A 54,949-nucleotide genomic window follows, 5' to 3' on the forward strand; every position below is an offset into this window, starting at 1 on the left:
GCCGAGGGCGTCGAATCCGCCGGCCAGGCCGAGGTGCTGCGTCTGGCCGGCTGCGACTTCCTGCAGGGCTTCCACTTCAGCCGTCCCACACCGGCTGCCCAGCTCGTTTTGTAAGCATTTGTGCAACATTTCTCGCTGCCGGCAGCAAAAATTTGTGCCGGTGCACCACACTGCCGCCCCGAATTTGGCTAAAGTCTGGGCTCGCGCTGCCGTTGTCACGATGAACGGGCAGTGTGCGTGTAGGAAGTTTTCTTACAAATGCTTTCTTGGATTCGTTACTGTAAATTTCTACGGGCCCCGATGGGCAGTTTACGGGTGTTTCTTCAGAATCAACTTTAACTTCGACTAGCTTGCCCTTGAAAGGAAGCTAATAAATGGAACGCCCTGATTTTCAGGAAGAAATACGCGAACTGAACCTCGCCTACCTGATGCTGGCCCAGCAGATGCTGCGCAGCGATCGCGAGACGGCCATGTACCGCCTCGGCATGGGCAGCGAGATGGCGGACCTGATCGAAGGGCTGAGTGCCGCGAAGCTGGTGCGCATGGCCAGCAGCCAGGCGCTGCTGCCGCGCTTCCGCTTCGACGACGGCCTGCTGGCCGGACTGATGGCCGGCAACGGGCGCGATGCGGCAACCTCGGGTCTGCATGCGGCGATCATCGCCGCCTCCAGGTCGGTGGAAGAGCCGTGTGAGGAAACCGAACAATGAAGAACAAGAGCATCATCCGGGAAGCCGAGGACATCCAGCGCGCCGTGGAAATGGTGCGCCTGGGCGCGCGCATGCAGATGCTGGAGGCGGAAACCCGGCTCAGCCGCGAACGCCTGCTGAAGATCTACAAGGAAGTGCGCGGCGTCTCGCCCCCGAAGGGCATGCTGCCGTTCTCCACCGACTGGTTCATGACCTGGCAGCCGAACGTCCATTCGTCGCTGTTCATGGGCTTCTACCGCTTCTTCAGCGAGCGCGCCGGCCTCGAGGGCCTGGATTCCATCCTCAAGGCCTACCACCTCTATCTGGACCACATCGAGTCCGACGCCATGGAGCCGGTCCTGAGCCTGACGCGGGCGTGGACGCTGGTGCGCTTCTACGACGCGGACCTGATCCAGATGGCGCCTTGCACCTGCTGCGGCGGGCATTACGTGGCGCATGCCTACGACCCGACGCAGAACTTCGTCTGCGGCCTGTGCAACATGCCGTCCCGTGCGGGCAAGACCAAGCGTGCGGCCAAGCGGGCGAAGGCCGAACTCGTTTGATCGCGGCGGCTTGGCGCCGCGCCGCAAACCCGCCACTGGGGCCGCCTGCCGAGCAGACGGCCCCAGTGGTATTTTTGGCGCCCGCATTCAAGTTTCGCTTTGCGGCGACGTTAGAAACACAGTATTTTCACGGGCTGCCGCCGTGGGGCGGGACAACAGGGGTGCCTGGTGCTACTCATCGTCGGTTATCTGATCGTTCTGGCTGCCGCGATTGGTACCTATGCCGTGCACGGCAGCCTCATGGCCCTGTGGGTACCGCTCGAATATCTGGCGATCTTCGGCCTGATGGTCGGCAGCTTCATCGCCGGCAACGGCGGGCGCACCATGAAGGCCGTGCTCAAGACGCTGCCGTCCGCCCTCAAGGGTTCGCCCTACGGCAAGGCCCTGTACATGGACCTGCTGGCGCTGATGTACGAGATCCTCGCCAAGGTGCGCAAGGAAGGACTGATGTCCATCGAGAACGACGTGGACGATCCGGATTCCAGCCCCCTGTTCACCAAGTACCCCGGCGTGATGGCCGATCGGCACGCGGTCGAGTTCCTCACCGACTACCTGCGCATGATGGTGGGCGGCAACCTGAACGCCTTCGAGATCGAGAACCTGATGGACCTGGAGATCGAGACCCATCACCAGGAGGCGCACGCTCCGGCGCACATCGTCGCCAAGACGGGCGACGCGCTGCCGGCCTTCGGTATCGTCGTGGCGGTGATGGGCGTGGTGAACGTCATGGGCTCGGTGGGCGAGCCGCCGGCCGTGCTGGGCAAGATGATCGGCGGCGCGCTGGTCGGTACCTTCCTCGGCATCCTGCTGTCCTACGGCTTCGTGCAGCCCATCGCAGGCCAGCTCGAACAGAAGGTGGAAGAGGGCGGCAAGATCTACCAGTGCATCAAGGTGGTGCTGCTCGCCAGCATGAACGGCTATGCGCCGCAGGTGGCGGTGGAGTTCGGCCGCAAGGTGCTGTTCTCCTCCGACCGCCCGACCTTCTCCGAACTGGAGGAGGATCTGAAGGCGCGCAGGAAGTGAAGCGGCCCGTGGGCCCGAGGCGGGTGCCGCCGGCCGATCCGCTTGCCTTCGTGGGGGGCTGAGGCATGCGCGACGATTCCCAGCAGCCCATCGTCGTCAAACGCATCCGCAAGGGCGGCGGTGGTGCCCACGGCGGCGTGTGGAAGCTGGCCTACGCGGACTTCGTGACCGCGATGATGGCCTTCTTCCTGATGATGTGGCTGCTCGGCTCCACCGCCCAGGGCGATCTCGAAGGCATCGCGGAGCATTTCCGCACGCCGATCAAGTTTTCCATGCAGGGCGGCGCCGAGGACGGAGGGAGCTCCCGCGTACTGCAGGGTGGCGGCGACGATCTGAGCCGCTCGGTGGGGCAGGTCAGGCGCGGCGACGTGCTGGAGCGCCCGCCGGCCCCGGTCGAGGACGTGCTGGCGCGGGAGCGGCGCACCGAAAGCGCCCGCCTGCTCGACCTGAAAGGGCGCATCGAGGCCATCATCGAGGCCGACCCCGCCCTGCGGCCATTCAAGAACCAGATCCTGATGGACATCACGCTGGAAGGCCTGCGCATCCAGCTCGTCGATGAGCAGAACCGGCCCATGTTCCTTTCCGGCAGCGCCATCCTGCAGCCCTACACCCGCGACCTGCTGCGCGCCATCGGCCGGGCGCTGAACGACGTACCGAACCGGGTGAGCCTGTCCGGGCATACGGATGCTGCGCCCTACGCCGGCGGCGAGCGCGGCTTCTCCAACTGGGAGCTGTCGAGCAACCGGGCCAACACCTCGCGCCGCGAGCTGCTCGCCGGCGGGCTGGACAACGGCAAGGTGCTGCGGGTGGTCGGCCTGGCCGACACCATCCATCTGAACCGCGACGATCCACTCGATCCGGCCAATCGCCGCATCAGCATCATCGTCATGAAAAAGCAGGCCGAAGAAGCCATCCGCAGCGAAGGCGGCGGCGCGCCCGGTGCCGGTGCGGATGGGCCGGGCGACGGCCCCGTGGCACCACCGGCCGCGATACCGGGCAGCCCGTCCACGCTCATCCGCTGAGGGCCGCACGCCGCGGAGGGGGTGCGGCGCTAAAGTCCGGCGGCCTGCGGGACGATAATCCGGTGAGGAAGCGTCGGCCTACCGGCCGGGCGACTCACGCAACCCGGAAGTCCACCATGCCCAAGCACATCCTCGCGGTCGACGACTCGGCAGCCATCCGGCAGGTGGTGAGCCACACCCTGCACGGTGCGGGCTACCGCGTGACCGAGGCGGTGGATGGCGTGGACGCGCTCGAGAAGGCCGCCGCCGCGCCTTTCGACATGGTGCTGACCGACTTCAACATGCCGCGCCTGGACGGCCTGGCGCTGATCGGCCGCCTGCGCGAGCTGCCGCATTACCGCGCGCTGCCGATGCTGGTGATGAGCACCGAATCGTCCCAGGCGGTCAAGGCGCGCGGCCGTGCCGCCGGCGCCAGCGGCTGGCTGGTGAAACCCTTCGAGCCGCGGCGTCTGCTCGAAGTGATAGCGCTCGTGCTGGGCTGACGCGATGCGGAGCGGGCGATGAGCGGCGACATGGACCAGTTCTACCAGGTCTTCTTCGAGGAGACCGATGAGCTCCTGGCGCACATGGAGGCGCTGCTGCCGCGCATCGACCCGCAGGCCCCCGCCGCCGAGGACGTGGCGGAACTCTTCCGCGCCGTGCACTCGATCAAGGGCGGTGCCGCGACCTTCGGCTTCGACGACATCACCGCGCTCGCCCGCGAACTGGAGAAGCTGCTCGACGGCGTGCGCGAGGGCTCGCGGCCCTTGTCCCGGGCGGTGATCGGCGCCTGCGGGGAAGCGGGCGGCGTGCTGCGCAATCTGCTCGACGCCCACCGCGGGCAGGGGCAGGCCGATGATGCCCGCGCGGCCGAGCTGTGCGGCCGGCTGGCGGAACTCGCGGCATCCCCTGATGCCGGTGATGGGGCGCCCGCGCCCGCCCCGGCGAACCCCGACTACGTTTACGAGGCCGAGGACGGCAGCTATACGCTGTTCGTGCCTCCCGTCCAGGTTCGGGGGCGGGTGGGCGACCGCAATGTGCCGGCTGCGCCGGAAATCGGCGACGGCCTGGTCGTCGCCGTCGGCGACGAGCGCTACGTCGTTCCGCTCGGCAGCGTTGCCGAGGCCTTGCTGGTGGCGCCGCAGGCCGTGTGCCGGATGGGCGGGCGTGCGCGCATGATCCGCGTGCGCGGCGACTACCTGACGGTGCTCGATCTCGCGCACCTGTTCGCTGTGCCCGCCCTGTCGGCCGACTGGAACGCGGGTGTGGCGGTGGTGGTGGAAGTGGCCGGCGCGCGCGCCGCGCTGGGCGTCGACGCCGTGGAGGATGTGCAGCCGCTGGCGATCGAGCGCATCGACGCCAGCCTGTGCCGTCCGCCCGCCGTGGCTGCGGCCACCGTGCTGGGCAGCGGCGAGGCCGTGCCCGTGCTCGACGTGGCGGCGTTGCTCGACGCCGTGCGCAGCGGGCAGGCGGGCGCCGACGAACGTGCCGCTGCACCGGCCGATGCCGGCGACGCGGAGACGGGTGGGAAGAGGGGCGAGGACGGTACGCCGCGAATCGAAGAGGTCGGCGTACTCTTCGACGCGCTGGCGGTGCAGGCGAACATCGTGGCGGTGAATGCGGCCGTGGAAGCGGCGCGCGCGGGTGGGCAGGGGCAGGGTTTCGCGCGGGTGGCGGCGGAGATACGCGCGCTGGCAAAGCGCAGCGCGCTGTCCGCGCGCGAGGTGAAGGAGTTGATCGCGATCCTGCTGGACGAGCAGGCGGGCGGACGGAGCGGGGCCGGCGGCGAGGCATCCGCCGCAGCACCGGCGCGCGGAGTTGCTAAACTGGCGGACCGTCCGGCTGCGTCCTCCGGGCGGTCGGCGCGCATCGCGCCGCTTGCCAGCACACGCAGTCTTGCTGCGGTGAAAAAGGCGCTGCAGGACGAATGGGAGGATTCCTGAGCGTGACCACCGGTGACCGACCCCGCCCACCGCTGCGTCCGTCCGTGCCGCCGGCTGCGCGCCCGGCGGCGCCGTCGCGTCCGGGGGCGGGGCAGGCGGCGGGCACAGCCGCCCGCCCGGGCTCGGTCGCCGGACTGCAGTGGCCGGCCATGCCGGCAACCGTCGCGCGCGACCGCGAGTTCGAATTCACCCAGGCGGACTTCGAGCGCGTGCGCAAGCTCATCCACCAGCACGCCGGCATCGCCCTGTCGCCGGCCAAGCAGGACATGGTCTACAGCCGCCTCGCGCGCCGCCTGCGTGCCTGCGGCGACAGGACCTTTGCCCAGTACCTGGAACGCCTGGAACGGGACCGCGGTGAATGGGAGACCTTCGTCAACTCCCTGACCACCAACCTCACGTCCTTTTTCCGCGAGTCGCACCACTTCGACATCCTCGCCGACTACCTGCGCAAGGTGGCGGAGAAACGGCCGATCAGGATCTGGTGCTGTGCCGCCTCCACCGGCGAGGAGCCGTATTCCCTGGCGATCACAGCCTGCGAGGCCTTCGACACGCTGAACCCGCCGGTGCAGATCCTCGCCAGCGACATCGACACCAACGTGCTCGCCCAGGGCCAGCACGGCGCCTTTCGCCAGGACCGCGTCGAGCGCCTCGCGCCCCAGCGCCTGCAACGCTTCTTCGTGCGCGGCACGGGCAGCCAGGACGGCCAGGTGCGCGTGCGCCCGGAACTGCAGCGCCTGATAGCTTTCCGCCGCATCAACCTGCTCGATCCCAACTGGGGCGTGCAGGGGCCGCTGGACGCGATCTTCTGCCGCAACGTGATGATCTACTTCGACAAACCCACCCAGTACGGCATCCTCAAGCGCTTCGTGCCGCTGCTGCGTCCCGAAGGGCTGCTGTTCGCCGGCCATTCCGAGAGCTTCATGCATGCGGCCGACCTGTTCGGCTCCCTCGGCCGCACCGTTTACAAGCGCAAGGACAGCGAGCGTGGCTGAGCGGCGGACGGGCCCGCGGGCGGACGGGCGGTGAGCGGCAAGCTGGTCTTCATCGGGGCGTCCACCGGCGGCACCGAAGCGATCAAGGCCGTGCTGCTCGGCCTGCCGGCCGGCATGCCGCCGATCTTCATCGTCCAGCACATGCCGGAGATGTTCACCGTCACCTTCGCCCGCCGCCTGGACGACATCTGCGCGCTGCACGTGAAGGAGGCCGAGGACGGCGAGCGCGTGCAGGACGGCACCGTGTATCTCGCACCGGGGCATTCCCATCTGTCCGTGCAGCGCATTGCGGGGGGCGGATGGCAATGCCGGCTGGCGCGCTCCGAGCCGGTCAACCGGCATCGGCCTGCGGTGGACGTGCTGTTCCACTCCGCGGCGGAGCAGGTGGGCGCGGCAGCGGTCGGCGTGCTGCTGACCGGCATGGGCAAGGACGGCGCGCGCGGCCTGCTGGAGATGCGCAAGGCCGGCGCGTGGACGATGGTGCAGGACGAGGAGAGTTGCGTGGTATACGGCATGCCGCGCGAGGCGGTGAACCTGGGCGGCGCCTGCGAGGTGGTGGCCCTCGGCGACATCGCGGGCCGGCTGCAGCAGCGGCTGGCCGGGGCGCGCGGGGCGCCCGCTACCTGAACGTCCCGGCGCGGGAGCCGGGCATCGGGGAACGGATGGGCAGGAATGGGGCGCTATTCCATGTCTATTCCGCACGCACCGCGCAGCGGCAGCCCATACAATTCATCACTGCGCCGGGCCGTGCGGGCGGCGGCGCGGTGGGCTAAAGAATCCCCGCAAGCTGTCGATAAGCTCAACAAGACGCGGCTGCCCGGCCGTATGGCGGCCGCGAACCCGCTCTAGCGGAGATGGAAATGTCCGAACTGTTCAAGAACATCGATGCCCGCTCCAGACTGGCGGGAACCAACAAGCTGGAGATCCTGCTGTTCACGCTGGGCGTCGACGCGCGGACCGGCCGGCGGGAGACCTTCGGCATCAATGTGTTCAAGGTGCGCGAGGTGATGCGCACGCCGGCGATCACGGCCGCGCCGGAGATGCCGCCCTCGGTGGAAGGCATGGTGAGCCTGCGCGGCGTGCTGGTGCCGGTGGTGGATCTCGCCAAATACGTGGGCGTCGGTTCGGACGCCCCGCGCGAAATCATGATCGTCACCGAGTACAACGGCCACACCCAGGGCTTCCTGGTGGAGGCGGTGGACACCATCCTACGCCTGGACTGGGCGCAGATGCGCGTGCCGCCCGACATGCTGGTCGCCAACATGGGCGGCCTGGTGACCGCGGTCACCGAACTGGCGGACAACAAGCTGGTGATGATGCTCGACGTGGAGAAGGTGCTGTCGGAAACCACCCGCTACGACGACGAGTTCCTGTTCCAGAGCATCGAGCCGCTGTCCGAGGAACAGGGCGATCACATGGTCTATTTCGCCGACGACTCGTCGGTGGCGCGCAAGCAGATCAGCCGCACCCTGGACGCCCTGGGCGTGCGCTACGTCGGCTCGATCAACGGCCGCGCGGCATGGGAGGAACTGAAGAAGGTGGCCGCCTACGCCGAATCCACCGGACGCAAGGTCAAGGATCTGGTCAGCCTGGTGCTCACCGACGTGGAAATGCCCGAGATGGACGGTTACATCCTGACCAAGTCCATCAAATCCGACCCGCGCTTCGAGGGCGTGCCGGTGATCATGCATTCGTCGCTGTCGGGCATGTCCAATCAGAATCTCGGCAAGTCGGTCGGCGTGGACGAGTACGTGCCCAAGTTCGAACCGCAGCGTCTCGCCACCTCCCTGCGCCGCCTGCTGCAGCTCAGGGGCGACGCCCAGTAACCGGCCGAGGTAAGCCATGAACCCCGATACCCCCGCAAACACCTTCCTGGACGCGGTCGACGGCCGGACCATGCTGGCCGGCTCAAACCGCATGGAAATCCTGCTGTTCTCGCTGGGTACCAAGGAGACCTTCGGCATCAACGTGTTCAAGGTGCGCGAGGTGTCCAAGACGCCCTTCATCACCCGTGCGCCCAACATGCCCAGCGGCGTCGAAGGCCTGATCTCGCTGCGCGGCAACGTCATTCCGGTGCTGTCCCTGGCCAAGGTGCTCGGCATCGCCGCACCGGGCGACGACCTCGGCGGCTCGATGATGGTCACCGAGTACAGCAAGCGCACGCTGGGTTTCCTGGTGCACGACGTGGATCGCATCATCCGCGTGGATTGGGACAAGGTGCGCGCCCCCGAGAACGTCTCCACCAGCGTGCACAGCTTCATCACCGCGATCACCGAGCTGCCCGGCGGCGGCCTGGTCTCCATCGTCGATGTGGAGACCATCCTCGCCAACACCTTCGGCGATGCCATCGTCGGCAGCATCGCGCCCATCACCGACGGGCACGAACTGAACGTCTTCTTCGTGGATGATTCCTCGGTCGCACGGCGCAAGATCGTCGAGGTGCTCGACAAGCTCGGCGTCAAACACAAGCACGCCCAGAACGGACTGGAGGCCTGGACCCGGCTGGAGGGCATGGCCAGCCACGCGCAGCAGACCGGCCGTCCCCTCTCCGAGGAGATCGACCTGATCATGGTCGACGCCGAAATGCCGGAGATGGACGGCTACGTGCTCACCCGCAACATCAAGAGCGATCCCCGCTTCGAAGGCATCCCCGTGGTGATGCATTCCTCGCTGTCTTCCGAGGCCAACCGGGCGATGGGAAAACGGGTCGGCGTGGACGCTTACGTGGCAAAATTCGACGCGGACGTGCTGGCCGATACCCTGCGCCCCTTGCTCAACCGCGGGCGCTGAGCGGTTCGGCCGCAACAGGAAAACCGGAGATCGAAAGATGGCTGACCCCAAGACCAAGTTTCTCGTAGTCGATGATTTCTCGACCATGCGCCGCATCGTGCGCAACCTGCTCAAGGAACTCGGCTACACCAACGTCGACGAGGCGGAGGACGGCGCCGTGGCGTTGCAGAAGCTCAACAGCGCGCAGTTCGATTTCGTCGTCACCGACTGGAACATGCCCAACATGGATGGCCTCACCCTGCTGCAGACCATCCGCCAGACCCCGCACCTGAAGCATCTGCCGGTGCTGATGATCACCGCCGAGGCGAAGAAGGAGAACATCATCGCCGCCGCCCAGGCCGGCGCCAGCGGCTACATCGTCAAGCCGTTCACCTCGGCGACGATGGCCGAGAAGCTGGAGAAGATCTTCGAGAAGATGGGCAAGGGCGCGGTGGCCTGAACCCGCCGGGCGCGCATGGAATACGGAATAGGGAGTTCGCAGATGGCGAAGAAACTGAAGTTCGACGAGTCGGGCGATTCGGACGATCTCCAGGCGCTGTTCGACAGCATCGCGTCGACACCGGCCAAGCCGACGATCACGGTCGTCGCGCCGGAGCCTGCCGCCACGGGCGACAACGACGAATTGCAGGCGCTGTTCGACGCCGTTGCCGGCCAGTTCGGCGCCGAAGCGAACGACGCGCCCGCCGCCGCACCGGCCGTCCGGGCGGCCGCAGCGCCGGCCGCCGGTGAGGCGAGGGGCGAGCAGAGCCAGGAGGCGGTGTTCAACCGCATTGGCCGGCTGACCCGCCAGGTGCACGATACGCTGCGCGAACTGGGCTACGACGCCGCGCTGCAGGAAGCGGCTTCGGCGATTCCCGATGCCCGCCAGCGCCTGAACTACATCGCCCAGCTCACCGAGCAGGCGGCCAGCCGCGTGCTCAACGCCACCGACATCGCCCGCCCGATCCAGGACAAGGTGGAGGCCGATGCGGCCGCGCTCAAGGCGCGCTGGGACAAGCTGTTCGCCAACCAGCTCACCGTGGACGAGTTCAAGGCCCTGAGTGCCGACACGCGCCAGTTCATGGGTACGGCGGCCGACAGCAGCCGCGCCACCAGTGCGCAGTTGATGGAAATCATGATGGCGCAGGATTTCCAGGATCTCACCGGCCAGGTCATCAAGAAGGTCGTCGACATGGCGCAGGAACTGGAATCCCAGTTGCTGCAGGTGCTGCTCGAGGTCACCCCGTCGGATCGGATTCCCGACAAGCACGCGGGCCTGATGAATGGACCGGTGATCTCGGCCGAAGGCCGCGACGACGTCGTCACCAGCCAGGAGCAGGTGGACGATCTGCTCGAAAGCCTCGGCTTCTGAGGCCGGTGGAACGAAACGGCGGCCGGGGGCGATCCGCGGCCGCAAGGTGCGGTGGAGACCGCGCCGTGAAAGAGGAGCATGAGGATCATGAGTGACTTCGCCGGCATGGAAGAACTGCTGCAGGACTTTCTCGTCGAGGCGGGCGATCTGCTGTCCGGCGTCGACAACAAGCTCGTGGACCTGGAGCGCGCGCCCGACGACCGCAGCCTCCTCAACGACATCTTCCGCGGCTTTCACACCATCAAGGGCGGCGCTGGCTTCCTCAACGCCACCGAACTGGTGACGCTCTGCCACCTCACCGAGAACCTGTTCGACAAGCTGCGCAACGGCGAACTGGAAATCACGCCCGAAGCGATGGACGTCATCCTCGCCGCCACCGCCGGGGTGCGCGACATGTTCGGTTTCCTCGAGCAGGGCGTGCAGCCGCAGCCGGCCGATCCGGCGCTGATCGGCAATCTCAGGCAGGCGCTCGCCGGCGAGCTCGGTGCGGGCGGTGCCGCGGCACCGTCGCCGGTGCCCGCTCCGGCGCCCGTCGTCGCGACGCCGGCCGGCAGCGAGCCGGACTGGAATCTCCTGTTCAACGCCGTGACCGGGCTGCCGGTGGCGGTGGAAGCCGCCGCTGCCGCTGCGCCGGCCAGGAGTTCGGAGGAAGTCATCGAGCACGCCATCGGCCGGCGCGCCACCGACAAGCCGGGCTCCACCGCTCCGGTCGGCCGGCGCGACACCGAGAAGGCCCGCGACAACACGATCCGCGTCGATACCGCGCGCCTGGACCAGGTGCTGAACCTCTCCGGCGAGATCGGCCTCACCAAGAACCGCCTCAACGCCCTGCGCAGCGACATCCTCAACGGTCTCAACGACACCGAGACCCTGCATGCCCTCGACGTGGCGGTGAGCCAGCTCGACCTGCTGGTCTCCGACCTGCAGAACGCGGTCATGAAGACCCGCATGCAGCCCATCGGCCGGCTGTTCCAGAAGTACCCGCGCATCGCCCGCGACCTGGCGCGCAACCTTGGCAAGGACGTGGAACTGGTGCTGGCCGGCGAGGAAACCGAGATCGACAAGACGATGATCGAGGACCTGTCCGACCCGATCATCCACCTCATCCGCAACGCGGTGGACCACGGCGTGGAATCCGCCGCCGAGCGCCGCGCCTCGGGCAAGCCGGAGAAGTCCATCGTCCGGCTGGAGGCGCGCCAGGAGGGCGACCACATCCTGATCATGGTGGCCGACGACGGCCACGGCATGAACGCCGAGAAGCTGCGCGCCAAGGCGGTGGAGAAGGGGCTGATCACCGACGAGGAAGCCAACACCATGGACGAGCGCCAGAGCTACAACCTGGTGTTCCTCCCCGGTTTCTCCACCGCGGCGCAGGTGTCCGACGTCTCCGGCCGCGGCGTGGGCATGGACGTGGTGCGCACCAACATCCAGAAGCTCAACGGCTCCATCGAGATCCGCTCCCAGCTCGGCAAGGGCACCACCTTCATCATCAGCCTGCCGCTCACGCTGGCCATCCTGCCGGTGCTGCTGGTGCGCCTGGGCGAGCAGCCCTTCGCCGTGCCCCTGTCCATGGTGCGCGAGATTCTGCCCATCGAGGCCCAACACATCCAGGAAGTGGGCGGACGGGCCACCATGGTCGTGCGCGGCGAGGTGCTGCCCATCCTGACGCTGGCGACCATGCTCGGCTGGCCCCAGGAGCGGCCCCCGGAGTATGGCGTGCTGATGCACACCGCGGAACTGTCCTTCATCCTCGCCATCGACAGCTTCGCCGGGCGCGAGGATGCGGTGATCAAGTCCCTGGACGACTTCCGCCCCAAGGGCGTGGCCGGCGTGACCACGCTGTCCAACGGCCAGATCGTGCTCATCCTGGACATGAAGGAACTGCTCGGCAACGCCGGCGAGTTCCGCGGCGTGTCGCGCTCCGTGCTGCTGCAGGGCGGTGCCGCGCTGCCCGCCACCGTCTGAGCCAACCCCGCCGTGCGTCACGGCGGGCAACAAATGTCCGCTTGTTCCGCTCCACCCCCTTACCTAGGATGAAATACGGGGTCGTCCCATTGCGCCCCGTGAGGGGGCAAGGTGGCGGAATTCGATTTCGATCATTGGCGCAGGCTCGCCGAACGCAATCCGGAAGCCTTCTTCCGCGCGCGCTCCAGCGCCATCGAGCGCTTCATCGATGCGCACGAGGCCGAGGACGCCCGGCGCCTGCGCGAGATGCAGGGCTACATCGACTGTGCGCGCCTCGCCGCGGGCACGCCGCTGAATGCGCTGCGCACCATCTCCCGGATGATGGAAGAGCACCTGACCGCGCTGCACGAGCAGGGCGCGGCGTTGCGTGAGGCCACGGCGCAACTGGACGCCGCCATGGCCCATCTGGACCGGCTGGAACGAATTCTCTGAGGGCTACCCGAGGCCGGCGCGTTCAGGCGGTGAGTTCCAGCAGTTTGGTGAAGGCGTCCTCGAACTGCTTCAGGCCTTCGGCCTGCAGCGTCTCGCCGGCCACCGTCATGTCGATGCCCAGTTCCGCCAGGGCGGCCAGGCAATCCGTGGCCGCATCGGTATCCCGTTCCAGCGTCGCAGCGACCTTGCCGTGGTCGATCAGGGCGGCCAGCGTGGCGTCCGGCAGTGTGTTGACCGTTTCCGCGCCGATCAGCGGTTCCACGTAGAGCAGGTCGCTGTAGGCGGGATTCTTGGTGCCGGTGCTGGCCCACAGCATGTGCTGCGGGCGCGCGCCGGCGGCGCGCAGCGCGGCGAAGGTACTACCATGGAAGCGTTCCCTGTAGCGCTGGTAGGCGGTCTTGGCGAGTGCCACGGCGCTTCTGCCGAGCCAGGCTCGCCCCGCTTCGCCCAGGGCCTCAAGCTGCTTGTCCACCAGCGTGTCCACCCGGCTCAGGAACAGGCTCGCCACCGACACCACCCGGCGCAGGTCGCCGCCCGCTACGCGCAGACGCTCCAGGCCGCGCAGGTAGGCCGCGGCCACGGCGTCCACGTGGGCCAGTGAGAACATCAGCGTGACGTTGACGCTGACCCCGGCGGCGACCAGGTCCTCGATGGCACCCAGTCCGGCCGGCGTGGCCGGCACCTTGATCAGCAGGTTGTCGCGGCCGACCGCCGCGCGCAGGCGCAGCCCGGCGGCCAGCGTGCCGGCGCGGTCGTGGGCCAGCGCGGGCGAGACTTCCAGGCTGACGTAGCCCATGTCGCCGCCGCTCGCCTCCCAGGTCGGGCGCAGCAGGTCGCAGGCGGCCTGCACGTCCGGGATCACCAGCGCCTCGTAGCGCGCTTCCGCACTCAGCGGCCGGGCCTTGAGCGCGGCGAGATCGGCTTCGTAATAGCGTCCGTCGGCGATGGCCTTGTGGAAGATCGCGGGATTGGTGGTGATGCCGCTGACGCCGTCCTCGTCGATGAAGCGGGTCAGGTGGCCGTCGCGGATCAGGGTGCGGGAGAGGTTGTCGAGCCAGATCTGCTGGCCGAGGGCGCGGACTTGAAGCAGGCGGTTCATCGAAGCTCTTGGGGTGCGGTGGTCGTGGGCGGACCATTGTGCTACGAATCGATGACACCCGAAAGACTGCGCTGCAGGGCCTCGCGCCAGCCGAGGGCATCGACTGCCTGCATGAAATCGGTGTCCGGCGCCGTAGCGATGCGGACGGGGCTGCCGCTCCAGGGGTGTTCGAAAGTCAGCAGCGTGCATGCCAGTAAAAGGCGATGCACGCCGAACAGGGTCTGGAACAGCCGGTTGTGGCGCCCCTTGCCAAAGGTGGCGTCGCCGACGATGGGGTGGGAGATGTGCTTGAGGTGGCGGCGCAACTGGTGGCGCCGGCCGGTCTCCGGCACCAGTTCCGCCAGCGCGTAGCGGCTGGTGGGGTAGCGGTCCACCCGGCAGGGTAGCTCGGCGGTGGCCAGCGTGCGGAAGCGGGTCCGGGCCGGGCGGGGCGTGCCGGCGATGCCTGCGGGCAGGTGCTCGGCCTCGTCGTGGCGCCGGCTCAGGGGATGGTCGATCAGCCCTTCGGCCGGCGGGTGGCCGCGTACCACCGCCACGTAGCGCTTGCCGACCGCGCCCGCCTCGAAGGCGCCGGACAGCCGCGCCAGGGTCTCCCGATCGAGGGCGAACAGCAGCACGCCGGAGGTGCCCTTGTCCAGGCGGTGCACCGGAAACACATGGCGGCCGAGCTGGTCGCGCAGCAACTGCACGGCAAAGCGCGTCTCGCGGGCATCGAGGGCGGAGCGGTGGACCAGCAGGCCGGCGGGCTTGTGGATGGCGACCAGGTGGTCGTCCCGGTGGAGCAGGGCGAGCATGGGCGGAAGGCGGGTGGTGGTGCGGGCATGCCGTGCGCTTCGCTTTGTGCTTGCATGCGGCGCGCCGGGCCGTTAGAATGCCGGTTTTTCCAAACCTGAACAACGGAAGTAAATCCATGGCCAATTCCGCACAAGCCCGCAAGCGTGCCCGTCAGGCGGTCAAGGCTCGCGCCCAGAACGCCAGCCTGCGCTCGCGTTTGCGTACCGCGATCAAGGCCGTTCGCAAGGCCATCGCGGGTGGCGACAAGGCGGCGGCTCAGTCTGTGTTCCGCACCTCGACGAGCACCATCGACAGCATTGCCGACAAGAAGATCATCCACAAGAACAAGGCCGCTCGCCACAAGAGCCGCCTGTCGTCCGCCATCAAGGCGATGGCCGCCTGATTCGGGCGCCGCGACGGCACGAAAAACGGCGACCTTCGGGTCGCCGTTTTCTTTTGTCCGGGGCGTTCCGATCCGCGATGCCCCGTGCCGGCCGGGTTCAGAGCGCGGTCTGCTCCGGGTCCATCGGTTCCATCTGCAGGTTGTTGTCGTTGGCGAAATTGATCAGGAACTTGTAGGCCAGCGGCTCCACGTCGTAGAGGCGGCGATCCACGAGCACCGTCTTGTCGCCCTTGAGGGTGCAGCCGGGGCGCACGTAGGGGGAGTACATCATGCGGTGGTCGGCGCCGAAGGCCGACATGATGCCGCACAGGCGGTCCGCCCAGTCGCTCGGGCGGAATTTCTTTCCCTCTCTCGTGACCCCGATGATGGCGAAGCTTTCGATCTTTTGATTCATGTGTCACGCCGTTCAGGCATCGGGAATCGGGGTGGGCGCAACCTGCGGGTATGCGGCGGCGCCTCGCAAGGAGGGCGGATTCTAACAGAAAACGTGTTCCGCAATGGCGCCCCGGCCCGCCGGCGGAGGGCCTGCAATATATACAACCTGCCCGGATTCCCTTAACATCTTTCCTTTGCCAATCCCACGGCGGCGTCTGCCGCCGTGTGCGTTTTTGTGCTTCATCGTTCCAGCGGGGGACCTCCATGTCGCATCTGATGAATACCTACGCTAGGCAGCCGGTGGCCTTCACCCACGGCGAAGGCGCGTGGATCTACGATGAGGCGGGCAGGCGCTACCTGGATGCTCTGTCCGGGATCGCCGTATCCACCCTTGGCCACAATCACCCGCGCCTGGTCCGCACCATTGCCGAACAGGCCGGCCGCGTGCTGCACACTTCCAACCTCTACTGCATTCCGCTGCAGGAACGGCTCGCCGACCGTCTGGCCGCGCTCTCGGGCATGGACGAGGTGTTCTTCTGCAATTCCGGCTGCGAGGCCAACGAGGCGGCGATCAAGCTCGCCCGCTTCTACGGGCACCGCAAGGGCATCGAACTGCCCACCGTGATCGTCATGGAGAACGCCTTCCACGGTCGCACGCTGGCCACGCTGTCGGCCACCGGCAACCGCAAGAGCCAGGCCGGTTTCGAGCCGCTGGTGAGCGGCTTCGTGCGCGTGCCGTACAAGGACATCGGCGCCATCCGCGCCATTGCCGAGCACAACCACGGCGTGGTCGCCGTGATGCTGGAGATGATCCAGGGCGAGGGCGGCATCAACGTGGCCGACGAGGATTTCCAGCGCGAACTGCGCGAGGTGTGCGACCAGCACGAGTGGCTGCTGATCTGCGACGAAGTGCAGTGCGGCGTGGGCCGCACCGGGCACTGGTTCGGCTGGCAGCAGTCCGGCGTGAAGCCCGACGTGATGACGCTGGCCAAGGGCCTCGGCTCCGGCGTGCCCATCGGCGCCTGCCTGGCTGCCGGCCGTGCGGCCGGGCTGTTCGGACCGGGCAACCACGGCTCCACCTTCGGCGGCAATCCGCTGGCCTGCGCGGCCGGGCTGACCACGCTGGAGGTGATCGAAAGCGACGGGCTGATGTCCAACGCGTTGAAAGTCGGCGAAACGATCCGCAGCGGCCTGCGCGAGGCGCTCGCCGGGGTTGACGGTGTCGTGGACATCCGCGGCCGCGGATTGATGATAGGCGTCGAGCTCGACCGCCCCTGCGGCGCGCTGGTGGGCAAGGCCCTGGAAGCGGGGCTGCTGATCAACGTGACCGCGGAGCGGGTGATCCGCCTGCTGCCGCCGCTGATCCTGAGCGAAGCCGAGGCGCAGACCCTGGTCGGCCTGCTCGCACCGCTGGTGCGCGACTTCCTCGCCCAATGAGCAGAGGTTGGACGCGATGACGGCACTCAAGCACTACCTGCAGTTCAAGGACTTCACGCGCGAGGAGTACGACTACCTGTTCGAGCGCACGCGCTGGATCAAGGACAAGTACAAGCGCTACGAGCCCCACCACCCGCTGTTCGACCGCACCCTGGTGATGATCTTCGAGAAGGCCAGCACGCGCACGCGCCTGTCCTTCGAGGCGGGCATGCACCAGTTGGGCGGCTCGGCCATCTACCTGAACACGCGCGACTCGCAACTGGGCCGCGGCGAGCCGGTGGAGGACGCGGCGCAGGTAATCTCGCGCATGAGCGACCTGGTGATGATCCGCACCTTCGAGCAGGACATCATCGAGCGCTTCGCCGCCAATTCGCGCGTGCCGGTCATCAACGGGCTGACCAACGAATACCACCCGTGCCAGATCCTGGCCGACATCTATACCTACATCGAGCACCGCGGCAGCATTCAGGGCAAGACCGTGGCCTGGGTGGGCGACTCCAACAACATGTGCAACACCTGGCTGCAGGCGGCCGAGGTGCTGGACTTCCACGTCCACGTGTCGACTCCGCCGGGCTACGAGGTGGAACCCGAACGCGCCGGCCTGTACGGCACCGGCCACTTCCAGCAGTTCGCCGACCCGCTGGAAGCCTGCAAGGGCGCCCATCTGGTGACCACCGACGTGTGGACCTCCATGGGCTTCGAGGCCGAGAACGAGGAACGCATGAAGGCCTTCGCCGACTGGTGCGTGGATGCCGAGATGATGGCGGTGGCCGCAGCCGACGCGCTGTTCATGCACTGCCTGCCCGCCCACCGCGGCGAGGAAGTGACCGCCGAGGTCATCGACGGCCCCCAGTCGGTGGTGTGGGACGAGGCCGAAAACCGCTTGCACGCGCAGAAGGCCCTGATGGAGTACGTAGTGCTCGGTAGGGTCGAGGAAAAATGACATCACGATGCCCACGGGCGTGGGCATCGGCAACACAGCAGGGAACAGGAAAACAGCATGAGCGACGTCAAGAAAGTGGTGCTCGCCTACTCGGGCGGGCTGGATACCTCGGTCATCCTGAAATGGCTGCAGGACACCTACCAGTGCGAGGTGGTGACCTTCACCGCCGACCTCGGACAGGGCGAAGAACTCGAACCGGCGCGCACCAAGGCGCTGAAGTTCGGCATCAAGCCGGAGAACATCTTCATCGACGACCTGCGCGAAGAGTTCGTGCGCGACTTCGTCTTCCCCATGTTCCGCGCCAACACCATCTACGAGGGTGAGTACCTGCTCGGCACCTCCATCGCCCGGCCGCTGATCGCCAAGCGCCAGATCGAGATCGCCCGCCAGACCGGCGCGGATGCCGTATCCCACGGCGCCACCGGCAAGGGCAACGACCAGGTACGCTTCGAGCTGGGCTACTACGCGCTGATGCCCAACGTGAAGGTCATCGCCCCGTGGCGCGAGTGGGACCTGCTGTCCCGCGAGAAGCTGCTGGCCTATGCGGAGAAGCACGGCATTCCCATCGAGATGAAGCACAAGCAGGGCGGTTCACCCTATTCGATGGACGCCAACCTGCTGCACATCTCCTACGAAGGCCGCCACCTGGAAGATCCCGCTGCCGAAGCCGAGGAATCCATGTGGCGCTGGACCGTGTCGCCGGAAGCGGCGCCGGACGCAGCCGAGTACGTGGACCTGGAATTCGAGCGCGGCGACCTGGTGGCCATCGACGGCACCCGCCTGAAGCCCCACGACCTGCTCGCAAAACTCAACCAACTGGGCGGCAAGCACGGCATCGGCCGGCTGGACCTGGTGGAAAACCGCTACGTGGGCATGAAGAGCCGCGGCTGCTACGAAACCCCGGGGGGCACCATCCTGCTGAAGGCGCACCGCGCCATCGAATCCATCACCCTGGACCGGGAAGTCGCCCACCTGAAGGACGACCTGATGCCGCGCTACGCCAGCACGATCTACAACGGCTACTGGTGGAGCCCGGAGCGCCAGGCCCTGCAGGCGCTGATCGACAACACCCAGCAGACCGTGAACGGCTGGGTGCGGGTCAAGCTGTACAAGGGCAACGTCATCGTCACCGGGCGCGACTCGAAGACCGATTCCCTGTTCGACCCCACCATCGCCACCTTCGAGGACGATGCCGGCGCCTACAACCAGAAGGACGCCCACGGCTTCATCCGCCTGAACGCGCTGCGCATGCGCATCGCGGCCAACGCGAAGGCGAAGCGGGGCTGAACGGGGGCCGAGGCGAGCTGAAAAATGGAAAATGAAGTCCTGATCTTCGGGCTGACCGTCGAGGAGTTCTCGTCCATCTCCCTCAAGGTCTGCTTCACCGCCCTGATCCTCTACATGCTGTTCATCATCGGCAACTTGGCCAAGGAGTCCAAGGCCGGCAGATACGGCACCGTGTGGATGTTCATCGCCCTGGGGCTGGGCTTCGTCGGCTTCGTCTCCAAGGCCTTCATCCAGAAAATCATGGGTATCGAATAGGATTCCAGCGCATGAGCATCACCGAGAAGTTCGACGGCGTGGCCGTCACCACCCGGGCCAACGTGTATTTCGACGGCAAGTGCGTCAGCCACTCCATCGTGCTGGCCGACGGCACGAAGAAGTCGGTGGGCGTGATACTGCCGGCCAGTCTCACCTTCAACACCGGTGCGCCGGAGATCATGGAAGGCGTGGCCGGAAGCTGCCGCGTGCGCCTGAAGGGCGAGAGCGAGTGGAAGACCTACGGCGCCGGGGAATCCTTCACGGTGCCGGGCAACTCGGCCTTCGACATCAAGGTCGCCGGCGAGCCCTACCACTACGTCTGCCATTTCGGCTGAGGCAGGGGAGGGCGCCATGCCGTCTTTCGACATCATGTCCGAGGTGGACGAAGTCGCGCTGCGCAACGCCGTGGACGTGGCCAACCGCAAGATCACCAACCGCTACGACTTCAAGGGCAGCGACGCCCGCATCGAGCAGGCCGACAAGTTGCTCACGCTGTACGCCGACAGTGACTTCCAGCTCGACCAGATGACCGCGGTGCTGCTGCCCGAGATGACCGGCAAGAAGGTGGACGTGCGCTGCCTGGACTACGGCGACGTGCAGAAAATCTCCGGCAACAAGGTCAAGCAGGAAGTGAAGGTGCGGGTGGGCGTGGAGCAGGACATGGCGAAGAAGATCGTCAAGCTCCTCAAGGACAGCAAGCTCAAGGTCCAGGCCGCCATCCAGGGCGACGCGGTGCGGGTGTCCGGCGCCAAGCGCGACGTGCTGCAGGAGGCCATCGCGCTGGTGCGGAAGGAGATCACCGATTTTCCGCTGCAGTACGGCAACTTCCGTGATTGAACCGGCGGATCGCGGCCAAGGCCGCTCCTACAGGACCGTCGACCGTGGGAGCGGGCTTGCCCGCGATTCGGCCAGCTGCCCCTTGCCGGTTCACGCCGCCACCAGGTGGCTGGGTGGCGCGGTCTGCGGTATCGCCTGACCGAAATAGCCTTCGGTGTGGATCAGATCGTCGCGTGCCCCGAGCGCCCTGGCGGCGGCCACGCAGGCCGCGACGAAATCCGGGCTGCCGGCGACGAATACGCTGTGTTTCGACAGGTCAGGGAACAGGTCGGGGAGCACCGCCGGAATGCGTCCGTGCAGCAGGCCCTCTCGCGTCTCGCCCGTGAGCGTGGGGCGCCAGATGAAGTTGCGGTGGCGCGTCTCCCAGTACTTCATCAGCCCTGAGTCGTAGAGATCCGCCGCGGTGCGCGCCGAGAACAACAGGGTGACCGGCTTGCGGTAGGCACGCCGCAGGGCCGCCTCGGTCAGGGACAGGATGGGGGCCAGCCCCGAGCCCGCCGCCATGCACAGCACCGGGGTGTCCACCGAGGGGTCGCCGATGAAGGTGCCGTAGGGGCCGGATATCTTCACCACGTCGCCGGGTTTCAGCGTGTCGTGCACCCACTGGCTGGTCTGGCCGTCTTCCACGCGGGTGATCTGCAGCACGATCTCGCCGTCCGGGCGCGGCGCGTTGGCGATGGAATAGCAGCGCGGCGGGGCGCCGGCGCGCTCGTCGCCCAGGGTGACGTATTGGCCCGGCCAGTAGCGCATGGGCTGGCCCACCGGGCGGAAGCGCAGTTCCAGGATGCGCGGCGTGCGGGCGATGCGGTCGGTGAGCACGAAGCGCTGATCCTCCCGCGGCGGGAAGAGCTTGGGCTTGGCGTCCTCGGTGCCCCACTCGATGACCAGTTCGGCGGACAGCGGCTTGGCCATGCACATCAGGCCGTAGCCCTGCTTGCGCTCCTCCTGGGACAGGGCCATGTCCAGCACCATGCCCTGGTCGAACTGGCCGGTGAGCACCTTGACCTTACATTCGCCACAGGCGCCGGCGCGGCAGTTGTTGGGCAGCGCGTAGCCGGCCTTCTCCAGCGCGCCGAGCACGGTGTCGCCGGGCGTGCATTCCACTTCGCGGCCGGAGGGGTGGAGGCGGATCTTCTGCATTCTTGTCTCCCGATCGGGGTGGGGTCGGATGTGCAAAGGGCCGCGGGTGCTTTGCCCGCGGCCCGTGGTGGTTGCGGGTGGGCGAGGCTCAGAACACCGGGATGATGTCCTGCATGTCCACGTCCGATACTTCCTGGCCGGTGATGCCCACTTCGGGAATCGCCGGGAAGGGGATGCCGTAGCGGTCGAGCACGCCCTTCAGGTTCAGCATCGCGTTCTTCCAGTTCTCCTTCTTGGCTTCATAGCTCGGCACGCCGAAGCCGGCGCCGCGGGCCACCTCCTCGGCTTCGCGCTGGTTGGCGATGAAGTCGTCGGGCAGGTCCCAGAATTCCATCGGCGGCTCGAACAGCACGGCGGACAGGAAGAGGTAGCCGGCGCGGATCTGCTTGGTCACCAGGGCCTTGTCCTCCTGGGGCAGGCGCGGGTAGTCGCGCTCCATCAGGGCCATACAGATGGCCATGTGGCGGCCCTCGTCGCGGCCGATGTTGCGGAAGGCTTCCTTGAACACCAGTTCGCGGGAATTGTCGTGCATCTGCTTGAAGATGGTCGCCGCGGCGATCTCGCCCATCAGGAAGGAGCTGAACAGCACCGCCAGCGAATACTTGGGCACCGCCTGCTTGTAGCCGGTCCAGTAACGGCCGCCGTTGTAGTACAGCCACTTGGCGTTCTTCTGCAGGCGCTTGCCGAGTTCGGTCTTCGGCTCGTAGGTGAGGGGGTCCGGATGCTCCAGGAAGCGGGTGATCGCCAGGCCGCACATCTGCTCGTGGTTCTGCTCGTCGCGGGTCACGGAGAAGAAGCAGCGCCGCACCGGGTCTTCCTCGTGCACTTCATAGGTCTTGATGAAGGCTTCGGCGAAGACCGGGGGTGCGGAGGCGTCGAACACGGAGAGCAGCGTCCACCAGTAGGCGATCGCCTCCCGTTCTTCCCAGGAGTAGGACTCCACGTCCAGGGTGTCCCAGGGCAGTTTCTTGGGGTCCCAGTTCTCGCGCTGGGCCGCGTCCCACACTTCCTCCATCTTGGCGGTCTGGGCGTGCCAGGACAGGGGGTAGACGTTGGGTTGCTGGGTCTCGGGCGGGAACTCCATCCGCTGGGCGAGCTTTTCGTTGTGGGCCATCAGTGTCTCCTCGTCGTTGGTATCGGTTCGGCGGCATGGGTGCCGCTCGGCAGAAAAGATGAGGCTTCGCAGGTCTGGAAAAGTTGATCCAGGTCAACAAATCATAAAATTGATTGACCGGTCGGTCAATAATATTTTTCCGCCGTGGCGATGTACCGGTATGCACATGTATCGCGTGATGTGCGCCCGCTGAACTGACGCCCACTTGTGGTATCGTCGCCGGGAAACAGCCGGAACAAGGGCTGCCAGCTTGCTCTCACCCTGACGACCCCCGCATGACGCTTTTTTCGCTGATCATCGCCCTGCTGATCGAGCAGGTGCGCCCTCTGCCTGCGCAGCAGGTGGTACTGGACCCTCTGGGCCGCCTGTCGGCTGCATTGACCGAGCGTTTCAACGACGGCCAGGTGCGCAACGGCCGCATCGCCTGGCTGCTGGTGATCGTGCTGGGTACTGCCGGCACCGCGCTGCTCCATTGGCTGCTGTCGAGCCTGCATCCGCTGTTCGCCTTCGCCTTCGACATCGGCGTGCTCTACCTGACCATGGGCTTCCGCCAGGAGAGCCACTTCTTCACCGACATCCACCTGGCGCTGCGCATGGGCGAGATCGACCGCGCCCGCGCGCTGCTGGGCGAATGGCGCGGCGGGCAATATCGCGAGGCCAGTTCCAGCGAGGTCGCGCGGCTCGCCATCGAACAGGGGCTGGTGTCCTCGCACCGCAACGTATTCGGCGTAGTGTTCTGGTTCATCGTGCTGCCCGGTCCCGCCGGGGCGGTGCTGTACCGCCTGGCGCGCTACTTCGCCGAGGACTGGGGAATGCGGCGCGATGCCGAGTTCGGCGCGTTCGGGCAGTTCGCGCGCAAGGCCTTCGAGGTGATCGATTTCGTCCCGGTGCGGCTCACCGCGGCTTCCTTCTCGGTGATGGGCGACTTCGAGGATGCGGTGTACTGCTGGCGCACCCAGGCCATGCTTTGGCCCGACAAGGCCTCCGGTATACTGCTGGCGAGCGGCGCCGGCGCCATGGGCGTGCGGCTGGGCATGCCGGTTCATGAATCGGGCGAGGTCGTCGAGCGCCCGGAGATGGGGCTCGGCGAGGAAGCCGATGCCGATTACATGCAGAGTACGGTAGGCCTGGTATGGCGCGCGCTGCTGCTCTGTCTGGTGTTGCTGGCCCTGGTCGGAATCGCCGGCTGGGTCGGCGGTTGATTGACGTGGAAGGAGTATCAGATGGCAAATCGTGAAGTTGTGGTCCTGAGCGCGGTGCGTTCGGCAATCGGTACCTTCGGTGGTTCGCTGAGCAGCCTGGAGCCCGCCGATCTGGCCGGCACCGTCATGCGTGAGGCGATCTCCCGCTCCGGCGTCGATCCCAAGCAGATCAGTTTCGTGACCGTGGGCAACTGCATTCCCACCGAGTCGCGCTACGCCTACGTGCCGCGCGTGGCCTCCATCCAGGCCGGCCTGTCCTACGAATCGGTGGCGATGCAGGTCAACCGCCTGTGCTCCTCCGGCCTGCAGGCCATCGTGTCCTCCGCCCAGGCCATCCTGCTGGGCGACGCCGACTACGGCATCGGCGGCGGCGTGGAAGTGATGTCCCGCGGCGCCTACCTGCTGCCGTCGCTGCGCTCGGGTGCGCGCATGGGCGACACCACCGCCATCGACGCGATGGTTTCCGTGCTGACCGACCCCTTCGGCGTCGGCCATATGGGCGTCACCGCCGAGAACCTGGCCACCAAGTGGGGCATCAGCCGCGAGGAGCAGGACGCCTTCGCCCTGGAATCCCAGAACCGTGCCGCCAAGGCTATTGCCGCGGGCCACTTCAAGTCGCAGATCGTTCCCATCGTGCTGAAGACGCGCAAGGGCGAAACCGTGTTCGACACGGACGAGCACCCGCGCGCCACCACGCTGGAAGCGCTGGCCAAGATGAAGCCGGCGTTCAAGAAGGACGGCACCGTGACCGCCGGCAACGCCTCGGGCATCAACGACGGCGCCTCCTTCTTCGTGCTCGCCGATGCATCCGTCGCTGCCGCCGCCGGCCACAAGCCCATCGCCCGCCTGGTGTCCTACGCCCTGGCCGGCGTGCCCAACGACGTCATGGGCGAAGGCCCGATCCCGGCTTCCAAGTTGGCCCTCAAGCGTGCCGGTCTGAGCCTGGACCAGATCGACGTGATCGAGTCCAACGAAGCCTTCGCCTCCCAGGCGATCGCCGTGGCCAAGGGCCTGGGCCTGGACCCGGTCAAGACCAACCCCAACGGCGGCGCCATCGCTCTGGGCCACCCGGTGGGCTGCTCCGGTGCCTTCATCGCCACCAAGGCGATCTACGAACTGCAGCGCGTCAACGGCCGCTACGCGCTGGTCACGATGTGCATCGGCGGCGGTCAGGGCATTGCTGCGGTCTTCGAGCGCATCTGACCGTGTTTGCAATCCGGCAAGAAAACCCGCTTCGGCGGGTTTTTTTGTGTCCGTCGGCTGTGCCCCTCCCATGCACCAACGCACCCAAAGGGAATGGGGCGATGCACCGCCGTGGTGCGCCGTAAGGGTGGAAACGGCCGAATAGCCGCGGCGCAGGCGCCCGAACGCTGGCATGCTTTTCGCTGTCAGAATTCGGTGGCGAGGATGCCCCGACCTTCGGGCCGCGGCGACTCACCGTTCCATTCATGAACAGGCGGGCTCGACGCCATGACCATCAAGCACTTCCATAACGAAATGACCGACGATGCGGGCCGGGTACGTCCGCACTACGCGTCGTACGCAAGCTGGCTGTCCGAGATGCCCGAGGAGCGCCTGGCGCAGAAGCGCGCCGAAGCGGACGCGCTGTTCCACCGCCACGGCATCACCTTCGCCGTGTACGGCGAAAACTCCGGCACCGAACGCCTGATTCCCTTCGACATCATCCCGCGCATCATCCCGGCCGACGAATGGCACACCCTGGCCGCCGGCCTGCGCCAGCGGGTCAAGGCCCTCAACCTCTTCATCTGCGACATCTACCACGAGCAGAACATCCTCAAGGCCGGGCGCATTCCCGCGGAGCAGGTGCTCAACAACGCCCAGTACCGCAAGGTCATGCAGGGCGTGGACGTGGCGCGCGACCTCTACGCGCACATCGCCGGGGTGGACATCGTGCGCGCGGGACAGGGCGAGTACTACGTGCTGGAGGACAACCTGCGCGTGCCGTCCGGCGTGTCCTACATGCTGGAGAACCGCAAGATGATGATGCGGCTCTTCCCGCGCCTGTTCTCGCGCTACCGCGTGGCGCCGGTGGACCGCTACCCGGACATGCTGCTCAAGACCCTGCGCAGCGTCGCCCCCACCGGCGTCGCCGATCCCACCGTCGTGGTGATGACGCCGGGCGCCTACAACAGCGCCTATTTCGAGCACGCCTTCCTGGCCCAGCAGATGGGCGTCGAACTGGTGGAAGGCCAGGACATGTTCGTGCAGGACGAGCAGGTGTTCATGCGCACCACGCGCGGCCCCCAGCGCGTGGACGTGATCTACCGCCGCATCGACGACGACTTCCTCGATCCGCTGGCCTTCCGCCCCGACTCGGTGCTCGGTGTGCCGGGCCTGCTGCAGGCCTACCGCGCCGGCCGGGTGACGCTGTCCAACGCCATCGGCAGCGGCGTGGCGGACGACAAGTCCATCTATCCCTACGTGCCGGAGATGATCCGCTTCTACCTGGACGAGGAACCCATCCTGCACAACGTGCCCACCTTCATGTGCCGCAAGAAGGAGGACCTCTCCCACGTGCTGGACCATCTCGCCGAGCTGGTGGTCAAGGAAGTCCACGGCGCGGGCGGCTACGGCATGCTGGTCGGCCCGGCGTCCACCAAGGCCGAGATCAAGGCTTTCCGCGAGGTTCTCGTTGCCCACCCCGAACGCTACATCGCCCAGCCCACGCTGGCGCTGTCCGCCTGCCCGACCTTCGTGGAGTCCGGCATCGCGCCGCGCCACATCGACCTGCGCCCCTTCGTGCTGTCCGGCGAGGAAGTGCAGCTCGTGCCCGGGGGGCTGACCCGCGTGGCGCTGCGGGAGGGGTCGCTGGTGGTCAATTCCTCGCAGGGCGGGGGCACCAAGGACACCTGGGTGCTGGAAGCCTGAGCGGCGCGGTACGAGAGAGAACGAAGGGAGAACGCAAATGCTGAGCCGTACCGCCGACCACCTGTACTGGATGGCCCGCTACATGGAACGCGCCGAGAACGTCGCCCGCATCCTGGACGTGAACCACCGCATGTCCATGATGCCCCAGTCCGCCGTGCAGCAGGAGCAGGCCTGGGGCGCGACCCTGCGCATCATGGGCCTGGAAGGCGCCTTCCATCAGCGCTATGCGGAGATTTCGCCGGACGCGGTGCTGGAATTCATGGTTTTCGACCAGGAGAACCCTTCCAGCGTACGCAACTGTCTGCGCGCCGCGCGCGAGAACGCCCACGCGGTGCGCGGCACGCTGACGTCCGAATTGTGGGAGACCACCAACGGCACCTGGCTCAGGATGCGCGACTTCACCCCGGAGATGCTGGCCGACGCCGGGGCGAGCGAGTTCTTCGAATGGGTCAAGTACCGCTCCCACCTGTCCCGCGGCGTGACCATCGGCACCATGCTGCAGGACGAAGCGCTGCGCTTCATCCGCCTGGGCACCTTCCTCGAACGTGCCGACAACACCGCGCGCATCCTGGACGTGAAGTACCAGTTGCTGCTGCCCGCCGGCGAGGTGGAGGGCGGGGCGGCGGACTACTACCAGTGGAGCGCGCTGCTGCGCTCGGTGTCGGCCTTCGAGGTGTACCGCAAGGTGTACCGCGACCTGATCACCCCGTCGCGGGTGGCGGAACTGCTGCTGCTGCGCGTGGACATGCCGCGCTCCATCGCGCGCTGCCTGAAGGAGGTGTACGCCAACCTGTGCGCGGTGGCCAACGACCAGTCCGCCGAAACCGAGCGGCGCGCCGGCGAACTGGAGGCCCAACTGCGCTTCGGCCGCATCGAGGACATCGTGCGCGACGGCCTGCACAACTACGTGCTGCGCCTGCTCGGCCGCGTGCAGGATCTGGGCAGCCGCATCGCCGACGACTTCCTGGTACCGGTGTCCTGATCGGCGCGCCGCCTGGATCGCGGCGGCCGGCAGCCGTACGGCCCCGCGTGCCGGGGAAAGCCGGGGACCGGCCCGTGACAAGTTGTCACGTAATGTCACTTTCCCTTCAGAATTCCTGCGCCGGGCCGATATTCTGTTCGACGCAGCAAGGTGGCAGCCCCATGAGCCCCGTTCCGCAAGGCGGGGTGTACGGCCGGCCCGCTGCGCCTCATCCATCGATCTCTTGTTTGCGTCCCGTGCGGCTTTTTCCGCGTGGGAGCGCCACGGTACCCCCAGATGCGAAACAACCAGCCGATCACCGACCGCGAGGTGGTCTTTCCCGCCGATGTACGCCTGATCACGACCACCGATCTGCAGGGCGACATCACCTTCGTCAACGACGACTTCGTCAAGGTGTCCGGGTTCGCCCGGCAGGAACTGGTCGGGCAGCACCACAACATCATCCGCCACCCGCACATGCCCGGGGAAGCGTTCGCGGACATGTGGAAGACCATCCGCTCCGGGCGTTCCTGGAAGGGCATGGTCAAGAACCGCTGCAGGAACGGCGACTACTACTGGGTCGACGCCTACGTGACGCCGATCATGAAGAACGGCCAGATCGTCGAGTACCAGTCGGTGCGCTTCGCGCCGGACCCGGACGCCAAGGTGCGGGCCGAGCACGAGTACCGGCGCTGGCGGGAGGGCGGCACGCCCAGGGGTGCGAGCGGATTCGGCCTTTCCCTGGGGGTGAAGCTGGCGCTGGCCGCGGCCCTGCCGGGCCTGGTCCTGGGCGGGCTGGCCGCCGGGCGCGGGGATGCCGCCCTGGCGCTCGCCGGCCTGCTGCTGGCGGTCGGGGGAGGCATCGCGGTGTGGGCGCTGCTGGCGCCGTTCCGTGCCCTGGTAGAGGACTTCCGCCGGGTGACCGGCCACCCGGCGCTGACCTATCTGTACAGCGGCCGGGCGGACGAATTGGGGGTCATCCGCCAGGCGCAGGCCACCCGCCTGTCCGAGATGCGCGCCATCATCGCCCGGCTGGGCAACTCCTGTCACTACATCGAGCGCGCCAAGACGCGCGCCGACGAGTGCGTCGGGCAGGCCAACCAGGCGGTCCAGGGGCAGGGGCAGGAGGTGGAGGACATCTTCCAGGCCATGGCCCGCATGCTGGACAGCCAGCACCAGGTCGCCGAGGCCGCCACGCACACGGCGGAAGCCTCCGTGCAGTCCCGCCAGGCCACCACCCAGGGGCGGGAGCAACTGGTGCACATGGTCGATTCGATCAAGCATCTGGCGGACGCGCTGGAGGAAACCCGCGGCACGGTCGCCGCGCTGGCCGAGCGCAGCGGCAACATCGCCAAGGTCATCGACGTCATCACCGGGATCGCCGACCAGACCAACCTGCTGGCGCTCAACGCGGCCATCGAGGCGGCGCGGGCGGGCGAGGCCGGGCGCGGCTTCGCCGTGGTGGCCGATGAGGTGCGCAAGCTGGCCCAGCGCACCCAGGAATCCACGCGCGACATCCGCGACATTATCTCCGGCCTGGAACAGGACACCCACGCCTGCGTGGACGCCATCGGCAACGGAGTGGCGATGTCCCAGCGCACGGTGGAACTGGCCGGGCAGACCGACCAGGCATTCGGCATGATCCTGGAGTCGGTGGACAACATCCACCAACTGGCCGGCAACGTGGATGCGGCGATGCACGAGCAGTCCAGCATCAGCGAGCAGACCGGCCGCCAGATGCAGGTGCTGCGCGACAGCGCCAGCCTGGCGGTGGAATCCAGCGCCACCTTCAATACCCACGCGGCCCGGCTCGGCGAGCACCTGGACAAGCTGAACGTGCTGGCCAGCCACTTCACCTCCATCCTGAGCCGCTAGGCCGGCGGGCGCGCCTACCAGCCCGGATTGAGGCGTCTGGCCTCGGCGATCTCGCCGCGGATGCTGCGGTAGTGCTCGAAGCGGCGCGGGTGGATGGCGCCGGCCTCCAGAGCCGCGCGCAGCGCGCAGCCCGGTTCGGTGTCGTGCCGGCAGTCGCGGAAGCGGCACTGGCCGAGATGGGGGCGGAATTCCACGAAGCACTCGGCCAGGTGGTCCGGCTCCAGGTGGGCGAGGCCGAAGGCCTGCAAGCCGGGGCTGTCGATCAGCCACCCCTCGTCCGGCAGCGGGTAGAGGCGGGCGAAGGTGGTGGTGTGCTTGCCGCTGTCCAGCGCGCTGGAAATCTCCCGCGTCGCGGCGTTGGCTTCCGGGATCAGCGCGTTGGTGAGGGTGGACTTGCCCATGCCGGACTGCCCCACCAGGATGCTGCGCTCGCCCGCCAGCAGCGGACGCAGCGTGTCGGCGCCGGCCAGCGCGGAGAGTTCGACGACGCGGTAGCCGAGGGCGGTGAAGGTCGCCAGCGCCGCGCGTGCGGCCGGCAGGCGTTCGGCCAGGTCGGCCTTGTTGAGCACGATCAGCGTCTTCAGGTCCTGGGATTCCGCCGCGCACAGGCAGCGCGACACCAGCAGATCGGAGAAGGCCGGTTCGGTGGCGACCACGATGACCACCTGGGTCAGGTTGGCGGCGATCAGCTTCTCGCGGAAGGCGTCCGAGCGCCACAGCAGGTTGCGGCGCGGGTGCAGGTGTTCGATGGCGCCCTGGCCGTCGCCGTGCGGGGCGATGTCCACCTCGTCGCCGCAGGCGAACACGCTCTTCTTGCCGCGGGGGTAGCCCTGCAGGCAGCCGCCGTCGATGAGCACTTCGTAGTGGCGGCCGAAGGCCGCGGTGACGAGGCCGTGCAGGCGGTGGCCGGCAGTGCCCGGGCGCCGCTTCACCGGGCCTGGGCCTGCAGCCGCGCCACGCGGATGGCCGCCGGCGGATGGGAGTCGAAGAAGCGCGAGTAGAGCGGATCGGGCGTCAGCGTGGCGGCGTTGTCCCGGTACAGCTTGACCAGGGCCGTCACCAGGTCACCGGCGCGGGTCTGGCGTGCGGCGTAGGTGTCCGCCTCGAACTCGTGCGCCCGCGACCAGTGGCTGGCCAGCGGCGCGAGGGGGAAGGTGAAGGCCGGCAGCGCGAGGCCGAACAGGGCCAGCGCGGTGGCGGTGCCGGCGCTGTCCACGCCCAGGCCGGCGTAGAACCAGTCCTGCCCGATCAGCCAGCCGAGGAGGGCCAGCAGGGCCAGGCTGCCGGCCGCCAGCGCCGCGATGCGCTTGAACACGTGGCGGTGGTGGAAGTGGCCGAGTTCGTGGGCGAGCACCGCCTCCACCTCCTGGGGGGCGAGCTTTTCCAGCAGGGTGTCGAAGAACACGATGCGCTTGGCCGCCCCGAAGCCGGTGAAATAGGCGTTGCCGTGGGCGGAGCGGCGCGAGCCGTCCATGACGAAGAGGCCCCGCGAGCGGAAACCGCAACGGGCGAGCAGTCCTTCGACGCGGCTGCGCAGGGCCTCGTCGGTGAGCGGGGTGAACTTGTTGAACAGGGGCGCGATGAAGGTCGGCCAGACGAAAAGCGCGAGCAGGTTCACGCCCAGCCAGAAGGCCCACACCCACAGCCACCAGGCCTCGCCCATGGCGTCCATCAGCCACAGCGCCACGGCCACGATGGGCAGGCCGAGCAGCGCGCCGAGCAGGGCCTCGCGGGCGCAATCGGCCGCATACAGCGCGGGCGTCATGCGGTTGAAGCCGAAGCGTTTCTCGATGCCGAAGATGCGGGCCAGCGCGAAGGGCTGGTCCACCACCCAGCCGAGCACGCCCAGGGAGGCGAGCAGGGCCACGCCGTGGGCCAGCGTGCCGGCGGCGAGGACCGCGCTCCAGGCGTCGAACAGCGCCTGCAGGCCGCCGCCCACGGTCAGCGCGAGCACGAACACGGTGGAGACGGCCAGCTCGGCCAGGCCGAGGCGCATGCGCACCGCCGTGTAGTCGGCTGCCTTCTGATGTGCGGCGAGGCCGATGGTGTCGGCAAAGGCGGCCGGCACCGCATCACGCCGGGCACGCACGTGGCGCATCTGGCGCAGCATCAGCATGGCCTTGACCAGCATGCCGCCAAACAGAACGACGAGGAACAGGGTGGTGAAGGAGGAGGCCGTCATCGGGGGAGCCGTCGGGGAGAGCCGGGCAGGTGGAGAGGGCCGCGGCAGGGAACGAGGAGCGGTCCAATCTGTGACACAATCGGCGCCTTCATCGTTTCGTTATTGGCCGAAGATTATGGCACAGGATCAGAACCACCTCATCTGGCTGGACCTCGAGATGACGGGCCTCGAACCGGACCGGGACCGCATCATCGAAATCGCCATCGTCATCACCGATCCACAGCTCGATACCGTGGCCGAAGCGCCCGTGATCGCGGTCCATCAGCCCGATACGGTGCTCGACACGATGGACGAATGGAACCGCAACACCCACGGCAAGTCGGGGCTCACCGCGCGCGTGAAGGCTTCCACCGTGGGCGAGGCCGAGGCCGAGCAGCAGGTGCTGGCCTTCCTCAAGGAGTGGGTGCCGGCGCGCACCTCTCCCATGTGCGGCAATTCCGTGTGCCAGGACCGCCGCTTCCTCGCGCGCTACATGCCCGAGCTGGAAGCCTGGTTCCACTACCGCAACCTGGACGTCTCCACGCTCAAGGAACTGGCGCGGCGCTGGCGGCCGGAGGTGTACAAGGGCGTGGAGAAGAAGGGCAAGCACGAGGCGCTGGCCGACATCCACGAATCCATCGCGGAACTGCGCCACTACCGCGACAACTTCCTGCGCCTGGAGTGAGGGCGGGGCCATGCCGACCAGCCCGCGTGCCGTGTTCTCCCGTGTCGCCGCCTGGCTGTACGCGCGGCGGCGCAAGCTGCTGATGCTGGCGCTGGTGGTGGCGTTCTTCTACCTGCTGGGCTACTTCACGCCGCGGGTGAGTACCCCCGGCATGTGCCTGATCTACGGCTGAGCCGGGCCGCGCAGGGCGGCGATGGCCTGCTGCAGGCCTAGGGTGGACGCGTCGCTGCCGGCCGGCGCTGCGCCCGCGAGGCGGCGCGCCATTTCCTTGCCCAGTTCCACGCCGTACTGGTCGAAGCTGTCGATGCCCCAGATCCAGCCCTGAACGAAGACCTTGTGCTCGTAGAGCGCCATCAGCGCGCCCAGCGCGAAGGGCTCCAGCATGGGCAGCAGCAGGGTGGTGCTGGCCTGGTTGCCGGGGATCGCCAGGTGGGGGGCCAGGCGGCGGACGTCCTCCTCGCTCGCGCCGCGGGCGCGCAGGGCAGCCTCCGCCTCGTCCAGGCTGCGGCCGTGGGTGAGGGCGGCGGCCTGGGCCAGTGCGTTGTCGGCCAGCGCCTGCCGGCGCGGATCGTTGCCATCGGCGATGACGATGAAATCCAGCGGAACGGCGCGCGTGCCCTGGTAGAGGAGCTGGTGGAAGGCGTGCTGGCCGACGGTGCCGGCACCGCCCCACACCACGGGCGAGGTCATCACCGCCGTGGTGCTGCCGTCGCGCAGCGTGCGCTTGCCGTTGCTCTCCATCTCCAGTTGCTGCAGCCAGGCCGGGAAGCTGCGCAGGCCGTGGGCGTAGGGCAGCACCGCCAGGGTTTCCTGGTCGAGGAAGTCGGTGTTCCACAGGCCCACGAGGCCCATCAGTACCGGCAGGTTGTCGGCGAAGGGGGCCGTGCGGAAGTGTTCGTCCATGGCCCGCGCGCCGGCCAGCAGGGCATCGAAGCGCGCCTCGCCGAGGGCGACGAGCAGCGGCAGGCCGATGGCCGACCACACGGAGTAACGCCCCCCCACCCATTCGGGCATGGGCAGCAGGCGCTCCGCGGCGATGCCGAAGGCGAGGGCGGCGGCGGTGGCGTTGGTGACGGCGGCGAAATGGGCGCCGATGTCGGCACTCTCGCCCAGGGCCGCCCGCAGCCAGGCGCGGGCGGCCTCGGCGTTGGCCAGCGTCTCGGCGGTGGTGAAGCTCTTGGAGGCGACGATGAACAGCGTCTCGGCCGGTTCGGCGTCGGCCAGGGCCTCGTCCAGTTCCTGCGGGTCGAGGTTGGCGGCGAACCGTACGCTCACCGGGTTGCGGCCGGCGGGGCCGGCCAGGGCTTCGGCGACCATGCGCGGACCGAGGTCCGAGCCGCCGATGCCGAGGTTGACCACGCGGCGGATGGTCCATCCGGTGCAGCCGGTGATCCGCCCATCGCGCAGTGCGGTGGCGAAGGCGCGCATGCGCTCGTTCGTGCGTGCGAAGGTGTCCGCATCGGCTGCCGGCGGCGGGCAGGTGCCCCGCAGCGCCATGTGCAGTGCCGCGCGGCCTTCGGTGTAATTGACCGGTTTGCCGCCGAACAGGGCGGCGATGCCTTCGGCCAGCCGCGCCTGGGCGGCGAGGTCCAGCAGGGCGGCGAGGGCCGCCGGGTCCAGGCGCTGGCGCGAGAAGTCGGCGAGCAGGCCGCAGGCGCGGCGGGACAGGGCATCGAAACGGGCGGGATCTTCGCTGAACAGGTTGCCGACGCGCTGCGCCCCCAGGCGTTCGCGGTGGGTCTGCAGGACCTGCCAGGCCGGCAGGCGATGGGGCGGCACGAAAGCGTCAGTCACGTTGATAGAGCCGGAAGATTTCCAGTTGCCTGCCGCCGCCGCGGCGATGTTCCCACAGCAGCTTCCACTCGTCCGGCAGCGTGCGCGGCCCGGCGCGGCGGTCGTCGTGCACCAGCAGCAGCTTGCACGGACTGCCCGCTTCCCGCACCGGTTCCGGGCGCAGGCCGGCGAAGTAGTCCAGCGAGGCGCGCACCGCCGGCGACAGGCCGGTGGTGGCGACGCAGTCCGAGTGTTCGTCGGCCAGCACGCGGGCAAGGGATTCGGCTGGCGCGCGGTAGCTGCGGCCGTAGTCGAACCAGGGCATCAGCAGCGCCACCGCCAGGCACCACAGCATGGTCATGCCCAGCGCCCAGTTGCCCGGGCCGCGGTTGGGCGTGCGGGGCAGGCGCCACGCGAACACGAGCCAGGCCGCCGTGATGCCCGCGCCGATGAGCGCCATCGCCGTCTCGCCGTGGAGCACGAAGCCGGGGCCGTAGCGTTCCACGTGGCGGGCGAGGCCCGGCGGCCAGGCGATCACCTGGGCCGTCCAGCCGAGCCAGACCAGCACGGCGAACACGCCGAAGGTCATCACCCCGAACCAGTCGAAGGCGTTCGCCGCGCCGCGGCGCAGCACGGGCGCGCCGGAGGCGGCCAGCAGCGCGAACGGGGCGATCAGCGGCAGCAGCGCAACGCGGGTGTCGCGCTCGCTCAGGGCCAGCCACAGGGCCACCAGCAGGATCGCCGCGATCGGCAGCACCACCGGCAGGCCGAGCAGGCGCCGGCGCGCGATCCACAGGCCCCACAGCGCGATCGGCCACAGGGGCCAGACGAACCAGCCGATGTCCTTGAACAGGCCGCCGACTTCGGCGACCGGCAGCGGTTCGCCGACCAGGACGGCGAGATCCTGCGTCCACCAGAAACGGAATAGCTCCGGGTCCTGGTAGTGCAGGGCCACCGGCCACACGGCGCCCAGCACCAGCGCCAGGGTGAGGCCGAGCAGCACGGCGCCGCTGGTGCGCGGGGTGCGGCACTCCGGGCAGACCAGCAGCACCAGCAGGAAGAGCGGCACGGTGAGCAGCACGGCGGCGAAACCCCCGGCCACAAAGGCCAGCGCGGCGCCGAGGGCGGCCTGCAGGGCGCCCGCGAGCGGCGCGGCGGTCAGGCGGGAGAGCCCCGCCAGCGTGAGCGCCTGCATGGCGACCACGGCCAGCATGGGCTGGGTTTCGTGGGCATGGATGACCAGCCCCAGCGTGCCGAGGGTGAGCAGCACCGCCGCATTGCGGGTCTCGCGGCCGTAGAGGCGGCCGCTGGCCTGGGCGATCCAGTACAGCGCGAGGGCGGTGAACAGGGCGGTGGCGAGGCGGGCGCCGTCGTGCAGCGGCAGCACCCAGGCGAAGGCCCGGGCCAGCAGCGCCGACGCCCAGTAGTACAGGGGCGGAAAGTCGGCCACCGGCTCGCCGGCGAGGCGGGGGAAGAGCAGGCCCTCGCCCTGCAGCATGCCGAGCACCGGGCCGAAATGGGCGGCGTCGTCGCCGCGCCAGGGATCGTGGCCGGTCAGCCCGGCCAGCAGGTAGACGACGGCCAGCACGATCAGTCCGAGCGGACTGAACAGGCGATGGATCAGTGAAATGGGCGGCCGGGGGGGCGTGGGCGTCAGCGGCATCGTTGTTCTTCGGCGTCGTCGGGAGGTCCGGTGACGAAGGCAAATCAGGCGTGGGATTCTATCCTTCCAGGACGTTTCATGCCGGTCAGGTTGCCACCGGCAACAAAAAAGGCAGCCGCGGCTGCCTTTTTTGCGGAAATCGCTCCGTTCAGCCCAGGCGCTGGACGTTGCCGTACTTCTGGCGGAAGCGCTCGACGCGGCCGGCGGTGTCCACGATCTTCTGCTTGCCGGTGTAGAACGGGTGGCAGGCGGAGCACACTTCCACGTGCAGGGCGGGCTTGCCCAGGGTGGAGCGGGTGGTGAAGGTGTTGCCGCAGGAGCAGGTCACCGCGACTTCGGCGTACTTGGGATGGATGTCCGCTTTCATGATCGGTCCTTGATGCAGGCGGGCGGTGGATGTGGCCGCCCTGGGTGTTGGAAACGCGCGATTATCCCGTACTGTGCCGGATAAGGCAAGGCACCGCCCCACCAGCTAGAATGCGCGCCTTGTCCCTTACCCCCATGCCGCCGCCGATGAACACTGCCGACGTCCACATCATGCTTGCTCCGATGGAGGGGGTGGCGGATTTCGTGCTGCGCGACGTGCTCACCCGCATCGGCGGTTACGACGCGGCGGTGTCGGAGTTCGTGCGTGTGTCGGGTTCCGTGCTGCCGGAGCGAACCTACGAGCGCATCTGCCCCGAGATTGGCAACGGCAGCCGCACCGCCGCGGGAACCCCGGTGGCGGTGCAACTGCTCGGCAGCGATCCGGCGCTGCTGGGCGAGAACGCCGCCCGCCTCGCCGCGCTTTCGCCCCATGGCATCGACCTGAACTTCGGTTGTCCGGCCAGGGTCGTCAACCGCCACGGCGGCGGGGCGATGCTGCTCGACGAGCCCGTGCTGCTGAACCGCATCGCCGCCGCAGTGCGCCGCGCCACGCCGGCGCACATCCCGGTCACGGCGAAGATGCGCCTGGGCGTATCCGATCCGTCCAGGGCCCTGGAGTGCGCCCGTGCGCTGGCCGACGGCGGCGTGCAGGCGCTGGTGGTGCATGCGCGGACCAAGGCGCAGGGCTACCGCGCGCCGGCCCATTGGGAGTGGGTGGCGCGCATCCGTGACGGCCTGGCCGTGCCGGTCGTCGCCAACGGCGAGGTGTGGAGCGTGGGCGACTGGGAGCGCTGCCGGGAGGTGGGCGGCGGCCGGGACGTGATGCTGGGCCGCGGGGCCGTGTCCGATCCCTGGCTCGCCCTGCGGATACGCGGCGCCCGCAATCCCGTGCCGAGTTGCGAGGACTGGCTCGCGCTGCGGCCGTTCATCGCGCAGTACTGGGCGGGCGTGCAGAAGCGCGCGGCACCGGTGCACGCCTGCGGGCGGCTGAAGATGTGGCTGAACATGCTGCGGCGCCACTGGGGCGAGGCCGAGGGGCTGTACCGGGCAGTGTGTGCGCTGGGCGATGCGGGCGAGGTTTCCGCGGTGCTGCGCGGGCACGGTATTGCCTGCTGAGGAGGTTCCGCTTTGCCGGCAGGCGTCCGGGCGTGGAGCTTCATGGCTTCCAGGCACAGCCCGCGAGCGTCTCGCCGCCCAGTCGGCCTTGCACCGACCAGCCCGAGACCAACCCGTTTTCCCGGTCCAGGCAGTGGCCCCGGCGCAGCGTCCAGTGGCCGTTCGTTCCGCCGGCGAGGTGGAGGCGGACCGTGACGGGGCCGGCCGCCTGCTCTTCGAACGGGGCGCGGAAGTCCGGCTGTGCTTCCCGTTCCACGCGCAGCACGTCCCCGGTGGCCGTCAGGCGCCACGCGGGCTGGCCGCCCATCGCGTGCCACGTGTCGGCGGTATGGCGCGGCGCATGGCAGCGTGCGTCGGTGTGCGCGAAGTTGATGCCCGTCATCCGCAGCGTCCCCGCTTCGGCCGTGCCGAAGAGTTCCGCGTAGAGCGGCCTTTCCGCCGTGAGGCCGAGCGCCCTGAGCGCCGAGGCAGCCTCGCCGTTCGGCGAGACGTCGTCGACGTGGACGTAGCTGCGCTCCCGGCAGGGCGAGAAGATCATCCGCCCGCCGTGGAGGATCATCAGGCCCCGCGCGATGTTCTCCGGTGCGTCCGGAGGCGGGGCGGTCCCCGCTGCGGGGAGCGGTAGCAGGGCGGCGGAGGCCAGGGCGGCGAGCAGGGTCTTTTTCATCGGTAGGTCGGTCTGTGGGACATGGGGGCGGCTATTCATCTGCGATGAAGGAGAGGATTTCGTCTGCGATCCGTGCGGCCGGCGTGCCGTAGCCGAATTTCCTGAGAAACTCGCCGTCCTTGCCGAGAAGGTAGAGGCCCGCGGAGTGGTCGACCGAGTAGTAGCCCTTTCCGGCGTCGTTCTCGTCCACCCTGGCATATCGCACCTTGAAGTTGGCCGCCGCGCGTGCCACCAGTTCGGGCGAGCCGCCGAGGCCGAGGATGCGCGGGTCGAAGTATCGCGTGTAGTTCCCGAGCACGTCGCGCGTGTCGCGTTGCGGGTCCACGGTGATGAAGATGGCCTGCAGAGGGGCGTCGCCCAGGATGCGCAGCACTTCCGCCATGTCGAGCAGAGTCGTCGGGCAGATGTCGGGACAGAAGGTGTAGCCGAACGTGATCAACTGGAAGCGGCCGCGGAAATCCTCGTCGGTGACGGCGCCGCCGTCCGGCCCGACGAGCAGGTAGCGCGTGCGCAGCGGCGCCGGCTCCTCCTCCCCGGGCCCGGTGGGCGCGCCGTCCGCATACGGGACGCCGGGCTGCAGGACCAATGCCGCGGCGACGAGCGCGCGGCCGATCAGGTGCCGGCTCATGGCTGCCGCACGGCGTGCAGCAGGGCCTCGCGCGCGGCATCGATCTGCGCGGCGAGGGTACGGCCGTCCGGGCATTCGCCGCCGGAGCGGCCGATCTCGAGATAGGCTTCCTGCGTGGCGCGCTCGAAGTGCTCGCCGATCGCCCGTTCCTTGGGCGCCACCTCGATCAGGAGTTCCCGCACGCGGGCGGTGAGTGCGCCCTGCCGGCAGGCGAGCGCAAGTCCGTTGAGCTGGCCCAGTTCTTCGACCGCCTGCTCGATCCCCCCGGGCTGGGCGGTATGGGCGGGCAGTGCGAGTGCGATCAGCGCGGCGGCGCATGCGCCGGTGAGGATGCCGATTCGGTGCGACATGGGTTTCTCCTTCATTCGATGCGGGCGCCGTTCAGTGGCCGCCCGCGCCTTGCATGCCGGTCGCCGGGCGAACCACCGGAGCGTCTACCCGCAGGCTCGAACCGTCGTCGAACTGCAGTTCGAGCGGCACGACATCGCCTTCGCCGAGTGGCGACTTCAGGTCCATCAGCATCACGTGGAGTCCGCCCGGCTGGAGCACCGCTTCGCCGCCGGCCCGGATTGCGATCGCCTCGATGCGGCGCATCTTCATCATGCCGTCTTCGTGGCGGTGGGTGTGCAGTTCCGCCCTGCCGGCCGCCGGGCTGCTGGCGGCAACCAGGCGCACCTCGGTTGCACCGGTGTTCCGGAGCGTCATGAAGGCGCCTGCCGCGGGCGCGTTCGGCGGAGGCTGGCGGACGTGGGGGTTGCCGGCGGAAACCGAATTGCCCGCACCCGCGAATGCGAGGCAGGGCAGGGCGAGACCGAGGGCGATCAGGTGCTTGATGTGCATCGGGACTCCTTGTGCGAGGCGTGGAGCGTGTTCCGGCTTCGTTCGGAAAGCGCTTCCTCGCCGGTATCGAACACGTAGGGGATCAGGATGCGGCCGCGGCCGGTATGGAGGATCACCGTGGCGCGCCATTTCATCGGCCCGCTGCTGCATACCGGCAGCACCGCCTCCGCCGCGTAGCTGTCGTCGGCAACCGGGGCGAGCGTCACGAGGTTGGACCCCATGTTCATCTCCACGCCGGTGAAATCGATCTCGATCTTGCGCGGGGCGAGGCCCTCGGTCGCCACCCGGACGCGGAAGGCCTGGGCGAGCGGGATCGGACGCGGCTCGAAACGGACTTCGATCCGCCCCGCCGCGAGGGTCGCGGTGCATGGTCCGTGGTGCAGGCTGCACCCGGGATCGGGCGCCGCGACGAAGTCCGGCTGCGGAAACAGGATCGGCTCCAACCAGTAGGCGGCGACGGCGAGCGCCAGCGCCACGGCGGCGGCGATCAAGCCCTGCCTCACGCCCCGCCTGCCCGTGGCAGGCCCGGCCGTCTGGTGAAGTGCGTCCTGCATGGATTCCTCCGCTGCCGCGCTCCCATGCGTCGGCTTTCCTGCCCGTATGTGGCGACCGCGGGGGGCGGCCGCGCATCCGTTTTTTCTGTTGACGGATTGTGCGCATCGGCCGCGGAGCATCGAAAGGTGACGATTCCTGAAAAGACGCCGTAAGGATGTCCGAAGGGGCTTAGGAATAGTCTTAAGCCATGTTTCCGGTTCATGCGGGGCGCGCATCGGGGCGTGTTCCGGCCATGTTGACGGGTCGCGCAAAGGGGCGCAGAGTCGGCCCCGCAATTCATCATGCCCTGCCAGCGGGCTCTTTTCGTGAAAGCAATACCCGGACATTTCCGTCCCCTCGCCGCGTTCCGGGGGGCCGTGCTGTTCACGCTCGTGTGGACCGTACTGGTTCTCGTCTCCCTCGTCGTCCAGCGTGAACAGTTGAACCGCACCGCCGCCGAGCTGGCGCGCATCGCGGCGATCGCCAACCTGAAGAAGGACATGGCGATCCGCGAATGGGCCTCTTCGGTCGAGGGCGTGTTCATCCGCGAAAAATACGTGCCCCCGTTCAATTCGCTGGACCAGGAACAGCGTTTCGCGACCACCGACCGATCGGGCGAGCGTTTCGAGCTGGTCCTGGTCACGCCGATGCACCTGCTGCTGGCGATCCAGAGCATGTCCAACCAGAAGGCAGACCTGCACGAGCGGCTGACCTCCAAGCAGTTGCGCAACCGGGAGAACATGCCGGACGAGTGGGAGAGCAATGCGCTCGACGAGCTGGAGAAGGGGGCTTCCATCATTACCGAAAGCCTGCCGCGGCGCGGCGGGCACGGGCTGATGCGGGTCATGATCCCGATGCGGATGGAGGAGGAATGCCTGGAATGCCACCGCGACACGCTCGTCCCGGTGGGCGGCCTGCGCGGCGCGGCGAGCATCTCCATCGACCTCAACACCTACCGGGCGGCGCAGGAGCCCACCTGGCGCACGATCCAGTACTGGCACGGCGCCATCTGGCTGCTCGGCCTGTCCACCATCTCCCTGCTGCACGGCATCGCGCGCCGCCGCACCAAGGAGCTGATCAAGCAGGACCAGGAGCGCCGCGAGAACGAGATGGCGTTCGCGGCCATGGCCGAAGGCGCCATCATCACCGATCCCGACGGCACGATCCTGTGGGTCAACGATGCCTTCTGCGAGATCACCGGCTACCGGCGCGACGAAGTCATCGGCGCCAACCCGCGGCTCCTCAAGTCCGGCATGCACGACGACGCTTTCTACTCGCGGCTGTGGGAACAGTTGCGCCGCGACGGCCACTGGCGCGGCGAGCTGTGGAACCGGCGCAAGACCGGCGACATCTATCCCGAGCAGATTTCCATCCAGGCGCTGCGCCTCGCCGACGGCAGCGTGCGGCGCTACATCTCGATCTTTTCCGACATTTCCCTGCGCAAGAAGAACGAGGGCGAGCTTGCCGCCTACCGCGAGCACCTCGAGGAACTGGTCAGGCAGCGCACCGAGGAGCTGACCGTCGCCCGCGATCAGGCCGAGGCGGCCAACCGCAGCAAATCGGCCTTCCTCGCCAACATGAGCCACGAGCTGCGCACGCCGCTCAACGCGGTGATCGGCTTTTCCAAGCTGATGGAGAAGGACGCTTCGCTGTCGCCGGAGAACCGGCGCACGCTGGAGATCATCAACCATTCCGGGCAGCATCTGCTCACGCTGATCAACGACATCCTGGAGCTTTCCAAGATCGAGTCCGGCAAGATGGTGATGCGGCCGGAGGAAGTCGATCTGGTCGAACTCCTCAAGCAGGTCACCGACATGATGCGGCTGCGGGCCGAAGAGCAGGGGTTGCGCCTGCACCTGGCCACCGACGGGATACCCGCGCTGGTGCTGGTGGACCCCGGCATGCTGCGCCAGGTGCTGCTCAACCTGCTGTCGAACGCGGTCAAGTTCACCGAGCACGGCGAGATCACCGTGCGCGTGAGCGCGTATCCCGTCTCCAACGTCTCCCAGCGGCTGCGCTTCAGCGTCCGCGACACCGGCATCGGCATCGGGCCGGCCGACCTGCGGCGCATCTTCTCGTCCTTCGAACAGGTCGGCTCCGTCCATCGCGCCGGCACCGGGCTCGGCCTGACCATCAGCCGGAGTTACGTGCGCATGATGGGAGGCGAACTGGCGGTCGACTCGCGCCTGGGCGAGGGCTCCGAGTTCCACTTCACGATCACCGCGCCGGTGGCGTACGGGGCGCAGCCGGAACGCCGCGAAGAGCCGGTGGTGGCTGGCAAGCTGGAGCGCACGGCAGCGGTCCTGGTCGTGGACGACAGGCCGGAGGGGCGGCTGCTCGTGCATGCGATCCTCGAACCGATCGGGTTCCGCGTGGAAGAGGCCACCACTCTCGAGGAGGCATGGTCGGTGGTGGAGAATCGGGCGATCGACCTCGTCCTGCTCGACTGGTATCTGCCCGACGGCGAAGGTCTCGACCTGATCCGGCGTTGTGCGGCGCTGGGCGGGCGGCGCCCGGCGGTGGTCATGCTGACGGCGAATGCCATGGCCGAAAGCCGGGCGGCGGCGCTCGAAGCGGGGGCGGACGGCTTCCTGAGCAAGCCCTTCGAAGAAGCCGAACTGCTGCGCCTGATCGACAGCGTCCTCGCGCTCGATCCGCTGCAGCCCGGGGCTGCCCAGGCGGCGCCGGTGCGCGACGCCTGGCAGGATGCGCGGGCGCTGTTCGACACCCTGCCGCAGGAAGAGCGCGACCGGCTCGTCCGCGCGGCGATCTCGCTGAACCGGGAGGAGATCGACGCGGCCATTACGGCCATCGCGGACCGGGTGCCCGCGCTGGGCGAGGCGCTGCTCCCGCTCGCCAGGGAACGCTGCTATCAGCAGCTCTGGGAGGCGCTGGGCCTGGAAGGAAACGAATCATGAACGAAAGCACAGCGACAGCCGCCGGGCAGGCGGAAATCCTGATCGTGGACGACACCATCGGGTCGCTCAATCTGCTGGGCGATCTGCTCTCCGGCGCGGGCTACACGGTGCGCGCGGCGCAGGACGGGCGCATGGCGCTGCGCTCGGCGCGTGCGCGTCCGCCCGAACTGATCCTGCTCGACGTGCGCATGCCGGGGATGGACGGCTACGAGCTGTGCCGGCTCCTCAAGCGCGACGCCCAGACGCGCGACGTGCCCGTCATCTTCCTGTCCGCGCTGCACGAGACCGGGGACATGGTGAAGGGCTTTTCCCTCGGCGCGGTGGATTACGTCGCCAAACCCTTCCAGCCCGACGAGGTACTCGCCCGCGTGCGCACGCATATCGAACTCTACCGGCTGCAGACGCGGCTCGAGGAGCGGGTGGACGAGCGCACCGAGCAGTTGCGCCGTTCCGAATGCGCGCTCAGGGTCTCGCAGGAGCGCCTGCGCGAACTCACCCGCTTCCTGCAGGACGTGCGGGAGGACGAGCGCACCTCCATCGCCCGCGAACTGCACGACGAACTCGGCCAGGCCCTGACCGCGCTGCGCATCGACCTGGGCTGGCTGCGCAAGAAATGCGGCGATGCCGGCGGGCCGTGCAAGGAGCGGATCGACGCCGCGCACGGCCTGGTCGAGCGCACCATCGAATCCCTGCGGCGGATCTCCGAGGGCCTGCGCCCCGGCATGCTCGACGTTCTCGGGCTGTGCGCGGCGCTCGAGCACCTGGTCCTGCAGTTCGAGAAGCGCTGGTCCATCGCCTGCACCTTCCGCGCCGACCGGGACGAATACGATCTCGACGCGAGCCAGTCGATCGCGGTGTTCCGCCTCGTGCAGGAGGCACTGACCAACGTCTCGCGCCATGCGCAGGCGACCCACGTGGAGATCCGGATGAAGGAATCGGACGGGCAACTGCACCTGGCCATCCAGGACGACGGCGTCGGCTTCGAGCACCAGGCGCCCAGGCGGGGGTTCGGGCTGCTCGGCATGTCGGAGCGGGTGAGCATGCTGGGCGGCGAAATGAGCGTAGATGGCAGCCACGGCACCCGCATCGCCGTCGTCCTGCCCCTGACCAGCGGAGCTGAACGATGATTCGAATACTCATTGCCGACGACCACGACATCCTGCGCGCGGGGCTCAAGCACATCCTGAGCGAGTCGGGCGACATCACGGTCGGCGGCGAAGCGAGCAACGGCGCCGAAGCCATGGCCAGGCTGCGCAGCGGACAGTGGGATGCCGCCGTGCTCGACCTCAACATGCCCGGCCGCAACGGCATCGAGCTCATCAAGCAGGTCAAGGACGAGTTCCCGCGCCTGCCCATTCTGATCCTGAGCATGTACAAGGAGGACATCTACGCGGTGCGCGCCCTGAAGGCCGGCGCCTCCGGCTACCTGTGCAAGGACAACGCGGAAGCGCTGCTTGCCGAGGCCATCCGCAAGATCGTCGCCGGCGGCCTCTTCATCAACCAGAGCGTGGCCGAGAACCTCACCCGCGACATCCTCCAGGGACGCCACACCCAGTTGCCCCACAACCGGCTCACCGACCGCAACTATCAGATCTTCCTCATGCTCGTGCAGGGCATGGGGGTGTCCGAGATCGCGCGGCGGCTCAATCTCAGCGTCAAGACCGTCAGCACGCACAAGGCCAACATCCAGGCCAAGATGGGCCTCGGCAACACCGCCGAACTCGTCCGCTATGCCGTTCAGCATCACCTCATCGAGGGCGATGCACCCATGCCAGAGTAGGGCCCGCGCCCGTGCGGCGGGTTTGCGCGGCATCTGTCGGTGGTCTTAGGAATATTCCTAACCGGCCTCTCCCCGATTCTCATCGTACATATCAGGATTCGTCACCTGTCGGCGGCCCGACCCCCAGCGCAGAATGGCGCCGAGATTGCCGCACGAGCGTTTTGCGAGTGCGGTGGTCGGGAAGAGAAGCGATCTTCTTTCTAGGGGAGAATCAATGATGAAAAGCCTGACAGTCAAGGCAACGGCAACGTTGCTGGCGACAGTAATAGGGACAGGCGCGGCATGGTCCGCGGAGTCCCTGCAGGACGTGATGAAGCGCCGGGGATTGAGCCAGCAGGACATCATGGCTGCGGCCAAGACCTACGTGCCCACCGGCAAGCGCGACGAATTCCTCGCCTTCAGCTCCGGCGGCCAGTCGGGGCAGATCCTGGTGTACGGCATTCCCTCGATGCGCATCCTCAAGTACATCGGGGTATTCACGCCCGAGCCCTGGCAGGGCTACGGGTACGACGAGGAATCCAAGGCGGTCCTCAAGGGGGGCTGGATCGACGGCAAGGAGATCACCTGGGGCGACACCCACCACCCCGCGATCTCCGAAACCCAGGGCCAGTACGACGGCCAGTTCCTGTTCATCAACGACAAGGCCAACCCGCGCCTGGCGGTGGTGGACCTGCGCGACTTCGAGACCAAGCAGATCGTGGTCAACCCGATCTACAAGTCGGAGCACGGCGGCGCCTTCGTCACGCCCGATACCGAGTACGTCATCGAAGCCGCCCAGTACGCCGCGCCGCTGGAGAACAAGAAGTTCTATCCGCTCGAGGAGTTCAACGAGAAGTACCGCGGCGGGGTGACCTACTGGAAGTTCGACCGCCAGGCCGGGCGCATCGACCCGTCGAAATCCTTCTCCCTCGAACTGCCGCCGTACTCGCAGGATCTGTCGGATGCCGGCAAGGGGCCGTCGGACGGCTGGTCGTTCACCAACTCCTTCTGCTCCGAGCGCTACGTGGGCGGCATCGAGAAGGGTCGTCCGCCGTATGAGGCCGGCTGCTCCGCCAAGGACACCGACTACCTGCACGTCATCAACTGGAAGAAGGCGGCGGAACTCGTCGCCCAGGGCAAGGCGAAGAAGATCAACGGCCACGACGTGCTGATGATGGACACCGCGGTCAAGGAGGGCGTGCTCTTCCTGATCCCCGAGCCGAAGTCGCCGCACGGCGTCGACGTCACGCCCGACGGCCAGTTCATCATCGTCTCCGGCAAGCTCGACACCCACGTGTCCGTGTATTCCTTCGACAAGATCCAGGCGGCGATCAAGGCCGGCAAGTTCGAATCCAAGGACCCGTACGGCATCCCGGTGATCGGCATGAAGGAGACGCTGCACACCCAGGTCCAGCTCGGCCTCGGCCCGCTGCACACGCAGTTCGATGCCAAGAAGTGTGTGGCCTACACCTCGCTCTACGTGGATTCCCAGGTCGCCAAGTGGGACTTCTGCGAAGGCAAGGTGCTCGACAAGATCTCCGTGCACTACAACATCGGCCACCTGATGACGATGGAGGGCGATTCGGTCGATCCCAAGGGCCGCTACCTGGTGGCGCTGAACAAGCTGTCCATCGACCGCTTCAACCCGGTCGGGCCGCTGCATCCGCAGAACCACCAGCTCATCGACATCGCCAACGACAAGATGCAGCTCCTCTACGACATGCCGCTGCCCCTGGGCGAGCCGCACTACGTCGTGGCCATCGAGGCCGCCAAGCTCAAGCCGGGCGTGCGCTACAAGGTCGGCACCAACAGCCGTACCGACGAGCCGCATCCGGGCAAGGTGCGGGCCGGCGAGGAACGCGTCGAGCGCGACGGCAACAAGTTGAAGGTGTACGGCACGCTGATCCGCTCCCACATCACGCCCGAGACCATCGAGGCCGAGGTCGGAGACGAGGTGACGATCTTCCTGACCAACCTGGAACGTGCCCAGGACGAGACCCACGGCTTCACCGTCTCGACCTACAACGTGCACGCCTCGATCGAGCCGGGCAAGACCGTGTCGGTGAAGTTCAAGGCGGACAAGGAAGGCGTCTATCCCTACTACTGCACCGAGTTCTGCTCCGCGCTGCACCTGGAGATGCAGGGCTACCTGCTGGTCAAGCCGAAGGGCTGGAAGGCGACCACCAAGGAAATCGCCAAGGCGGCCTATACCGAGACCGACTACCGGGCGACCCTGAAGAAGGTGGTCGACACCCAGGCGGTGATCGACTCGGTGGTGGGATTCATCACCAGCACCAACTACAAGGACTTCCCGGACGTGGTGAACATGGTGGAGGACGCGACCGACCAGCTCAACAAGGCCAACGACGCCAAGGCACGCCACGAGGCCGCCGCTGCCAAGCAGGACTGGGAGCAGGCCAATCTGTGGGCCGAGCAGGTCTGGCAGTACCAGGTGAAGGCGGCCGACATCGGCATCCGCGCCAAGACCTACCTGGAGCAGAACGGCGCCAAGAAGATCAAGTGATGATCGTGTAACGTCCGCCGGCGGGGCGCTCAGCGCCCTGCCGGCCCCCCACAGGCAAGGAAAATCATGAAACGACTGGTCATACTCGCGCTCGGCTCGCTCGTCCTCCCGGCGGCCGTCGCCGCGCCCGACGGCGCCGCGCTCTACACCGAGAAGACGTGCGCCGCCTGTCATGGCCCGAAAGGCGACAAGCCCCTGCTGCCCGTCTATCCGAAGATCGCGGGGCAGAACGCCGCCTACGCGGAACAGCAGATGAAGGACATCAAGAGCGGCGCCCGCAACAACGGGCAGACCGCGGCGATGAAGGGCGTCATGCACCTCGTCAATGACGAGGAGATCAAGGTGCTCGCCGCCTATCTGGAAAGCCTGAAGTGAATCGTCCGGCAGTGCCGGAAGCAGCGGAGGAGGCCGGCCCGGCGGCCGGATGCCATCCCCGACATACGAATGGGAAGAGGAGTTCGAAATGAAAGCGTCTGTCTTGTTGATCGCCCTGATGAGCGCCGGCATCGCACTGGCCGGCCCTCCGGCACCCAAGAAGGAAGGCATCGAGAGCCAGGGCTACACCTGGAACGCCCAGGAGGGCGAAAAGATCGAGGCGCTCAGGCTCAAGGGCGACAAGGTCGCCGGCGAGGAAGCCTACGAGGTGTGCGGTGCCTGTCATCTTCCCTCCGGGGCGGGGCGTCCCGACGGTACCTTCCCGCAACTGGCGGGCCAGCACACCACGGTGCTGATCAAGCAAATGGCGGACATCCGCGCCGGCCTGCGCGACAATCCGACCATGTATCCCTTCGCAGTGACCCTCACCGACCCGCAGGAACTCGCCGACGTCTCCGCCTACATCGAGGGCCTGTGCATCCCGCCCGACCACGGCAAGTACGAGGGCGCCGATGCGGCCATCCAGGTCGCCAAGGGCAAGGAGCTCTACGAGAAGCAATGCCTGGAATGCCACGGCAAGAACGGCGAGGGCGACAAGGCGAAGTTCTACCCGGTGATCGCCGGCCAGCACTACAAGTACCTGCTGCGCCAGATGACCGAGATCCGCGACGGCCACCGCCGCAACGCCAACCCCGACATGGTGAAGGTCATCAAGCCCTATACCGACGACCAACTGGTGGCCATTTCGGCCTACCAGGCGAGCCTGAAGATGCCGGGCGCGATGTGTCCGCCCAAGGCCGCCGCCAAGTAGCGGAACGGTTCGCAACACCCCGCCCGCCCCCGGGCGGGGCCCTCCCCGGGCATCGGACCCCACATTTCTGAGAGAGCAGCAGATGGAAAAGCAGAACAAGATCGTCGGCGGGCTCGCCCTGATCGCCCTGATCGCATTGGTCGCCGCCTACTTTTCCCCGATCTGGTGGGTGTCGCTCACCGCGCCCAACTACCCCGAGGACGCCTTCCCCGACGGCATCCGCATCCACTTCCACTTCGACGGCGTCTACAACGGCTGCCGGGCGGCCGGCAAGGACACGCGCATGGCCGGCGAGATCATCCAGAAGGATCTCTCCCACGAGGACGAGCGCTGGAACCCCATCCTCGACGCGCAGAAGAACGTGGACCAGGGGGCGGAAGGGCTGGACTGCGTGCATGAGATGAACACCATCAACCACTACGTGGGCATGTTCCCCATCGCCACCGGCGCGCCCGTGGAGAAACCGCTCGCCAAGTTCTTCTTCGGCTTCTTCGCCACCATGATCGTGGCCTTCGCACTGCCGACGAAGCGCGCCCGGCTGGCGACGCTCGCCGCCGGCTTCACCGCGGTGGCGGCGTGGATGCTCGTGGACCAGTTCGCCCTGGGGAGGCTCGACACCCACGTGCAGGCGTACATGCAGGAAACCGGCACCTTCTTCAAGGAACCCGAGCGCATCCAGGCCTGGGGCGACAACGTGCGGCTGATCACGCAGATCGTGATCTTCGGCCTGATCGCCGTCATGGGCGTGGTCGTCGCCGGCACGGCAAAGCTGCGTCGCTTCCAATTGCTGCTGGCCCTGGTGCCGGCGCTGCTGCCCTTCTTCTTCCTCGTTACCTACGCCGCCTGGCTGTGGTTCTTCGGCCACAACCTGCACCCCTGGGGCGCCTTTACGGTGAAGCCCTTCATGCCCACGGTGTTCGGCGAGGGCAAGGTGGCGCAGTTCTCCACCTACTCCTACCCGTACTGGGGCTACGCGCTGCTCATGCTGATCTTCGTGAGCCTCGGGCTGGCGCTGCTGATCCGCCGCAAACAGTTGCGCGAGCACCCGGAGATGGAGTGAAGCCGTGTCCGCGCCACTGTCCACGCGCCTTCGCACCGGGCTCGCCGTCGTGCTCGCCCTCGTTTGTTCGCAGGGCGGCGCCGAGCAGGCGGTGCTGGGGGCCGGCGCCGACTTGAGCAACGCGCCGCGGGTCACCATCGACCGCCCGAAACCCGTCTTCATGCTGATCGAGCGCGATCCGCGCGTCCACGGCCTGAAGCCCTTCCAGGACCTCGTCGATGCCGCCGCCCCGGGCTCGGTGCTGCGTCCGCCGCCCGGCACCTACGCCGGCCCGGTGGTCATCGGCAAGCCGCTGGTCATCGACGGCGGCGGCGCGGTCACCATCGATGCCGGGGACAGGGGCACGGTGATGTCGCTCAACGCCGACGACTCGGTGGTGCGCGGTCTGCGGCTGACCGGTTCCGGCGCCTCCCACGACACCGACGATTCCTGCCTGGACGTGCGCGGCCACCGCAACGTGGTCGAGGACCTGGAAATCGACAACTGCCTGTTCGGCATCGACCTCAAGCAGGTGAACAACAGCGTCGTGCGCCGCAACCGCATCCGTTCCAAGGATCTGGACCTGGGCGTGCGCGGCGACGGCCTGCGCCTGTGGTACAGCCACGACAACCTCATCGAGGCCAACGAGATCGTGGATTCGCGCGACATGGTGGCCTGGTATTCGCACCGCAACGTCTTCCGCGCCAACGTCGGCCGGCGCAGCCGCTATTCCATCCACTTCATGTTCGCCGACGACAACCTGGTCGAGGGCAACAGCTTCTACGACAACGCCGTGGGCGTGTATTTCATGTACACCAAGGGCGGCGCGGCGCGCCGCAACCTCATCTCCCACGCCACCGGCGCCACGGGCATGGGCATCGGCTTCAAGGAAGCCTCCGGGACGCTGATCGAGGACAACGAGATCATCTACTGCGGCATCGGCGTGGGTTCCGATCTCTCGCCCTTCGAGCCGGACACCACCATCGAGCTGCGCGGCAACCGCTTCGCCTACAACGGCCTGGCCATCCAGTTCAACTCGGAGACGGGCGGCAACAACGTGCGCGACAACGTCTTCGAGGGCAACCTCACCCAGGTGAGCTACGGCGGGCGCAGCGACAATCCGGAAAAGAACTTCTGGGAAGGCAACTACTGGGACGACTACCAGGGCTTCGACCGCGACCAGGACGGCTACGGCGACCAGGAGCACGAGGTGCTCGCCTATGCCGACCGGATCTGGATGGAATTCCCCACCGCGCGCTTCTTCCGCAGTTCGCCGGTGCTGGAACTGCTCGACTTTCTGGAGCGGCTCGCGCCGTTTTCTTTCCCCGACCTCATTCTGCGCGACGAGAAACCGCGCTTCGCCAAACCCCGGAGGGTGGCCCCATGAGCACTCCCGACACCCCCAACGTCAAGACCCCACCACCCGTCTCGCCGGAAAGGAAGCGCCGCGCGCGGCGCAAGTTCATCCAGTCGGCGGGGCTCGCCGCCGGCATGATCGCCATCTCGCTGCTCGGCTACGTGCCGGTGACCGCGGCCCGCGCCCCCCGGCTGCGCCCGCCGGGGGCGCTGGACGAGGACGATTTCCTCGCCTCCTGCATCAAGTGCGGCCAGTGCGTGCAGGTCTGCCCGGTCAGCGCCATCCGGCTCGGCGACCTGGACGACGGCTTCGGCGTGGGCGTGCCCTACATCGCCCCCCGCGAGCAGGCCTGTGATTTCTCCTGCGATGCGGTGCAGTGCATCCTCGCCTGTCCGACCGGGGCGCTCACCTACAAGAAGCCGGATTTCATGCCGGCGCGGGAAGGCGCCGAGCTTGCCATGGCGCCGGTGCTGAAGGCCAAGGCGAACGACCCCGAACCCACGCTGAACCTCAAGGAGCGTTTCGGCGTGGCGCGGCTGGCGCGGCCGGAATCCTGTCTGGCCGTGCAGGGCAAGGGGTTTTCGGGGCAGGCGCGCGGCCCCGCGTTCAAGGGGCGGATGCGCTACATGGAGGTGGACCGCTGGAAGCCGATCCCGGTGCGCGAGCATCCCTACGAGCGCGACCTGTGCGACCTGTGCGTCACCGAATGCCCCATCGCCGACGCCATCGCCATGGAGCCCTTCGTCGCCGAGGACGGCAGCCGCCGCTTCCGGCCGGTGGTGCTGGAGCAGTGCGTGGGCTGCGGCGTATGCGAGATGGTGTGCCCGGCCGAGCCGGCGGCCATCGTCATCGATGCGCAGGCGGTGTGGATGGAGGCCCGGACATGAGCCGCTTTGCCGATCTCTTCCTGGGCATGCTGGGGGCCGACTCGAAGAAGCCGGAGAAGGTTTCCGAGGAAGTGCGCCGCATCATGGTCGTCAAGTACCAGGACAAGGACCGCTACATCAAGGAGAAGCTGCACGCGCGCGCCCACCACAATCCCAGCCACAAGTGGCGCAACCGGCGCTGGGCGGTGCTGGCGGCGGTGAACCTGCTGTTCGTGCTGTCCTTCTGGCTCGACATCCAGATCCTCGAAGGCGCGCTCACCGCGTCGCGCTTCGTGGGCTTCCACCTCATCGACCTCAACTCCGCGCTGCACGTGATGCTCGCCCACAAGCACATCATCGTGAACCTCTTCATCGGCACCTTCACCGTGTTCCTGCTGTGGGTGCTGATGGGCGGGCGCAGCTTCTGCTCCTGGGTGTGCCCCTACCATCTGGTTGCGGAACTCACGGAGAAGATCCACCTCGCGCTGGCCAAGCGCAAGCTGGTCACCGACCACGAGTTCCACCGCGGCACGCGCACGGTGTTCTGGGTGCTGTTCGCGCTGATGTCCTTCATCACCGGCTACACCGTGTTCGAGACCCTGTCGCCCACCGGTATCCTGTCGCGGGCGCTGATCTACGGGCCCGGGCTGGCCCTGGGCTGGGTGTTCCTGCTGCTGCTGTTCGAAGTGTTCTGGTCGCGCCGCGCCTGGTGCCGCTACGTGTGCCCCATCGGCCTCACCTACGGCGTGGTGGGTTCCCTGTCCCCGCTGCAGATCACCTACGGCGTGGAGCAGTGCTTCCATGAAGGCGACTGCCGCAAGGTCTGCCTGGTGCCCCACGTGCTGGACGTGACCATCAAGGGGCGCGCCGCCGAGGCGCAGATGGGGCTCGGCCCGGACTGCACGCGTTGCGGCCTGTGCGTGGACGCCTGTCCCACCGGCGCGCTGCGCTACGAGATCAAGGGCCTGTCGCAACTGCTTTGACCCGGATCGTTTCCCGTTCCCACCCAACTCTCCATGATCGACGCCATGATCCTCCTCCAAAACCTGGCCAAGACCTTCCGCCGCGCGCGCGTGCTGAACGGCATCGACCTCGCCGTCGGCCTGGGCGAGCGCGTCGCGCTGATCGGCTCCAACGGTGCCGGCAAGACCACACTGATCCGCTGCCTGCTGGGTGAATACGCCTGCGACGGCACGGTGCGCATCGACGGCCTCGACCCGCGCCGGCAGCGCACCGCGGTGCTCGGCAAGATCGGCTTCGTGCCGCAACTGCCACCCCCGCTGCGCATGCCGGTGGGGCAGTTGATCGAGTTCTCCGCCGCCCTGTGCGGCACCGACCCGGCGCGCATCGCCGCCGTCGCCGGCCGGCTCGGGCTCGACGTGGAGGCCATCCGCACGCGCCAGTTCGTGCGCCTGTCCGGCGGCATGAAGCAGAAGCTGCTCATCGCCATCGCCCTGGGCCGCGACGCCCGCCTGCTGATCATGGACGAGCCGGCGGCCAACCTGGACCCGGAGGCGCGCAAGATCTTCTTCGATCTCCTCGCCCAGCGCCTGGAGGACGCCACCATGATCATCTCCAGCCACCGCCTGGACGAGGTGTCCTCCCTGGTCAACCGCGTGGTGGAGATGGACATGGGCCGCGTGGTGCTCGACGACAAGGTGGCCGAGGACGTCGCGCTCACCGACGTGTTCGCCTGCCGCATCGTGCTCAAGCGCTTCGAACCGGCCTTCGCCAAGGCGCTCGACGGCTGGAACTTCGACGCGGACGCGGAGCGGCTGGTGTGGCAGGGCGCGGTCGCCGGGCCGGACCGGTTGCGCTTCCTCGGACTCATGTCGCGCTACACCGGCCTGGTGAGCGACCTTTCGCTGATGGAGGGCTGAACCATGTGCACCCATCATCCGTCATCGGCTTCCGCCGTGCTGCGCCTGCCGCGGCGCGAATTCCTGCTGCGCGCCGGCGCGGCGCCGCTGCTGCTCGGGCCGCTCGCCGGACTGCTCTCCGGCTGCGGCAAAGGGGACTGGCCCGAGGGCATGGTGCCGATCCGCTGGGACCGCGACACCTGCGTCCGCTGCAACATGGTGATCTCCGACCAGCGCTTCGCGGCGGAACTGCGCGGCGGGCCGGCCGGCACCGCGTTCAAGTTCGACGACCTCGGCTGCCTGCTGTTCTGGCTGCAGGAGGCGGCGGCGAAGCATCCGTGGATGGGCGAGGTGGCCACCCGCATGTGGGTCGCCGACTTCGAAAGCCCGGGCCGCGAACGGATGAACTGGCTCGACCCGCGCCAGGCCCGCTACGTCGTGCGTACCTCGCCCATGGGCTACAACTTCGCCGCGCTGGCGGCGGCCCAGGCGGACGCCATCGGTTTTGAAGAAATGCGGCGGCAAACGCTGGCCAGGGGAAAATAAATGAAACAGCTTCTGCTCACCGCCCGCCTCGACATCGTCGAATCCCTGCGCGCGCGCTGGTTCCAGGTCTATACGCTGGTGTTCGGCGGCATCGTCGCGCTGCTCTTCGTCTTCGGGCTCACCGAATCGCGCGTGCTGGGCTTCATCGGGCTGTCGCGCCTGCTGGTGACCTACATCCAGCTCACCATGGCCATCCTGCCCATCTTCGTGCTCATCACCACGGTGCGTTCGGTGGCCGGCGACCGCGAGGCGGGTGTCTTCGAGTACCTGCTGGCGCTGCCGATATCGCTCGGCGCCTGGTTCTGGGGCAAGATCCTGGGCCGCTACGCGGTGATCTTCGCCCCGGTCTTCCTCGCCATGCTCGGCGCCACCCTGTGGGGCTACTTCGACGGCATCGAGATCCCGTGGGGCATGTTCGCCTACTACACTGCGCTGCTCGCCGTGATGGCGCTGTGCTTCCTGGGCATCGGCATGTTGCTTTCGGCCGTCGCGCGCACCACCGACGTGGCCCAGGGCGCGGCCTTCCTGGTGTGGCTGGCCTTGCTGCTTTTCCTCGACCTCATCCTGCTGGGGGTCATGATCCAGGGCCGCATCGACCCGGAACTCGCGGTGGCGATCGCCCTGGCCAACCCGCTGCAGGTGTTCCGCACCGCCGCGCTGGCGATGTTCGATCCGCAGCTCATCGTGCTCGGGCCGGCCGCCTACGTGATTCTTGACCTCTTCGGCGCGGCGGGCTTCCGTATCTTCGCGCTGGTTTATCCGGCGGCGCTCGGCATCGGTGCCGCGCTGCTGGGTTACCACCTCTTCCGCAAGGGGGATCTGCTGTGAGACGGCTCGCCGGATTCATCCTCGCGCTGTGCGCCGTCTTCGGCACGGGCGCGTATGCCGCCGGCACGGATTCGCTGTTCGCGGCCACGCTGGTGGGCACCGACGGCAAGCCGGCGGAACTCGCCCATTACCGGGGCAAGCCCCTGCTGGTGAATTTCTGGGCGCGCTGGTGCGGGCCGTGCCGCACGGAAATGCCGGAACTCGCCGCCCTGCAGAAGGAGTACGGCCCGCAGGGGCTCACCGTGCTGGGCATCGCGGTGGAGGACGACCCCGTCGCGGTGCGCGAATTCCTCGCTG

Annotated in this window: 59 protein-coding genes (2 of these 59 running past the window's edge); 44 read left to right on the forward strand and 15 right to left on the reverse strand. The window is 67.7% G+C overall.

All coding sequences use genetic code 11. From position 1 onward, the window contains the following. From E6O51_RS12100 to E6O51_RS12170, 15 genes are all read left to right on the forward strand, one after another. Positions 1-114 carry the 3' end of a putative bifunctional diguanylate cyclase/phosphodiesterase gene (locus E6O51_RS12100; protein ID WP_136385238.1) on the forward strand. It extends 1,611 nt beyond the left edge of the window, so only the last 114 of its 1,725 coding nucleotides appear in the window; its start codon lies off the left edge, out of view; it ends in the stop codon at positions 112-114. Positions 115-374: 260 nt separating this feature from the next. Next, on the forward strand, positions 375-707 hold the full coding sequence (gene flhD, locus E6O51_RS12105) for a flagellar transcriptional regulator FlhD (RefSeq protein ID WP_136385239.1): 333 nt from the start codon (positions 375-377) through the stop codon (positions 705-707). Beyond that, on the forward strand, positions 704-1,249 hold the full coding sequence (flhC, locus tag E6O51_RS12110; RefSeq protein WP_136385240.1) for a flagellar transcriptional regulator FlhC: 546 nt from the start codon (positions 704-706) through the stop codon (positions 1,247-1,249). The genes flhD and flhC overlap by 4 nt, the downstream gene beginning before the upstream one ends. Before the next feature lie 168 nt (positions 1,250-1,417). After that, on the forward strand, positions 1,418-2,272 hold the full coding sequence (gene motA / locus E6O51_RS12115; protein ID WP_136385241.1) for a flagellar motor stator protein MotA: 855 nt from the start codon (positions 1,418-1,420) through the stop codon (positions 2,270-2,272). A gap of 65 nt (positions 2,273-2,337) precedes the next feature. Then, a complete protein-coding gene (motB, locus tag E6O51_RS12120) occupies positions 2,338-3,294 on the forward strand; it encodes a flagellar motor protein MotB (RefSeq protein ID WP_136385242.1) in 957 nt (318 codons plus the stop codon). A gap of 116 nt (positions 3,295-3,410) precedes the next feature. Further along, a complete protein-coding gene (locus E6O51_RS12125; RefSeq protein WP_136385243.1) occupies positions 3,411-3,776 on the forward strand; it encodes a response regulator in 366 nt (121 codons plus the stop codon). An 18-nt stretch (positions 3,777-3,794) separates the two neighbouring features. Continuing rightward, the gene (locus tag E6O51_RS22500; protein ID WP_136385244.1) at positions 3,795-5,216 is read left to right on the forward strand and encodes a chemotaxis protein CheW; all 1,422 of its coding nucleotides are present in this window, start codon (positions 3,795-3,797) and stop codon (positions 5,214-5,216) included. Positions 5,217-5,365: 149 nt separating this feature from the next. Beyond that, entirely contained in the window at positions 5,366-6,208 is an 843-nt protein-coding gene (locus tag E6O51_RS12135; protein ID WP_136385245.1) for a CheR family methyltransferase, read from the forward strand. Positions 6,209-6,238: 30 nt separating this feature from the next. Continuing rightward, a complete protein-coding gene (locus E6O51_RS12140; RefSeq protein WP_230976775.1) occupies positions 6,239-6,835 on the forward strand; it encodes a CheB methylesterase domain-containing protein in 597 nt (198 codons plus the stop codon). 233 nt (positions 6,836-7,068) lie between these two features. Further along, complete coding sequence (locus E6O51_RS12145) at positions 7,069-8,034, forward strand: chemotaxis protein (protein ID WP_136385246.1); 966 nt, start codon at positions 7,069-7,071, stop codon at positions 8,032-8,034. Between the two features lie 16 nt (positions 8,035-8,050). Beyond that, a complete protein-coding gene (locus E6O51_RS12150; RefSeq protein ID WP_136385247.1) occupies positions 8,051-8,998 on the forward strand; it encodes a chemotaxis protein in 948 nt (315 codons plus the stop codon). Between the two features lie 37 nt (positions 8,999-9,035). Continuing rightward, positions 9,036-9,437: a chemotaxis response regulator CheY gene (gene cheY / locus E6O51_RS12155; protein WP_136385248.1), complete on the forward strand. Its 402-nt coding sequence runs from the start codon at positions 9,036-9,038 to the stop codon at positions 9,435-9,437. Between the two features lie 42 nt (positions 9,438-9,479). After that, positions 9,480-10,349: a protein phosphatase CheZ gene (gene cheZ / locus E6O51_RS12160; protein WP_136385249.1), complete on the forward strand. Its 870-nt coding sequence runs from the start codon at positions 9,480-9,482 to the stop codon at positions 10,347-10,349. An 87-nt stretch (positions 10,350-10,436) separates the two neighbouring features. After that, complete coding sequence (locus tag E6O51_RS12165) at positions 10,437-12,314, forward strand: chemotaxis protein CheA (protein WP_136385250.1); 1,878 nt, start codon at positions 10,437-10,439, stop codon at positions 12,312-12,314. A 111-nt stretch (positions 12,315-12,425) separates the two neighbouring features. Beyond that, positions 12,426-12,746, forward strand: coding sequence for a DUF3135 domain-containing protein (locus E6O51_RS12170; RefSeq protein ID WP_136385251.1), 321 nt, complete (start codon positions 12,426-12,428; stop codon positions 12,744-12,746). A 22-nt stretch (positions 12,747-12,768) separates the two neighbouring features. Here the strand turns inward: E6O51_RS12170 and tal are convergent, their stop codons facing one another. Both tal and E6O51_RS12180 read right to left on the reverse strand, forming a co-directional pair. Continuing rightward, entirely contained in the window at positions 12,769-13,845 is a 1,077-nt protein-coding gene (tal, locus tag E6O51_RS12175; RefSeq protein WP_136385252.1) for a transaldolase, read from the reverse strand. Between the two features lie 41 nt (positions 13,846-13,886). Next, on the reverse strand, positions 13,887-14,639 hold the full coding sequence (locus tag E6O51_RS12180; RefSeq protein WP_136385253.1) for a pseudouridine synthase: 753 nt from the start codon (positions 14,637-14,639) through the stop codon (positions 13,887-13,889). 116 nt (positions 14,640-14,755) lie between these two features. Between E6O51_RS12180 and rpsT the strand changes: the two genes are divergently transcribed. Next, entirely contained in the window at positions 14,756-15,022 is a 267-nt protein-coding gene (gene rpsT, locus E6O51_RS12185; RefSeq protein WP_136385254.1) for a 30S ribosomal protein S20, read from the forward strand. Between the two features lie 97 nt (positions 15,023-15,119). Here the strand turns inward: rpsT and E6O51_RS12190 are convergent, their stop codons facing one another. Continuing rightward, complete coding sequence (locus E6O51_RS12190; RefSeq protein WP_136385255.1) at positions 15,120-15,416, reverse strand: DUF3579 domain-containing protein; 297 nt, start codon at positions 15,414-15,416, stop codon at positions 15,120-15,122. A 245-nt stretch (positions 15,417-15,661) separates the two neighbouring features. Between E6O51_RS12190 and E6O51_RS12195 the strand changes: the two genes are divergently transcribed. Genes E6O51_RS12195 through E6O51_RS12220 form a run of 6 tightly spaced genes read left to right on the forward strand, consistent with a single transcriptional unit; the run spans position 15,662 to position 20,156 of the window. After that, positions 15,662-16,834, forward strand: a complete 1,173-nt coding sequence (locus E6O51_RS12195; protein WP_136385256.1) for an aspartate aminotransferase family protein — start codon at positions 15,662-15,664, stop codon at positions 16,832-16,834. 16 nt (positions 16,835-16,850) lie between these two features. Next, positions 16,851-17,777, forward strand: a complete 927-nt coding sequence (argF, locus tag E6O51_RS12200; protein WP_136385257.1) for an ornithine carbamoyltransferase — start codon at positions 16,851-16,853, stop codon at positions 17,775-17,777. 57 nt (positions 17,778-17,834) lie between these two features. Then, a complete protein-coding gene (locus E6O51_RS12205; protein ID WP_136385258.1) occupies positions 17,835-19,064 on the forward strand; it encodes an argininosuccinate synthase in 1,230 nt (409 codons plus the stop codon). Positions 19,065-19,088: 24 nt separating this feature from the next. Further along, on the forward strand, positions 19,089-19,319 hold the full coding sequence (locus E6O51_RS12210) for a DUF2788 domain-containing protein (RefSeq protein ID WP_136385259.1): 231 nt from the start codon (positions 19,089-19,091) through the stop codon (positions 19,317-19,319). Between the two features lie 11 nt (positions 19,320-19,330). Further along, complete coding sequence (gene ppnP, locus E6O51_RS12215) at positions 19,331-19,654, forward strand: pyrimidine/purine nucleoside phosphorylase (protein WP_136385260.1); 324 nt, start codon at positions 19,331-19,333, stop codon at positions 19,652-19,654. 16 nt (positions 19,655-19,670) lie between these two features. Continuing rightward, the gene (locus tag E6O51_RS12220; protein WP_136385261.1) at positions 19,671-20,156 is read left to right on the forward strand and encodes a YajQ family cyclic di-GMP-binding protein; all 486 of its coding nucleotides are present in this window, start codon (positions 19,671-19,673) and stop codon (positions 20,154-20,156) included. A gap of 90 nt (positions 20,157-20,246) precedes the next feature. Here the strand turns inward: E6O51_RS12220 and E6O51_RS12225 are convergent, their stop codons facing one another. Both E6O51_RS12225 and E6O51_RS12230 read right to left on the reverse strand, forming a co-directional pair. After that, the gene (locus tag E6O51_RS12225) at positions 20,247-21,296 is read right to left on the reverse strand and encodes a 2Fe-2S iron-sulfur cluster-binding protein (RefSeq protein ID WP_136385262.1); all 1,050 of its coding nucleotides are present in this window, start codon (positions 21,294-21,296) and stop codon (positions 20,247-20,249) included. 88 nt (positions 21,297-21,384) lie between these two features. After that, positions 21,385-22,410 (reverse strand): diiron oxygenase, encoded by a 1,026-nt coding sequence (locus tag E6O51_RS12230; RefSeq protein WP_136385263.1) that lies wholly within the window; start codon positions 22,408-22,410, stop codon positions 21,385-21,387. 275 nt (positions 22,411-22,685) lie between these two features. Between E6O51_RS12230 and E6O51_RS12235 the strand changes: the two genes are divergently transcribed. The 5 genes from E6O51_RS12235 to E6O51_RS12255 all read left to right on the forward strand — a co-directional run bounded on the left by E6O51_RS12235 (position 22,686) and on the right by E6O51_RS12255 (position 29,337). After that, positions 22,686-23,612 carry a CobD/CbiB family protein gene (locus E6O51_RS12235; RefSeq protein WP_136385264.1) on the forward strand — a complete coding sequence of 309 codons (927 nt, stop codon included), beginning with the start codon at positions 22,686-22,688 and terminating at the stop codon, positions 23,610-23,612. Positions 23,613-23,633: 21 nt separating this feature from the next. Continuing rightward, positions 23,634-24,815 carry an acetyl-CoA C-acyltransferase family protein gene (locus tag E6O51_RS12240; RefSeq protein ID WP_136385265.1) on the forward strand — a complete coding sequence of 394 codons (1,182 nt, stop codon included), beginning with the start codon at positions 23,634-23,636 and terminating at the stop codon, positions 24,813-24,815. Between the two features lie 267 nt (positions 24,816-25,082). After that, a complete protein-coding gene (locus E6O51_RS12245; protein ID WP_136385266.1) occupies positions 25,083-26,501 on the forward strand; it encodes a circularly permuted type 2 ATP-grasp protein in 1,419 nt (472 codons plus the stop codon). A 37-nt stretch (positions 26,502-26,538) separates the two neighbouring features. Continuing rightward, positions 26,539-27,483, forward strand: a complete 945-nt coding sequence (locus tag E6O51_RS12250) for an alpha-E domain-containing protein (protein WP_136385267.1) — start codon at positions 26,539-26,541, stop codon at positions 27,481-27,483. Between the two features lie 276 nt (positions 27,484-27,759). Continuing rightward, positions 27,760-29,337 carry a methyl-accepting chemotaxis protein gene (locus E6O51_RS12255; RefSeq protein ID WP_136385268.1) on the forward strand — a complete coding sequence of 526 codons (1,578 nt, stop codon included), beginning with the start codon at positions 27,760-27,762 and terminating at the stop codon, positions 29,335-29,337. Positions 29,338-29,351: 14 nt separating this feature from the next. On the opposite strand, the gene rsgA is transcribed toward E6O51_RS12255, so the two are convergent. Both rsgA and E6O51_RS12265 read right to left on the reverse strand, forming a co-directional pair. Continuing rightward, positions 29,352-30,269, reverse strand: a complete 918-nt coding sequence (gene rsgA / locus E6O51_RS12260; protein ID WP_408003412.1) for a ribosome small subunit-dependent GTPase A — start codon at positions 30,267-30,269, stop codon at positions 29,352-29,354. After that, positions 30,266-31,519: a M48 family metallopeptidase gene (locus E6O51_RS12265; RefSeq protein ID WP_136385269.1), complete on the reverse strand. Its 1,254-nt coding sequence runs from the start codon at positions 31,517-31,519 to the stop codon at positions 30,266-30,268. The genes rsgA and E6O51_RS12265 overlap by 4 nt, the downstream gene beginning before the upstream one ends. Positions 31,520-31,634: 115 nt before the next feature. Here E6O51_RS12265 and orn point away from each other — a divergent pair, with 115 nt between their 5' ends. Together orn and E6O51_RS21865 are read left to right on the forward strand one after the other, a co-directional pair. After that, the gene (gene orn / locus E6O51_RS12270; RefSeq protein WP_136385270.1) at positions 31,635-32,183 is read left to right on the forward strand and encodes an oligoribonuclease; all 549 of its coding nucleotides are present in this window, start codon (positions 31,635-31,637) and stop codon (positions 32,181-32,183) included. Between the two features lie 10 nt (positions 32,184-32,193). Beyond that, on the forward strand, positions 32,194-32,355 hold the full coding sequence (locus E6O51_RS21865) for a hypothetical protein (RefSeq protein WP_168735258.1): 162 nt from the start codon (positions 32,194-32,196) through the stop codon (positions 32,353-32,355). Here the strand turns inward: E6O51_RS21865 and pgi are convergent. From pgi to rpmE, 3 genes are all read right to left on the reverse strand, one after another. Next, positions 32,346-33,977 carry a glucose-6-phosphate isomerase gene (gene pgi, locus E6O51_RS12275; protein WP_136385271.1) on the reverse strand — a complete coding sequence of 544 codons (1,632 nt, stop codon included), beginning with the start codon at positions 33,975-33,977 and terminating at the stop codon, positions 32,346-32,348. The two genes, E6O51_RS21865 and pgi, sit on opposite strands and share 10 nt — an antisense overlap. Continuing rightward, on the reverse strand, positions 33,970-35,619 hold the full coding sequence (locus E6O51_RS12280) for an ArnT family glycosyltransferase (protein WP_136385272.1): 1,650 nt from the start codon (positions 35,617-35,619) through the stop codon (positions 33,970-33,972). Before E6O51_RS12280 ends, pgi begins: the two co-directional genes overlap by 8 nt. A gap of 148 nt (positions 35,620-35,767) precedes the next feature. Further along, complete coding sequence (gene rpmE / locus E6O51_RS12285) at positions 35,768-35,986, reverse strand: 50S ribosomal protein L31 (RefSeq protein ID WP_136385273.1); 219 nt, start codon at positions 35,984-35,986, stop codon at positions 35,768-35,770. Between the two features lie 146 nt (positions 35,987-36,132). On the opposite strand from rpmE, the gene E6O51_RS12290 reads away from it, so the two are divergent. Then, the gene (locus E6O51_RS12290) at positions 36,133-37,101 is read left to right on the forward strand and encodes a tRNA dihydrouridine synthase (RefSeq protein WP_211091391.1); all 969 of its coding nucleotides are present in this window, start codon (positions 36,133-36,135) and stop codon (positions 37,099-37,101) included. Between the two features lie 40 nt (positions 37,102-37,141). Here E6O51_RS12290 and E6O51_RS12295 read toward each other — a convergent pair whose 3' ends face one another. The 5 genes from E6O51_RS12295 to E6O51_RS21875 are packed head-to-tail and all read right to left on the reverse strand — an operon-like array spanning position 37,142 to position 39,790. Next, positions 37,142-37,768, reverse strand: coding sequence for a hypothetical protein (locus E6O51_RS12295; protein ID WP_136385274.1), 627 nt, complete (start codon positions 37,766-37,768; stop codon positions 37,142-37,144). A 31-nt stretch (positions 37,769-37,799) separates the two neighbouring features. Continuing rightward, positions 37,800-38,396: an SCO family protein gene (locus tag E6O51_RS12300; protein WP_136385275.1), complete on the reverse strand. Its 597-nt coding sequence runs from the start codon at positions 38,394-38,396 to the stop codon at positions 37,800-37,802. Further along, positions 38,393-38,746: a hypothetical protein gene (locus E6O51_RS12305; protein WP_136385276.1), complete on the reverse strand. Its 354-nt coding sequence runs from the start codon at positions 38,744-38,746 to the stop codon at positions 38,393-38,395. Before E6O51_RS12305 ends, E6O51_RS12300 begins: the two co-directional genes overlap by 4 nt. Before the next feature lie 31 nt (positions 38,747-38,777). Beyond that, complete coding sequence (locus E6O51_RS21870) at positions 38,778-39,236, reverse strand: copper chaperone PCu(A)C (RefSeq protein WP_168735259.1); 459 nt, start codon at positions 39,234-39,236, stop codon at positions 38,778-38,780. Beyond that, positions 39,218-39,790 carry a hypothetical protein gene (locus tag E6O51_RS21875; RefSeq protein ID WP_168735260.1) on the reverse strand — a complete coding sequence of 191 codons (573 nt, stop codon included), beginning with the start codon at positions 39,788-39,790 and terminating at the stop codon, positions 39,218-39,220. Before E6O51_RS21875 ends, E6O51_RS21870 begins: the two co-directional genes overlap by 19 nt. Positions 39,791-40,147: 357 nt before the next feature. On the opposite strand from E6O51_RS21875, the gene E6O51_RS12315 reads away from it, so the two are divergent. From E6O51_RS12315 to E6O51_RS12380, 14 genes are all read left to right on the forward strand, one after another. Further along, complete coding sequence (locus E6O51_RS12315) at positions 40,148-42,688, forward strand: ATP-binding protein (protein WP_230976776.1); 2,541 nt, start codon at positions 40,148-40,150, stop codon at positions 42,686-42,688. Continuing rightward, a complete protein-coding gene (locus tag E6O51_RS12320; protein ID WP_136385279.1) occupies positions 42,685-43,815 on the forward strand; it encodes an ATP-binding response regulator in 1,131 nt (376 codons plus the stop codon). The genes E6O51_RS12315 and E6O51_RS12320 overlap by 4 nt, the downstream gene beginning before the upstream one ends. After that, positions 43,812-44,468 carry a response regulator transcription factor gene (locus tag E6O51_RS12325; RefSeq protein WP_136385280.1) on the forward strand — a complete coding sequence of 219 codons (657 nt, stop codon included), beginning with the start codon at positions 43,812-43,814 and terminating at the stop codon, positions 44,466-44,468. Before E6O51_RS12320 ends, E6O51_RS12325 begins: the two co-directional genes overlap by 4 nt. A gap of 343 nt (positions 44,469-44,811) precedes the next feature. After that, positions 44,812-46,971: a Sec-dependent nitrous-oxide reductase gene (nosZ, locus tag E6O51_RS12330; protein ID WP_230976777.1), complete on the forward strand. Its 2,160-nt coding sequence runs from the start codon at positions 44,812-44,814 to the stop codon at positions 46,969-46,971. A 66-nt stretch (positions 46,972-47,037) separates the two neighbouring features. Continuing rightward, positions 47,038-47,346, forward strand: a complete 309-nt coding sequence (locus tag E6O51_RS12335; protein ID WP_136385282.1) for a c-type cytochrome — start codon at positions 47,038-47,040, stop codon at positions 47,344-47,346. 88 nt (positions 47,347-47,434) lie between these two features. Further along, positions 47,435-48,157, forward strand: coding sequence for a c-type cytochrome (locus E6O51_RS12340; RefSeq protein WP_136385283.1), 723 nt, complete (start codon positions 47,435-47,437; stop codon positions 48,155-48,157). An 82-nt stretch (positions 48,158-48,239) separates the two neighbouring features. Continuing rightward, positions 48,240-49,217, forward strand: coding sequence for a hypothetical protein (locus tag E6O51_RS12345; RefSeq protein ID WP_136385284.1), 978 nt, complete (start codon positions 48,240-48,242; stop codon positions 49,215-49,217). 4 nt (positions 49,218-49,221) lie between these two features. Continuing rightward, a complete protein-coding gene (gene nosD, locus E6O51_RS12350; protein WP_230976778.1) occupies positions 49,222-50,583 on the forward strand; it encodes a nitrous oxide reductase family maturation protein NosD in 1,362 nt (453 codons plus the stop codon). After that, positions 50,580-51,440, forward strand: a complete 861-nt coding sequence (locus tag E6O51_RS12355) for a 4Fe-4S dicluster domain-containing protein (protein WP_136385285.1) — start codon at positions 50,580-50,582, stop codon at positions 51,438-51,440. Before nosD ends, E6O51_RS12355 begins: the two co-directional genes overlap by 4 nt. Then, positions 51,437-52,402: a NapH/MauN family ferredoxin-type protein gene (locus E6O51_RS12360; protein ID WP_136385286.1), complete on the forward strand. Its 966-nt coding sequence runs from the start codon at positions 51,437-51,439 to the stop codon at positions 52,400-52,402. The genes E6O51_RS12355 and E6O51_RS12360 overlap by 4 nt, the downstream gene beginning before the upstream one ends. A gap of 45 nt (positions 52,403-52,447) precedes the next feature. Continuing rightward, positions 52,448-53,299: an ABC transporter ATP-binding protein gene (locus E6O51_RS12365; RefSeq protein ID WP_136385287.1), complete on the forward strand. Its 852-nt coding sequence runs from the start codon at positions 52,448-52,450 to the stop codon at positions 53,297-53,299. A 3-nt stretch (positions 53,300-53,302) separates the two neighbouring features. Further along, positions 53,303-53,824: a hypothetical protein gene (locus tag E6O51_RS12370; protein WP_136385288.1), complete on the forward strand. Its 522-nt coding sequence runs from the start codon at positions 53,303-53,305 to the stop codon at positions 53,822-53,824. Continuing rightward, on the forward strand, positions 53,825-54,652 hold the full coding sequence (locus E6O51_RS12375; RefSeq protein ID WP_136385289.1) for an ABC transporter permease: 828 nt from the start codon (positions 53,825-53,827) through the stop codon (positions 54,650-54,652). It begins immediately after the preceding gene. Further along, a protein-coding gene (locus E6O51_RS12380) for a TlpA family protein disulfide reductase (protein ID WP_230976779.1) crosses the window boundary here: on the forward strand, positions 54,649-54,949 show its 5' portion. 191 nt of this gene lie beyond the right edge of the window; only the first 301 of its 492 coding nucleotides appear in the window; the start codon lies at positions 54,649-54,651; its stop codon lies off the right edge, out of view. Before E6O51_RS12375 ends, E6O51_RS12380 begins: the two co-directional genes overlap by 4 nt.

Source organism: Pseudothauera rhizosphaerae (assembly GCF_004801305.1).
Taxonomy (GTDB): Bacteria; Pseudomonadota; Gammaproteobacteria; order Burkholderiales; family Rhodocyclaceae; genus Pseudothauera; species Pseudothauera rhizosphaerae.

Bases quoted from the DNA above. Each gene is read 5' to 3' on its own strand.
- E6O51_RS12135 (WP_136385245.1), top strand. From the start codon at position 5,366: ATGCCGGCAACCGTCGCGCGCGACCGCGAGTTCGAATTCACCCAGGCG.
- E6O51_RS12165 (WP_136385250.1), top strand. From the start codon at position 10,437: ATGAGTGACTTCGCCGGCATGGAAGAACTGCTGCAGGACTTTCTCGTC.
- E6O51_RS12295 (WP_136385274.1), bottom strand. From the start codon at position 37,768: ATGAAAAAGACCCTGCTCGCCGCCCTGGCCTCCGCCGCCCTGCTACCG.
- E6O51_RS12325 (WP_136385280.1), top strand. From the start codon at position 43,812: ATGATTCGAATACTCATTGCCGACGACCACGACATCCTGCGCGCGGGG.
- rpsT (WP_136385254.1), top strand. From the start codon at position 14,756: ATGGCCAATTCCGCACAAGCCCGCAAGCGTGCCCGTCAGGCGGTCAAG.
- E6O51_RS12365 (WP_136385287.1), top strand. From the start codon at position 52,448: ATGATCCTCCTCCAAAACCTGGCCAAGACCTTCCGCCGCGCGCGCGTG.
- E6O51_RS12360 (WP_136385286.1), top strand. From the start codon at position 51,437: ATGAGCCGCTTTGCCGATCTCTTCCTGGGCATGCTGGGGGCCGACTCG.
- rpmE (WP_136385273.1), bottom strand. From the start codon at position 35,986: ATGAAAGCGGACATCCATCCCAAGTACGCCGAAGTCGCGGTGACCTGC.
- orn (WP_136385270.1), top strand. From the start codon at position 31,635: ATGGCACAGGATCAGAACCACCTCATCTGGCTGGACCTCGAGATGACG.
- E6O51_RS12300 (WP_136385275.1), bottom strand. From the start codon at position 38,396: ATGAGCCGGCACCTGATCGGCCGCGCGCTCGTCGCCGCGGCATTGGTC.
- E6O51_RS12205 (WP_136385258.1), top strand. From the start codon at position 17,835: ATGAGCGACGTCAAGAAAGTGGTGCTCGCCTACTCGGGCGGGCTGGAT.
- E6O51_RS21865 (WP_168735258.1), top strand. From the start codon at position 32,194: ATGCCGACCAGCCCGCGTGCCGTGTTCTCCCGTGTCGCCGCCTGGCTG.
- E6O51_RS12355 (WP_136385285.1), top strand. From the start codon at position 50,580: ATGAGCACTCCCGACACCCCCAACGTCAAGACCCCACCACCCGTCTCG.
- E6O51_RS12345 (WP_136385284.1), top strand. From the start codon at position 48,240: ATGGAAAAGCAGAACAAGATCGTCGGCGGGCTCGCCCTGATCGCCCTG.
- E6O51_RS12235 (WP_136385264.1), top strand. From the start codon at position 22,686: ATGACGCTTTTTTCGCTGATCATCGCCCTGCTGATCGAGCAGGTGCGC.
- E6O51_RS12150 (WP_136385247.1), top strand. From the start codon at position 8,051: ATGAACCCCGATACCCCCGCAAACACCTTCCTGGACGCGGTCGACGGC.
- E6O51_RS21875 (WP_168735260.1), bottom strand. From the start codon at position 39,790: ATGCAGGACGCACTTCACCAGACGGCCGGGCCTGCCACGGGCAGGCGG.
- E6O51_RS12210 (WP_136385259.1), top strand. From the start codon at position 19,089: ATGGAAAATGAAGTCCTGATCTTCGGGCTGACCGTCGAGGAGTTCTCG.
- E6O51_RS12375 (WP_136385289.1), top strand. From the start codon at position 53,825: ATGAAACAGCTTCTGCTCACCGCCCGCCTCGACATCGTCGAATCCCTG.
- E6O51_RS12125 (WP_136385243.1), top strand. From the start codon at position 3,411: ATGCCCAAGCACATCCTCGCGGTCGACGACTCGGCAGCCATCCGGCAG.
- E6O51_RS12245 (WP_136385266.1), top strand. From the start codon at position 25,083: ATGACCATCAAGCACTTCCATAACGAAATGACCGACGATGCGGGCCGG.
- argF (WP_136385257.1), top strand. From the start codon at position 16,851: ATGACGGCACTCAAGCACTACCTGCAGTTCAAGGACTTCACGCGCGAG.
- E6O51_RS12320 (WP_136385279.1), top strand. From the start codon at position 42,685: ATGAACGAAAGCACAGCGACAGCCGCCGGGCAGGCGGAAATCCTGATC.
- E6O51_RS12290 (WP_211091391.1), top strand. From the start codon at position 36,133: ATGAACACTGCCGACGTCCACATCATGCTTGCTCCGATGGAGGGGGTG.
- cheY (WP_136385248.1), top strand. From the start codon at position 9,036: ATGGCTGACCCCAAGACCAAGTTTCTCGTAGTCGATGATTTCTCGACC.
- E6O51_RS12265 (WP_136385269.1), bottom strand. From the start codon at position 31,519: ATGACGGCCTCCTCCTTCACCACCCTGTTCCTCGTCGTTCTGTTTGGC.
- E6O51_RS12335 (WP_136385282.1), top strand. From the start codon at position 47,038: ATGAAACGACTGGTCATACTCGCGCTCGGCTCGCTCGTCCTCCCGGCG.
- flhD (WP_136385239.1), top strand. From the start codon at position 375: ATGGAACGCCCTGATTTTCAGGAAGAAATACGCGAACTGAACCTCGCC.
- E6O51_RS22500 (WP_136385244.1), top strand. From the start codon at position 3,795: ATGAGCGGCGACATGGACCAGTTCTACCAGGTCTTCTTCGAGGAGACC.
- motB (WP_136385242.1), top strand. From the start codon at position 2,338: ATGCGCGACGATTCCCAGCAGCCCATCGTCGTCAAACGCATCCGCAAG.
- E6O51_RS12340 (WP_136385283.1), top strand. From the start codon at position 47,435: ATGAAAGCGTCTGTCTTGTTGATCGCCCTGATGAGCGCCGGCATCGCA.
- E6O51_RS12250 (WP_136385267.1), top strand. From the start codon at position 26,539: ATGCTGAGCCGTACCGCCGACCACCTGTACTGGATGGCCCGCTACATG.
- E6O51_RS12255 (WP_136385268.1), top strand. From the start codon at position 27,760: ATGCGAAACAACCAGCCGATCACCGACCGCGAGGTGGTCTTTCCCGCC.
- E6O51_RS12145 (WP_136385246.1), top strand. From the start codon at position 7,069: ATGTCCGAACTGTTCAAGAACATCGATGCCCGCTCCAGACTGGCGGGA.
- E6O51_RS12195 (WP_136385256.1), top strand. From the start codon at position 15,662: ATGTCGCATCTGATGAATACCTACGCTAGGCAGCCGGTGGCCTTCACC.
- E6O51_RS12370 (WP_136385288.1), top strand. From the start codon at position 53,303: ATGTGCACCCATCATCCGTCATCGGCTTCCGCCGTGCTGCGCCTGCCG.
- flhC (WP_136385240.1), top strand. From the start codon at position 704: ATGAAGAACAAGAGCATCATCCGGGAAGCCGAGGACATCCAGCGCGCC.
- E6O51_RS12220 (WP_136385261.1), top strand. From the start codon at position 19,671: ATGCCGTCTTTCGACATCATGTCCGAGGTGGACGAAGTCGCGCTGCGC.
- E6O51_RS12190 (WP_136385255.1), bottom strand. From the start codon at position 15,416: ATGAATCAAAAGATCGAAAGCTTCGCCATCATCGGGGTCACGAGAGAG.
- cheZ (WP_136385249.1), top strand. From the start codon at position 9,480: ATGGCGAAGAAACTGAAGTTCGACGAGTCGGGCGATTCGGACGATCTC.
- E6O51_RS12225 (WP_136385262.1), bottom strand. From the start codon at position 21,296: ATGCAGAAGATCCGCCTCCACCCCTCCGGCCGCGAAGTGGAATGCACG.
- E6O51_RS12280 (WP_136385272.1), bottom strand. From the start codon at position 35,619: ATGCCGCTGACGCCCACGCCCCCCCGGCCGCCCATTTCACTGATCCAT.
- E6O51_RS12240 (WP_136385265.1), top strand. From the start codon at position 23,634: ATGGCAAATCGTGAAGTTGTGGTCCTGAGCGCGGTGCGTTCGGCAATC.
- tal (WP_136385252.1), bottom strand. From the start codon at position 13,845: ATGAACCGCCTGCTTCAAGTCCGCGCCCTCGGCCAGCAGATCTGGCTC.
- E6O51_RS12305 (WP_136385276.1), bottom strand. From the start codon at position 38,746: ATGTCGCACCGAATCGGCATCCTCACCGGCGCATGCGCCGCCGCGCTG.
- ppnP (WP_136385260.1), top strand. From the start codon at position 19,331: ATGAGCATCACCGAGAAGTTCGACGGCGTGGCCGTCACCACCCGGGCC.
- E6O51_RS21870 (WP_168735259.1), bottom strand. From the start codon at position 39,236: ATGCACATCAAGCACCTGATCGCCCTCGGTCTCGCCCTGCCCTGCCTC.
- E6O51_RS12180 (WP_136385253.1), bottom strand. From the start codon at position 14,639: ATGCTCGCCCTGCTCCACCGGGACGACCACCTGGTCGCCATCCACAAG.
- nosZ (WP_230976777.1), top strand. From the start codon at position 44,812: ATGGCTGCGGCCAAGACCTACGTGCCCACCGGCAAGCGCGACGAATTC.
- E6O51_RS12230 (WP_136385263.1), bottom strand. From the start codon at position 22,410: ATGGCCCACAACGAAAAGCTCGCCCAGCGGATGGAGTTCCCGCCCGAG.